Raw genomic sequence first — 56,281 nt, forward strand, 5'->3', positions numbered from 1 at the left:
GCCAAGAGGGGGTTGCCGGCGCTCGGCCGGGGTCTGACCAAGGCGCGTTCGGCGCTTCCGAGCATGCCCCGCCCCAGCATTCCGCTGGGGTTGCGCAAGTGCGCGGGCGACCCGATCGACGTGGCCAGCGGCGAGGTGGTGCTCACCCAGACCGACGCCGAGCTGCCCGGCCTGCTCCCGCTGGTCCTGAGCCGTAGTCACCTGTCGTCGTATCGGGTCGGTCGGTGGTTCGGGCCGTCCTGGGCATCGAGTCTTGATCAGCGGGTCGAGGTCGACGACCACGGCATCTGCTTCGTCGCCGAGGACGGGATGGTCCTCACCTATCCGACGCCCGCGAGTGGCGAGGCGCCGACCCTGCCGGAGACCGGGCCGCGCTGGCCGCTGTCCCCGACCGCTGACGGTTACCGGGTCGACCAGCCGGAGACCGGTCGCGCCCTGCATTTCCAGGCCGTGCCGGGCTTACAGGCGGTGCAGGGCTTCCAGGCGGTGTCGGACCAACCTGGGCCGGAGGGCGAAGGCGATCCCGTTCGGGTGTTGCCCCTGGTTGCCGTCGCTGACCGCAACGGTCATCGGATCGACGTGGACTGGCGCGACGGCGCGGTCACCGAGATCCGGCACAGTGGCGGGTACCGGATCGCGGTCGACACCCTGCACGGGCAGGTGGCGGCGCTGAGCCTGCTCGACGCGGAATCCTCCGGTGACGCCCGGACCCTGGTCCGGTTCGGCTACGACGAGGGTGGTCACCTCGCCGAGGTGATCAACGGATCAGGGCTGCCGCTGCGGTTCGCCTACGACGACGACGGGCGGTTGGTCCGCTGGCAGGACCGTAACGAGCAGGAGTACCGCTACACCTATGACGAGCAGGGGCGCTGCGTGGCTGCTACCGGCTCGGGCGGATACCTGTCCGCACGGCTGCACTACAACCCGGCCGACCGGGTGACCACCGTGACCGACTCTCTCGGTCACGCCACCGCCTACGAGTTGACCGAACGCGGCCAGACCGAGCGGACCACTGATGCGCTGGGTAACGTCAAGACTTTCACATGGGACGGGTTTGATCGGAAGCTGTCCGAGGCCGATGCTCTCGGGCGGACGACTCGTTGGTCCTACGATGACGACGGCAACCTGGTCGAGGTCAACCGCCCGGACGGCAGCCGGGCGACGGCCGCGTACAACGACCTGGGTCAGCCGGTCGTGGTCACCGATGTCGATGGTGCGGTCTGGCGGCGTGAGTACGACGAGCGCGGCAACCTGACCATGGTCACCGACCCGATCGGCGCGGCCACCCACTACCGGTACGACGACAACGGTCACCTCAGCGAGGTGATCGACGCGCTCGGCAACACCCTGCTGGTGACCACCGACCCGGCCGGGTTGATCAGCCAGGTCACCGAACCCACCGGAGCGGTGACGAGCTACCGGCGGGACTCAGCGGGACGTGTTTCCGAGGTGACCGATCCGCTCGGTGGCACCACTCGTCTTGGCTGGACCCTGGAAGGGCGGCTGGCGTGGCGGCGTAGCCCGGACGGGGTGAGTGAGGAATGGACCTACGATCCGGAAGGAAACCTAATCACTCATACCGACCAGACCGGGGCGACGACCAAGTTCGATATCGGGCACTTTGACCTGCCGGTGGTGCGCACCGCGCCGGCCGGCACCCGGCTGGTGTTCACTTACGACACCGAACTGCGCCTTACCTCGGTCACCAACCCGCAGGGACTCGTCTGGCGCTACGACTACGACCCGGGTGGGCGGCTGGTCGCCGAAACGGATTTCAACGGTCGGACGCAGACCTATACGCACGACGCTGCCGGTCAGGTCGTGGCCCGGACCAATGGGGCCGGGCAGACCATCGAGTTGGTCCGTGACCTGCTGGGCAACGTCGTGGAGAAGCGCACCGCCGACGGAAGTACCACCTTCAGGTACGACTCGGTCGGCCGGTTGCTGCAGGCCAGCTCCCCTGAGGTCGATCTTCGGTTCGAGCGGGATCCGTTGGGTCGGGTGTGGGCCGAGATTCGGGACGGTCAGGTGGTCTCCTCGTCCTACGACGCGCTCGGTCGACGGACGCGCCGGCGTACTCCCTCGGGGGTGGAGAGTGCCTGGGAGTATGACGCCGGCCACCGGCCGGTGGCGCTACACACCGGTGGCGCGACGGTCAGCTTCACCCACGACGCGGCCGGCCGGGAAACCCGGCGGGCGGTCGGCAACCTTGCTCTGACCCAGAGTTGGGACGCCAACCACCGGCTGCTCTCCCAGATCGTCACCGCCAGTCCTACTGCACCAGCCGCCGTGCCGGACCTGGTCGCCCACCGGGCCTACCGGTACCGCGCCGACGGTTACCTGACCGACATCGCCGACCAGGTCACCGGCGAGCGTCGGCTGGAGTTGGACCGGGCCGGCCGGATCACCGTGGTTCAGGCCGGCGACTGGACCGAGCGATACGCGTACGACGATTCCGGCAACGTGGCCAGTGCCGCCTGGCCCGGTGCGGATGACGACGGCGCGGCTCGGGGTGAGCGGGAGTACACCGGCACGCTGATCCGGCGGGCCGGGAACGTGCGGTACGAGCACGACGCCGCTGGCCGGGTGACTCTGCGGCAGCGCAAGGAGCGATCGACCAAGCCGTCGACCTGGCGCTACACCTGGGACAGTGAGGACCGGCTGACCGGCGTGACCACGCCGGACGGCATCCGCTGGCGCTACCGGTACGACGCGCTCGGCCGCCGGGTCGCCAAGCAACGACTCGACGCCGACGGCGCCGTGGTCGAACAGGTCGACTTCGCCTGGGACGGCCCACACCTGATCGAACAGACCCACCGCGGCGATGACGGCGACAAGACCAGCACCTGGGAGTACGCCCCCGGCACGTTCACGCCGATAAGCCAGACCGACGGCCCGGCCGATCAGGATGAGATCGACCGCCGCTTCTACGCGATCGTGACCGACCTGGTCGGCACCCCCACCGAACTGGTCACCCCAACTGGCGACGTCGTCTGGCGGCAGCGGACCACCATCTGGGGCATCCCGATCCACACCAGCGCCACCGGCGCGGACTGCCCATTGCGTTTTGCTGGCCAGATCCACGATCCTGAAACCGGCTCCTCTTACAACTACCACCGCTACTACGATCCAGATACGGCCCGGTATTCCTCCGCCGATCCACTGGGCCTCGAAGCAGGGCCCGACTCACATTCCTACGTCGACAATCCCACCTATCGAATTGATCCATTCGGTCTCACCCCCTGCCGGGTTCCGCACCGTTCGACTCCACGAATGGAAGACGGAAATCTCAAGGAGGGATGGATTCATGTGGATGCTAGGCATGTCTCCGGCAATCATCCGAATGGGCCGGGGGACTTGTTTGCCAGTGGGACCACGCGTGATCAGCTTACGGCTGCAGCCGAGACGATTGTCCAGCGGGGGACGAGAATCTCCGATCCGGCTCGCCGGCTGCAGACCTTCGAGAAAAAGATGAAGATAAACGGCGTTCGGGACTGGGTTAGGGTAATTGTTGATTCCGACGATGCAAATCGCGTGATCACCATCTTTCCGGTTCGACAGGGAGTGTAGCGTGCGCTTCGAGTTCTCAAGGCACCAAGATGGAGCAGCCGCCTCGTCGTTTGACCTGGGTGATCTGCGACTGGTCTTGGATTCGGCGGACGTCTCGTCGGCCGGGCATCGGCCGAGTAGGTCAATGATGATCTACCTGGGCATCGTTCATCTGGTGGATGGTCTGTCGAAGGTGGCCGAGGGGAATGCCTCGCGCTTTTTGTTCGTAGGCCCCGACTCATCATTCTCGTTGAATTTCCAGCGAAAGAATGATGTGCTGACCGTGACGGCCGGAAACGCATTCATAGGTAGCGCTCCGCTGTCGGATGTCCTCGCTGCCTTGCTGGCCGGGATATCGGCCTTCCTTGAGGATCCCGGCAACGAACTTGCCGTCAATGAGCCTGTGGCCGAAGACCTGGAGGCGACGTTGCAGCGCCTGAGAGGTCTGGTCAGTTCATCCCGATGACCCGGCCGGTAGGCGGAGTGGGTGGGTGTTGACCGTAGCCGCTCTGAACCATGGCGCCCCGGCGGCCGGCGTCGGTGCCGGCCGTTCGATCCACGAACCGGTCGCCGGGCAACAGCGACGAGCGTCTGAGGAATCCCGACCCAACTCAGGGCCACTGACGTCGACTGTCCGTAGGGCTTCCCCGGCCAGATCCACGACCCGGAACCGGCGCCTCGTACAACGTCCCAGGAACCACGGACCACTATCCTTTTGTGAGGTAGCGCCAGTGCCCACTTGGTTGGATCTAGTCGAAGACCCGCGCGGCGTCCGCTCCATCTACGGAGCGAATAATCCGCCTTCGCTGGAGAAGATCCTGTTGCACGAGGTTGTGCTCCAGCGGGACGGTCCGTCGGCGGTCCTGAGATTCGATCTGCCGGAGTTCCCTACGAGTGCGCCGACGAAATGGCGTGATCAGGGCTTCAACGTGGTGCAGATCGGCCTGACGATGATCGGCGTCAAGGACCTCTCCCTGAGGGGCTGGAACCACCGCGGTTGGGCAAGCATGGAGTTGGCCTCCCGGGATGATTCGCTGATGTTGGAAGTCCTATGGGGATCGGCTCGTATCCAGGCGCAGGCGGACGCGGCGGCCGTGACGTCGATCTCGGCTTATGCCGGCGACCTGTCGCTTGAATAATCCCGCTCCTGTTGGTGCTTGCGGCCGACGAGGGTTAGGCAGCCTGCGACACGCACCGCTTCCTGTTCCGCAACTGGCAGAGGATCCTGGGGCGCGCCGTCGAACGCTCAGGTCGGGGCAAGCTCGGGGATGCCGTAGTGCTGGTCGAGGACCTGCATGGCGGCGCCCGCGGCGATGGCGTCCGCGCCGAGGCTGGACAGGGTCACCCGGGTACGGAGCCAGTCCGCGCGTCGCGCGTCCGCCTGGACGGCCTCGGTGACGGCCGCGAGATAGGTCTCCGGGTGCCGCAGGAGATCCGCGCCCGCCAGCACCACGTGGGCGAGGTCGAGGGTCTGGAGCAGGTTGACGACGCCCACCGCCACGACGCGGGCGGCACGTGGCAGGTCGCCGGCCTCGGTGGCGTGGCGGTGCACGATCTCCAGGCATCCGTGCCGGCCGCAGACGCAGCGGGGGCCGTCCAGGTCGACGACCGTGTGGCCGAACTCTCCGGCGTTCGTGTGCGCGCCTCGGTGGGCCGTGCCGCCCAGCCAGAGGCCCCCGCCGATTCCGGACTCGATCATGATGAGCGCCGCGTCGCCGAACGTCGCGCCGTGTCGCCACGCTTCGGCCGTGATGCCCGCGGTGACGTCCTTGTCGAGGTGGACGGGCAGCCCCAGGTGTTTCTCGGCGATCTCGCGCAGCGGTACGTCGTGCCAGTGCCGCAGGCCGTGGGCGCCGCGGACCAGGCCGTGGGCGTGGTCCAGTGGGCCGATCATGCCGATGCCCACGCCGGTGAGTCGGCCCCGGACGTCGGTGCTGCCGGTCATCGTGTCGATGCCCAGGCGCAGGGCATCGAGGAGTTGCCGCGGGGTGAAGTCGCCGGGTAGCGGGCTGACCGCCGAGTGGCGCACGGTGCCGGCGAGGTCGACCAGGACCAGCCGCAGCGTGCGGCGGGCGACGTGGGCGCCGATCGCGTACCGGCTGTCGGGGACGAGTTCGTAGACGACAGCCGGCTTGCCGACGCCCGGCCGGCGGACACCTGTGGAACGGATCAGGCCGTCGGCGCTGAGGCGGGCGATGACCTTGGAAACCGCCTGTGGGGTCAGGCCGGTGGCCTGGACCACTGTCGACCGCTCGAACCGTCGAGCGGTACGCCCCACGGCCATGACCAGCGCCTGGTTGTAGCCGCGCAGGAACCTGACGTCCGCAGTGATGCGAGTCATCCCGCCACCCTATTACGCAACGCTGTTGCTAAATTTTCTCGGTGATCGGAATGAGCAGAGGTCGACAAGTGGCGGCGCTGGCCGCCCTGGCACTGGGTGGCGTCGCGATCGGCCTGACCGAGTTCGTGGCGATGGGCCTGCTGCCCGACATCGCGCGCAACCTGCTCTCCCAGGAGTACGCCCACTCGTCGTCCGCAGCGGTCGCCCGAGCGGGTTGGATGATCACGGCGTACGCGCTCGGCGTGGTCGTGGGCGCGCCCCTGATCGCCGCGCTGAGCGCGCGCCTGCCCCGCAAGCGGCTCGTGCTCGGGCTGCTCGTCCTCTTCGCCGTCGGCACTGTCGGCTCCGCGCTCGCCCCCACCTTCGACCTGGTGCTGGTGGCGCGGTTCGCGGCGGCCCTCCCGCACGGCGCGTACTTCGGCGCGGCCGGCCTGCTCGCGGCGTCGCTGATGGGCCCCGGTAACGAGGCCCGGGGCTTCGCCACAGTGCTCAGCGGCCTGACCGTGAGCAACGTGGTAGGCGTACCCCTCATCACGCGGCTCGGGCAGGCGGCCAGTTGGCGCGTCGCGTACCTGGTCATCGCCGGTGTCTTCGTGCTCACCCTGCTGGCGGTGCTGGCGGTCGTCCCGGAGGTCGCCGCGGCGGTCGACGGGTCGCCGGCTGCCGAGTTGCGGTCGCTGCGAACCTCGCAGGTCTGGCTTGTCGCCGCGACGGGCGCGGTCGGGTTCGCCGGGTTCTTCGCGGTGGACAGCTACATCGCACCTGTCACCACGGACGTCGCCGGGCTCTCCGCCGCGACGGTGCCGTGGGCGTTGGTCGCGGTGGGCCTCGGCATGACCGTCGGCAATGCCCTGGGTGGCTGGTTCGCGGACCGCGACCTGCAACGGAGCATGGTCATCGGTTTCGTCGCGATGATCGTGAGCATCGCCGCGTTCAGCCTCGTCGCGTCGAGCCGGGTCGGCCTGTTCGTGGGCGCGTTCCTGGTCGGTGCGACAAGCCTCTACCTCGGCCCGGTCCTACAGGCGCGTCTGATCACCGTCGCCCCGGGAGCGCAGTTGATGGGTGCGGCGGTCAACCAGTCGGCCATGAACATCGCGAACAGCCTGGGCGCCGCCCTGGGCAGCGTCGCCATCGCCGCCGGGCTCGGTTACCTCGCACCCGCGCGGGTGGGCGCGGTCCTCGCGGTCCTCGGGTTGGCCCTGGGGCTGGTCAGCTTCGCCGTCGGCCGGCGCACGCGCGAGCGGGTCCCGGCCACCGTCGCGAGCTGAGGCGGCCGGGCGTCCGCGCGGGCGGTTCAGAAGTCGTCGACGTTGACCGTCACCCGGTGCGCGCTCGACCTCCAGTTGGGCACGTTCACCACCTCGTACCCGCCGCCGCGCTGACCCACGGCGATCCCGACGAGGCCGAGGTGCGCCGGGGCGGCCGGGATGAACAGGTCCACGCCGGTGATGAAGGTCTGGCTGAAGAACTCCGGCAACGGAGCGGTCAGGTCGGTCACGCCGTCGCTGTCGTCGTCGAAGGCGAAGATGGCAATCGTCCTCTTGACGCGTGGCGTGTTCGCCGCGTTCAGGACATCCCTGCCGTTGATCCAGAGATGGTCGCCGGCGTCGCCCTGGTCGCCCCACCACTCCTTCTGGCGCTGGATCGTCAGCGCCGTGTGCCGGTCGCTGGTGTCGACGAGCCCGCTGAGACCCTCGCCCGGCACGCTTGTGGTCAGGCGGAGGAACGAGTCCGAGCGGCGGAACGGCTGGAAGTAGAAGTGGTGCGTCGCCGCGCCCGCGCGCACGATCGCGAACTCGTAGCGGGCCGTGGCAAGGACCGGGAAGGGGCCGAACGAGCCGTCGCCGCTCAGCGGCACCCGATGCGCGGGCCGCTGCGACAGCCGACCGCCGGTCAACGGATCGACCGGATAGACCTCAAGGGTCGCGTCGGTGACGCCCACGTTGCTCGGGAAGAGCACCGCCCGGCCGGACACCCGGGCGGTGCCGAAGAGCTGGGGCACGATCCGCGCCGTGTGCGGCGCGCGACCCCGCAGGAAGCGGAAGATCTCGTCGAACGACTCCGGCGACGACACGGTCTGGGTGTGCGACTGGTCGGGGAGGTGCACGTTCGTCGCGCCGACGATGGCGCGGGCCGGGTCGCCCTCACCCCAGATCGCGAGGGTGGGCACCCCGCCCGGCGGGGTCGTCGCGGTGCGACCGTCCAGGTTGACGTAGTGCGCCACCCGGGCCGCGCGCGCCGGTGAGCTGTTGAGATAGCCCTGCATGACGAAGGTGCCCAGGGAGTGCGCGAGCAGGTCGACCCGGTCCGCGCCGGTCGCCGCCAGCAGGCGGGAGATCCGTGCGTCGAGCCCCGCGTACACCTGGGGCAGGATCGTGGCGATGTTCGGTGAGTCGTACTCGTGGGCCTCGATGATGTCGATCGGGTAGCCGTTGCTGGCGAGACGTTTGGCCTGGGACTGGAACTGCGCGGCCGATCCCGCGCTGCCGTGCACGAAGACCACCGGACGGTACGCCGGCGGGGCCCCGGCCTCGGCGGCACGCGCAACGGGGGCGACGGACAGGCTGGCGGCGAGCGTGACCCCGGCCAGCGTGGAGAGCAATCTCCGGCGAGACGTGTGCATCGATCCTCCACCGTGCGAGACGAAGTATTTGCACTACTAGCGCAAGTATCGTGTCAGGGTGGGGTGCGGCGGTCCACACCTTCCGCCCGTCGTCAGGCGACCCCTCGCGCGAGCAGGTCGCCGACCGCGGCCCGGACCGGATCGGGATTCGCCCAGCTCCAGTTGGGGTGCGCGCGGTTGGTGAGCAGGGCGAGGACGAGTTTGCGGTTGGGGTCGACCAGGAGTGAAGGGCCGGCGAAACCGGTGTGGCCGAAGGTCCGGGCCGACGCGAGCCGGCCCATGAACCAGCTCTGGTCGAGGACGACTCCGAGACCGTGGGCGGCCGTCCGGTTGGGTCGCTCCGGGTCGACTGCGGGTTTCCCGGCGTTGTGGTTGGTGAGCATCCGGCGCACGGTCGCCGCGGCGAGGATTCGCCGCCCCTGGTGGGTGCCCCCGTTCAGGAGTAGCTGACCGATGGCCGCGAGGTCGGTGGCGGTCGCGAAGATGCCGGCGTGGCCGGCGATGCCGCCGAGGTGGTTGGCGACGTCGTCGTGGACGGTGCCACGCAGCAGGCCCCGGGACGACCGGGCGTCGGTGGCGACGAGCCGGCTGGCCTTCGCGGCGCCCGACAACCAGGTGTTGGGGTTGAAGCCGGTGTCGCGCAGGCCCAGTGAGCCCGTGAGGTTGCTCGTGAGCGCCTGGTCGAGCCGCTGGCCGGTGACCTCTTCGACAATCCTGCCGGCGACCATCAGCCCGACGCTGGAATAGCGGAACGTGTCGCCGGGCACGGCACCGGAGACCAGCCCGGTGCTGAGCACGGCGTTCCAGCGGGCCGCACTGCCGCTGAGGCCGGTGACCTTGGCGCCGACGGGCAGACCGCTGGTGTGGGTGAGCAGCATCTCGACGGTGACGCGCTCCTTGCCGGCTCCGGTGAAGGCCGGCAGGTAGTCGCGGACCGGGGCGCCCAGCTCGACGCGGCCCTTGTCGACCTGCTGGAGCAGCAGGATGGCCGTGTAGACCTTCGTCACCGAGGCGAGGTCGAAGATGGAGTCGGGGCGCATCGCGACGCGTTGGCTCGCGGGGAGGAGCTTCGGGCCCGCCCCGTAGCGCAGCGCCTCCCCGACCGCGGTGTGCACGGTCGTCCTGCCGTCGACCAGGACGACGGCGACAGCACCGGGGAAGCCCTTGTGCGCAAAGGTCTGCCCGGTGGCGGGCAGGTGCTTGCGGAGCAGTGCCGTGACGTCCCGCGCGTAGCGCGCCTGACCGGCCGGCACGCCATCGCCGCTCGGCGCCGCGGTGGCGCCCGGCGAGCCGGACGCCGCCGTGCTGTCACCGGCCGAGCCGAAGCCCACCCGGTTCCCGGCGGCGTCGGTCGCGGTCACCGCGTCGCCGGGGTCGCCCAGGCCGGGCTTCGGCGCGCCGTCGTCACCGCAGCCGGCGAGGGCGGAGGTCGCGGCGGCCAGACCGGCCCCGAGCAGAGTACGACGCGCAACGGGCATGCCGGGAATCGTGGCAGTTGACATCGACGCGCGCCAACCCATCCGCCCGAGCGTCGACCGCGCCCACCCACTGGACAACACATGGTCACCTTACGGACACGTAAAGTCACTGCGCGGGCGGTTGTGCGACGATCTGCGGGCGTCCCTCCGACCGACCGTCCATACCCCTTGGAGAGCACGATGTCCCTCTCCCGCGCCCGGATCTTCGCCGAGCTGAACGCGGTGCGGCCCCCCGAGCAGCCGTCCCCGGTGCTGGGCACGGCAGTCGTGGTCGGCGGCAGCGTCGCCGGCCTGCTGGCCGCTCGCGTGCTGTCCGACTACGCCCACAGCGTCGTCATCATCGACCGCGACGACCCGCAGATCACCGGCGCGCGTCCCGGCGTACCCCAGGGAACGCAGCTTCACGCGCTGCTGCCCGGCGGCTTCCTGCAGTTCGAGCGGCTGTTTCCGGGCTTCCGCGAGGAGGCGCTGGCGCGCGGGGCGGTCGAGGCGCCGCCCGCGGCCCGGCGCAACTACCTCGACGGTCGCCTGCGGGTCGTCGTTCCCGACGACGCCGACAGCCTGGCGGGCAGCCGGCCGCTCCTGGAGGGACTGATCCGCCAACAGGTGCTGCGACTGCCAAACGTCAAGACGGTCACCGCCCGTGCCACGGGTCTCGTCTTCGACGGCACTGTGGTCACCGGCGTGCGCTGCGACGTCGCAGGGGTGCCCGGCGTGGAGAGCGGTGACCTCGTGGTCGACGCCATGGGACGGTCGAGCAAACTGTCGGCCTGGCTGGAGCAGGCCGGCTGGGATCGGCCGGTCACCCGGCGGATGACAGTGCACCTGAACTACGCGACAGCCCTGTTCCGCCGCCCGGACACGGCCGCGGCCTCGACTGTCGCCCTGGCGCTGAACACCCCGAAGGTGGCCTCCGACGTGGCCGGCGCCGCGTTCTTCGCCATCGAGGACGGTCGGTGGATGGCCATGATGGCCGGCTACGGGGACAACCGTCCCGGCGCCACGGCGCAGGATTTCGTCAGCCGCCTACGGGAGCAGTTTCCCCCCGAGTTCGGAGACGTCGCCAACCAGGAGATGCTCGGCGACGTCCAGACCTACCACCACGCCGACAGTCGACGGCGCGACTTCCACGCGCTGCGGCGGTTCCCGGGCGGGCTGGTCAGCGTGGGCGACGCCGTCGCGTCGTTCAACCCGGTGTACGGGCAGGGAATGACGGCGGCGGCCCTGCACGCGGCCTGCCTGTCGACGTACCTGCGCGGCGGACCGGATCTGACCGCCCCGGCACGGGAATACCTCGCGTTGCAGAAGATCGTGGTCGACGCCGCGTGGTCGACGTCGACCTCGGCCGACCTGGCGCTGCCCCACGTCGACGGGCCCTACCCGCGCGGACACCGGATCACCGGCTGGGCCAGCGGGCAGATCATCGCCGCGACCGTCACCGACGTGGCGATCGCGCGACGGTTCAACGAGGTCGTCTCCATGCGGCAACACCCACTCACGCTGGCCAGGCCCGGCGTGCTCCTCCGCGCCCTGCGGGTCAACCAGCGCGCACGCTGACTAGCGGGGCAGCTTGCGCAGGATGTCGACGACGAACCGGTGGTCGTCCAGTTGTGGAAGCCCGGACACGCCGACCCAGCCCACCACGCCGGTGCCGCGTACGCGCAGCGGCACCGCACCCCCGGCCGCCGCGTAGCGGGAGGCCGGCAGACCGAACTTCTCGGTGAGCGTCACCTGCTTGTCCCGGCACAACCGGGCCATGTAGAGCGACGAGTGCTCGAACCGCATCACCACCCGTCCCTTGCGGCGCAACCACCCGTCGTTGTCCGCCGTCGACCCGGGCAGGCCACAGTGGAACAACTGACGTCCGGCCCGCCACACCCCCACCGAGACCGGCAACCCCCGTTCCCGGGCGGCGGCGACGGCGAGCTGCCCGAGCTCGTACGCGTCGATCTCGGACAGGCCCGCGAGCTCCAGCTCGGCCTCCTCGCGCAGCAGCTCGTCGAGCGTCGGCCACGGTTCACGATCCGCTGACATGTTTCTTCTCCTCGTCGTACCGGGTGATCACCAGGCGCAGGGCGCGTAGTCCTTCAGGAAACAGCCGTACAGGTCCTCGCCCAGCTCGCCGCGGACGATCGGGTCGTACACCCGGGCCGCGCCGTCCACCAGGTCCAACGGGGCGTGGAAGCCCTCGTCCGCCAGCCGCATCTTCGTCGGGTGGGGGCGTTCGTCGGTGATCCAGCCGGTGTCGACGCTGGTCATCAGGATGCCATCGGTGAGCATCTCCTGTGCGCTGGTGCGGGTGAGCATGTTCAGCGCGGCCTTCGCCATGTTGGTGTGCGGGTGCCCCGGCCCCTTGTAGCCGCGACCGAACTGGCCCTCCATCGCCGACACGTTCACCACGTACTTGCGCCGGGCCGGCGCGGCCGCCATCGCCGGCCGGAGCCGGCTGACCAGCACGAACGGCGCGGTGACGTTGCACAGTTGCACTTCGAGCAGCTCGACCGGGTCCACCTCCTGCACCCGCTGGACCCAGCTGTTCACCGAGTCGAGGTCGGGCACGAGGCCCCCGGCGTCGATGGCCGTGGACGCGGCGATCCGCTCCGGCGACGCGGAGCCGCTGGTGAGCGCCAGCGCGGTCAGCGCGTGCGGGGTGAGCGCCGTCGACTGCGGCCCGGCGGTCAGGCTGCCCACCGGGCCGCCCTGGCCGTCCGGCTTGGCGAACGTGATCAGCTCCGGCAGCGGGCCGTCCGGCAGGGCCGCGGCCTCGGCGGCGATGAGCTGCGCGTACGCCCCGGGGGAGCGGCGGACGGTCTGCGCCGCGTTGTTGATCAGGATGTCCAGGGGGCCCTGGCTGGCGACCGAGTCGGCGAGGGCGATCACCTGGGCGGGGTCGCGCAGGTCGATGCCGACGATGCGCAGGCGGTGCAGCCAGTCCCCGCTGTCGGGCATGGCCGCGAACCGGCGGACCGCGTCGTGCGGGAACCGGGTGGTCACCGTCGTGTGCGCGCCGTCGCGCAGCAGCCGCAGCGCGATGTACATGCCGATCTTCGCCCGGCCGCCGGTGAGCAGCGCGCGCCGCCCGGTCAGGTCGGTACGGGCGTCGCGACGCTCCCGGTTGAGCGCGGCGCAGGACGGGCAGAGCTGGTGGTAGAAGGCGTCCACCTCGCGGTAGCGCTGCTTGCACACGTAGCAGCCGCGGGGGTTGTGCAGGAAGCCCGCCGTCTCGCCCGCGGCGGAGGACGCGAGCGGGATGCCCTGGGTCTCGTCGTCGATCCGGCCCGGGGCGCCGGTGGCGGTGGCCTCCGTCACCGCGCGGTCGGCGGCGAGGATGGCGTCCCGCCGTTCCTCGCGTCGCCGCTGCTTGATCACCTTGTAGAGCCGGGCGGTGGCGCGCTGCACCAGCACCACGTCCGGGTGGTCGGAGGGCAGTTCCTCCAGCGCCTCGAAGACGCTGAGGCAGGCCTCCAGCCGGTCGCGGTCGATGCCGTCTTGACCGTTTTCGGTAACGTTGTCCACCGTCATGCGTCTGTGTCTCGTCCCGTATCCCGTGCCGGATCCAGCCGGCCCGCCCCAAGTCCGACCCGAAACTGTACGCACCCCGTGGTCAGCGCCGCACCCCGCGTGCGACGAGTGAGGTGCGACGCCTCCACGGCGGCGGGCCTCAGGCGGTGTCGGCGCGGCCGAGACGCCAGTACCCCATGAACGCCACCGCCCGCCGGTCCAGGCCCCGCTCGGTCACCAGGTGCCGGCGCAGGTTCCGGATCACGCCGGCCTCCCCGGCCAGCCACGCGTACAGCGGCGCGGCGGCCACCTCCTCGGGAACCTCCCACAGGATCTCGGTGTCCACGTCCACGTTCGCGACCGGCGGGGTCGCCCCGGCCGCGCCCGGGACCAGCAGTTCGTCCGCCGCCACGGCGACGGCGGGCACCAGCCGACTGCCGCAGGCCTCGACGCCCCGGGGCAGCCAGCGCACCTCGACGCCAGGGGGCGCCACCAACGGCAGTACGTCGTCGGCGTCGGGCACCTCCAGCAGGACCACGCCCCGGGCATCGTGGGGGAGTCGCTCGCAGATGCTGGCGATCGCCGGCACGGCTGTTTCGTCCCCGGCCAACAGCAGGGTGCTCCCGGCCGACGACCGGAACTCGACCCCGCCGTGGTCCCCGTCGTAGCCGGCGTCCGGCCCGACCAGGGCGATCTCGTCACCGGCGCGCACCCGGCGAGCCCAGCGCGTCGCCGGCCCGCCGTCACCGTGCAGCACCAGGTCGACGTCGACCTCCGCCAGGTGCGGTCGGACCGCCCGCACCGTGTAGGTACGGATCGGGGGTCGCCGGTGCTCGGGCAGGGCCCGCCACGTCGCGTACCAGTCCGCCCCCTGGGGAAGATCCACCCCACGCTCGCCGGGCAGCGGCAACGCCAGCTTGATGCGCTGGTCGTAACCGTTGTCGGCGAACCGGTCGAGGTCCGCCCCGGTGAAGGTCACCCGGACGAAGGACGGGCTGAGTCGGCGTACCGCGCGGACGGTGACGGCGAACACGCGCCACGGTGCGATGGGCAGGGTCTGGGTCATGGTGCCTCTCCAGGTCGGGCCGGCATCTACCGGGTGTTGTTCGCCACGGCGCGGGAGCGCCACAGCAGCCAGACGAAGTACGGGGCGCCGATCATGGCGGTGACCAGGCCGGCGGGGATCTGGGCCGGAGCGATGACCGTCCGTCCGAGGGTGTCGGCGATGCTGACCAGCGCAGCGCCGAGCAGGGCGGCCACCGGCAGCACCCGGGAGTGCCGCCCGCCGACGAGCGCCCGTGCGGCGTGCGGGGCGACCAGACCGACGAAGCCGATGACCCCGACGGCCGAGACCGCTGTGGAGGTGAGCAGCGCCGCCGCGCCGAGCGCGACGAGTCGGGTGCGTTCCAGCCGGACGCCCAGCACCCGGGGGGTGTCGTCGTCAAGCGCCAGCAGGTCGAGTTCGCGACGGGCGGCGACCACGGCCGGGGTGAGCACCAGCAGGGCGATCAGCACCGGCAGCACCTGGGCGGGCGTGCGGCCGTAGGTGGAGCCGGACAGCCAGGTCAACGCCTTCCCGGTGTTCCACGGGTCGAAGGCGACGACCAGGTACGTGATGACCGCCATCCCGCCCTGCCAGGCGCCGAAGCCGATCAGCACCAGTCGGTCGGAACTCAGCCCGCCGCGCCAGGCCAGGCCGTAGACCAGGGCGAAGGCCAGCATCGCGCCGAGCCCGGCGACGCCGGAGACGGCCCACACCCCGGCCAGCGGCACGAAGGTCAGCAGGGAGAGGGCCCCCAGCCCGGCGCCGGCGGTGATGCCGAGGATGCCGGGTTCGGCAAGTGGATTGCGGCAGACCGCCTGCACGGTCGTGCCGGCGACCGCGAGCGCCGCGCCGGCCAGGACCGCCGCGGCGACGCGCGGCCACCGCTGGTCGAGCACGAAGGTGTACGCGGGCCCGGTGCTGCCGTCGACCCAGTTGACGACGTCGCCGAGCAGCACCCAGGTGTCGCCGGCGAGCATGCCGACCGCCACGGCGCAGACGGTCACCACGGCGGTGACGGCGACGACGCCGCGGTGGAACGCGGCGGAGCGGACGGCCGCGTGCCCGCCGGGCGGGCGACGGCTGGGGCCCGCGTCGCGGTGCCGGCGGGCCAGCCAGATGAGGATCGCCGCGCCGAACAGGGTGGTGACCACGCCGGTGGGGATGTCGACGCCGGCCTGACCGCCCAGCACCGCGCGCAGCAGCACGTCGGAGCCGAGCACGATGATGACGCCGGCGATGCCGGACAACGGCAGCAGGATGCGGTGCCGGTGCACCTCCGGCGCCACGGGGGCGAGCAGCCGGACGATCACCGGGGCGCACAGGCCGACGAAGCCGACCGGGCCGGTGAGGGTGACGGCCGCGGCGGACAGCAGTACGGCCAGCACCATGACGGTGAGCCGGGTACGGCGCACGTCGAGCCCGAGCACGGTGGCGGTGTCGTCGCCGAGGGCGAGGATGTCGAGCCGGTGCCCCAGCAGGATCAGCACGACGACGGCGCCGACGATCACCGGGGCGAGTTGGGTGAGCGCGGTCAGGTCGCTCTGCACCAGCGAGCCGTTGCCCCAGGCGAACAGGCCGATGGTGGCCTGCTCGAACAGGAGCAGCAGCACTGTGGTCACCGACCCGAGCGCCAGGGCGGTCGCCGAGCCGGCGAGGATGAGCCGGGTGGTGCCGGCCTGCCCTCCGGAGGACATCGCCATCACCAGGCCGGCGGCGGCCAGCCCTCCGCAGAAGGCGAGGCCACCGGCGGGCAGCGCGGGCAGCGAGACGCCGAACGCGGCCACCGCGACGATCGCCAGGTGGGCGCCCGCGTTGACGGCGAGGGTGTCGGGCGAGGCGAGGGGATTGCGGGCGATCGACTGCAACGCGGCTCCGGCGAACCCGAGCGCGACGCCGATGGCCAGCCCCGCGAGCAGTCGGGGCAGCCGGGCGGCGATCAGGACGCGGGCCGCCTCGTCGTCGGCCCCGGTCGCGAGCCGCAGCAGGTCCAGGGCGCCGACGTTCGAGGTGCCCTGGGTGAGGTGGACCGCGCCGACCACGAGCAGCAGCACTGTCGCGGCGACGAAGACGACGGCGACGCGGGGCGCGGCCGGGCGTCCGCCCGGAGCCGGCCGGGTGGCCGGCTCCGGGCGTGGGGGTGCGCTCAGCACGCTCACACCGCGTACGTCTTGACGAGTTCGTCGATGTACTGCTTACCGGACAGCGGTCCGCCGAAGGTCCAGACGCCGTTCGGCATCCTGTGCAGGTTGCCCTGTCGGACGAAGGGCAGTGCCTTCCAGATGGCGTTGCCGGCGAGACCGTCGGCGAACACGTCGTCGCCGTCGGAGGCGCTGTAGAAGAGGCGCAGGTGGGGATCCTTGAGTACCGTCATGCCCTCGACGTCGGTCTGGCCGAGGCCCCACACCTCGTCGGTCTTGCCGGTCCAGGCGTTGGTGAGACCGAGCTGGATGCCGATCTGGGAGACGAGCGCGCCAGTGCCGAACATCCGGATGCTGACGGTGCTGCCCTCCTTCCAGCCGTCGGCGATGGCGAACGGCCGGCCGGCGGCTCCCGCGTCGGCGATCTTCTTCCGGCCGTCGGCGATGGCCGCGTCGAAGTCGGCGAGCAGCTTCTCCGCCGCGGTGGTCCTGCCGACGGCCTTCGCGATCATGGTGAGGTCCGTGCGCATCCGGCCGAGGTTGTCGCTGGCGTCACTGCCCTTGGCGACCACGACGGGGACGTACTTCTCGAGCTGACTGACCAGGTTGGCGCCCCGGTCGTCCTCCATCACGACGAGGTCGGGTTGGAGGGCGACGATCGAGTCGACGCTCGGCTCGCCGCGGGTGCCGACGTCCTTGACGCTCGGGTCGAGCTTCGCCGCGGTGACCCAGGTGCCGTACCCCTTCGGGTCGGCGACGCCGACGGGCATGACGCCGAGGCTGACAAGCATCTCGACCTCGCCCCACTCCAGCCCGACGACCTTTGTCGCCGGGGCCTTGAGGGTGACCTCCTTGCCCCGGCTGTCGGTGAGGGTGACCGGGCCGCCGGCCGCCGAGGCGGAGGTCGCCGGGGCCGCGGCGTTCTCGGTGGTGCCGCAGGCGCCGAGCGTCAGCGCGGCCACGACGGCGATGAGGGCGGTGAAACGGGTACGGGTCATGACGGTCTTTCTGTGCTGAGGATGAGGTGGTGCTCAGACCAGGGCGCGGATCGGGTGCCGCCCGACCGGGCGGGTGGTGACCAGTCCGCTTACCGGATCGGTGGTCACCTCGATGCGAATCCCGTAGGTCTCGGTGAGGGCGTCCTCGGTGAAGACCGCGGCCGGGGTGCCGGTGGCGCGGACCCGGCCCTGGTGCAACAGGACGACCTCGTCCGCCACGGCGGCTGCCTGGTTGAGGTCGTGCAGCACGACGCCGACGGCGACGTCGTGATCGTTCGCGAGGTCCCGGACCAGGTCGAGAATCTCCACCTGGTACCGCAGATCGAGGAACGTGGTGGGCTCGTCGAGCAGCAGCACCGGCGTGTCCTGGGCCAGGCAGGTGGCCAGCCACACGCGCTGCAACTCGCCTCCGGAGAGTTCGTCGACGGGCCGATCGGCCATCGTCGCGACGCCCGTGACGTCCATGGCGCGGGCGATCGCGGCGGGACCGTGCGGGTCCTCCGCGCGCCAGCGCCCCCGGTAGGGGTGGCGGCCGTACCCCACGACGTCACGGACGGTGACCCCGCTGGGCACCGGCCTGCTCTGGGCGAGCAGGGTGACCCGACGGGCGAAATCCCGGGACGGGAGGCTTGCGGCTTCGACGCCGTCGGCGAGGTGAACCAGCCCGGCCTCGATGGGGTGCAGTCGGGCCAGCGCCCGCAGCAGCGTGGACTTGCCGCTGCCGTTGGGTCCGACGAGCGCGGTCACGGCACCCGCGCGAAGGGCGAGCACGGCACCGTGCACCACCGGCACACCGTGATAGCCCAGACGGAGATCGACGCCGGACAGGCTGCGCTCCCCGTTGGCCGACGCCAACTCGTTCTGCATGAGGTTAGGCTAACCTAACTAAATGGCGGCCTGTCAAGCCGGCCCAGCGCCGTCACCAGCGTGGCGGACCGGCGGTCGTCGGGTCCTCGTACGCGTGGGGGATGCTGGGTCCGTGCAGATCGCGACCCTCGGCCCACTCGCCGTCGACGGCCGCCCCGTTCGGGGTGAACGGCTCGCGGCGGTGCTCCGCGCGCTCATCGACGCGCGGGGGCGGGCGGTCTCCACGAGCCTGCTCGTGGACGCCGTGTGGGACGGCACGCCCCCCGACGACGCGACAGGCGCCGTCCAGGCACTCGTCTCCCGGGTGCGTCGCCTCGGGCTGCCCGTGGTCGCGGTGCCGAGCGGATACCGGCTGCCCGCCGAGGAGATCACCGTCGACGCGGTCGAGGCGCGGGCACTCGTCGATCAGGCCCGGACCTCGTTCCACAGTGGCGACGTCCGCGCCGCCCGCAGCCTGGCCGACCAGGCGCGCGCCCTGTTCCCCGCGGTTCCGGAGCTGCTGACCAGCGAGGACACTCGCCTGTTCGCGGATGTCACGGCACTGCGCGCCCAGGCGGCACTCGCCGGCGTGGGCCCGTTCGACGAGGTCGACCTGAGCCGGCTCGTCGCGCGTACGCCCCCGGACGAGCCGTCGGCCGCCCTGCTCGTCCGGGTGCTCGCCGCGCAGGGGCGCGAGGCGGAGGCGCTGGAGCTGGTCGAGAGACTCCGCACCGACCTGGCCGACCGGTACGGCACCGACCCGTCTCCCGTCATCACCCAGGTCCACCTGGCGTTGCTGCGCGGCGAGCTGACCGCCCCGGCCGCCGTGGCACCGCCCCGGCCGCCGCAGCGGATCGCCCTGCCCGCCGCGTGGCGCCGCCCCATGGCCGCCCTCGTCGGGCGGGAGCGGGATGTGCAGGCCGTCACCGGCGCGCTTGCCGAGACACCTGTCGTGACGATCGTGGCGACCGGCGGGGCGGGCAAGACCCGGCTGGCCGCCGAGGTGGCGAGGCGCACGGCAGCGGCCGGGCGGGCGGTACGCGTGATCGAACTCGCCGGCCTGCGCTCGCCCGACGAGGTGCTGCCCACGGTGCTCGCCGCGCTCGGCGGTGCGGACACCGCGGCGACCGGCGGCAACCTGGGCCTGGAGCGACGGGTCCTCAGCCCCGAGGAGCGCCTGCGCGCCGTGGCGCCGGACCTGGACGGGCTGGTGGTGCTGGACAACTGCGAGCACGTGCTCGACGCGGTAGCCGTCGTCGTCGCGGACCTCGTCGCGGCGGCCTCGCCGGAGGTCGCGGTGCTCGCGACGAGCCGCGCCCCACTGGGCCTGGTCGGCGAACTGGTGCACCGGCTGACCGCGTTGCCGGACGCCGACGCCCTGGCGCTTGTCGAGTCCCGGGCGCGGGCCGGCGGCGCGGTGCCGACCTGGGACACCGCGCGGGCGCTCGCGCTGTGCCACCGGCTCGACAACCTGCCGTTGGCCCTCGAACTGGCCGCCGCGCGACTGCGGCACATGCCGATCGACGACGTGCTCGCCGGGCTGAGCGACCGGTTCGCGCTGCTCGACGACGCCCTGCGCGGCCTGCCCGAGCGACACGCGAGCCTGTGGGCGCTTGTCGACTGGAGCAGGGAGCTGCTCGCCGAGGACGACCGGGACCTGCTGGAGCGGGTCGCTGTCATTCCCGCGCCGTTCACCGCGGACCTCGCCGCCGCCGTCGCACGGGTGCCGGACGTCCGCCGCGGCCTGGCGACACTCGTCGAACAGTCCCTGTTGACGCTTGTCGAGGGGGACGGTCCGCCGCGCTACCGAATGCTCGAAACGGTCCGTGAGTACGGCGAGGCCCGGCTGGACGCCGCCCGCGGCCGGGACCAGGCGATGGCCGGCCTGGTCAGGTGGGCGCGGGAGCAGGCCGTCGCGCTGGCCGGCCGCTTCATCGGCCCCGGCCAGGTCGAGGCGCTGCACCGTTGCGCCGCCGAGCAGGACAACCTGGTCGCCGGCCTGCGGTACGCGATGGGGACGGACGACGAGCCCGCCGCCGTCGACGTCGCCACCGCGCTGTTCCACCTCTGGTCGGTACGCGGCCTGCACCTTGAGGTCCTGGCCTGGGCGCGCGGGCTGCTGCACATCGACGACCCACAGCGGCGGCTGCGGTCGGCGATCCTGCGCGGCACGGCCAGCGGCCGGCCACTGCCCAACGCCGACCGGCTGGCCTGGACGTGCGTGGTGATCAGCGTCAACGCCGGCGTCAGCGCCGACCTGCGGCCCGCCGTGCTCGCCCGGCGGGCACTGCGGATGCTCCTGGCCGAACGTCCCGCCGAGGTGTCGTCCCGGCTGACCGCTCTCGCGTCGGCGCTGCCCGGCTTCGACGCGTCCGATGTGGAGCAGAGCCTGAAGAGCGCGACCGAGATGGTCGCGCACCCGGACCCGTACGTGCAGGGGATGGGGCTGTTCGCGCGCGCGGCGGTACGGGAGAACGGCGGCCTGCCGGAAGCGTCGATAAGCGACGCCGAGCAGGCGTACCACCGCTTCGAGGCCGCCGGCGACCACTGGGGCATGGCGATGGCGGCGGGTGCCGTCGGGCAGTTCCTGGTCCCGGGCGGGGACGCCCGGTCGGCCGAGTGGCTGACGCGCAGCGTTCAGCACATGGAGTTGGTCGGCGCCACGCAGGACGCGCGCTCGATCCGGGTCCGGTTGGACGTTCAACTCGCCCTCAACGGCGACGCGGAGGCGGAGCGGCGACTGGGCGAGACGGCCGCACTGGGCCAGGCCGAGCAGATCGACGCCGCGCAGGCGCAGCTCGGCCTGGCGCACCTCGCCTGGCAGCGCGACAGGTACGAGGAGGCGCTCGCCCACGCCGACGAGGTGACGCGCATCCTCGCCGGCTGGGTCGGGCCGCAGCCCCAGCCGCGCGTGATGCTCCGGGCCACGGCGGCGATCATCTACCTGCGGGTGGCCCAGACGCGACGGGTGCCCGGCAACGCCGCCGTCGTCCAGGCGGCCGCGATGCTGTCGCTCGCCCGCGACGATGCCCTCACCTCACGGGACCTGCCGGTGATCGGGGCGTGGGCGTCGGGCGGCGCGGAGCTCGCGGCGTACCGGGGCGACGTCGACGCCGCCCGCGAACTGGCCATACTCGCGAAGCGGATCGGCACCCAGATCGAGATGTTCTTCCCCTTCGAAAACGGCGAACGGCTCAACGCCATCCTCGGGGACGAGGAGCAGCGTGAGCCGTTGCTTGCCGTGTGGCGCGAGCGGCCGCCCGCCGCGGCCGTCAGTCGGGTCCGCGAGCTGATGGACGACCTGCTCGCGTAGGTCAGATCTTCTTGCGGTACGCGCGCAGCGCCAGCGGCATGAACAGCACCACGAAGCCGGCACACCAGGCCAGCGTCCACCACACGTGGTTCCCGAGGGGAGTGCCGAGGAACAGGCCGCGTACCGACGCCACCAGGTGGGTCATCGGGTTGACGTCCACGAAAGCCTGCATCCAGCCGGGCAGGGTGTCGGCGCCGACGAACACGTTCGACGCGAAGCTCAGCGGCATGATCAGCGCGAACATCACACCCTGCACCGCACCCGCGGTCCGCACCTTCATCGACACGAGCACCGGAAGCCAGCTCAGGCAGAGCGCGAACAACACCGCGAGCAGACACCCGGCGATCGCCCGGAACGGGTCGGTTTCGATCCGGAAGCCCATCACGTAGCCGATCGCGAGGGTCGACACCGTGACGATCACGTACCGGACGACATCGCCGAGGACCGCGCCGACAAGTGGTGCGGAGCGGGGGATCGGCAACGACCGGAACCGGTCGAAGATGCCCTTGGCGATGTCGGTGTTCAGGTTGACGCCGATCGCGATGGCGCCGGTGGCGATGGTCTGCGCCAGGATGCCGGGCAGCAGGAACTGCAGGTAGTCGTGGGTCGATCCGGCGACCGCGCCGCCGAAGACGTACACGAAGATGATGAGGAACAGCACCGGTTGCAGTGTGACGTCGATGAGCGCCTCGGGCGTACGCCAGGTCTTGATGAGGCTGCGCCTGGCGAGCGCCAACGAGTGCCGGACCAGCCGAAACGGGCGTGGGTTCGGGCTGGTTGTGGAGAGTGCGCGGCTTCTCGTGGGCGCCGCGTCGGTCAGAGTGCTCATGCCGCGACCTCCGTGGTGCGGGTGGTGTCGTCTTCGGACGCCGTACGCCCGGTGAGGGTGAAGAACACCTCGTCGAGGCTCGGCAGGTGCAGGGAGAGTTCGGTGACCGCGATGCCGGCGGAGGCGAGCCGCGCCACGCTCTCGGTCAGGGCGGCGTCGTCGGTGACCGGCACCGCGAGCACTCCCTTGCGGATCTCGTCGGCGGGCGCGCCGGAGCCGACCTGGGTGAGGATCGCGGCGGTGCGGGGCAGTTGCGCCACGTCGGCCGGACGGACCTCCAGGGTCTGCCCGCCGACCACCCGCTTGAGCCCTTCGGGCGTGTCGTGCGCGATGACCCGGCCGTGGTCGATCACCGTGATCGCGTCCGCGAGCGCGTCGGCCTCCTCCAGATACTGCGTGGTGAGCAGCACCGTCGAGCCGTTGCCGACAAGCGAGCGGACCACGTCCCACATGTCCTCGCGCTTGGCCGGGTCGAGGCCGGTCGTCGGCTCGTCCAGGAAGATCACGTCGGGGGAGCCGACGAGGCTGGCGGCCAGGTCCAGCCGTCGCCGCATGCCACCGGAGTAGGTCTTGACCGGACGGTTCGCGGCGTCGGTCAGGTCGAACCACTCGAGCAGTTCGGCGGCCCGCTTCCGCGAGCCGGTGCGTCCCAACTCCAGCAGGGTGCCGAACAGCTCAAGGTTCTGTCGCCCGGTCAGATCCTCGTCGACCGAGGCGTACTGGCCGGTGAGGCCGATGCTCTGCCGAACGCGCTCGGCGTCCCGGACCACGTCGAAACCGCCGATGCGGGCGGTTCCGCCGTCCGGGGCCAGCAGGGTGGAGAGGATGCGCACGGCGGTGGTCTTGCCGGCGCCGTTGGGGCCGAGCACCCCGAGCACCGTCCCCCGGGGCACGGCGAGGTCCACGCCCTGCAGCGCCCTCGTCTTCCCGAAGTTCTTGATCAGGCCCTCGGCCTCGATCACCAGGTCAGCTGTCATGCCGACAGCCTGCACGGGTCGGCTGACACCGCCCCGACACGGCACCGACACCGGCTGACACCCGACGCGCGGGCGCGCTCCTGGTCGGCCTGCACGCTATGCTGACCACGGCAGAGCGCCTGCCCGTGCCCGATGTGGTGGCCCACGCCCGACCGCATGCTGGGGCCAAGAGTCTCCGACTCCGCGCCGCTGTGTCGACTCCCGGCGTGCCAGCCACGCCGCCTGCTCGGTGGAGTGCGTGGGGCTGCACCGGAGGCGTCATGTCTGATCACCACCCGCGACGGACCCCCACCCCGGGACGTGCCCGCAAGCGTGCCATCCGGGAGCACGCGGCCCAGACCGGTGTCGCCTACTCGGTGGCCGCCCGCCACCTCGAGTCGGTTGGCCTGCGACCCGGCGAAACCCTCGCCACGTACGGGCGGACGATCTATCCGATCGGCTTCGACCCACATCGCCAACTGCTCGTCGAACGCCGTGAGCGGCGGTCGTTCGAGGAGCGGGTGTCGGACACCCGGCGGGCCGCGATCCTGCCGCACGGTCGCGCGCAGCACCTCGCCGAGCGCTTCCCGCCCAGCCGTGGGCGTACGGGCAGTGGGGTGGGCGTGCTCTACCACGGCGAGGGCCGCGAGGCACTGCTCGCGATGCTGTACATCGTGATCGTGGCCGAGTCGCCCGGGTTGCTGCCCGAGGTGGGGGACCTCGCCTGGATTGCGGAACTCGGCGAGGACACCGCGCTCGACACCGCCTGCGCCGAGATCGACCGCGAGGCCCGCCGGCTGCTCGACCAGGAGCCACTGGCCCTCTGGTCGGGCATCGAGGCGGCGCTCACCAGGTCCGAGCGCAGCCAGGACGGGCAGGTCCGCCAGGAGGCGATCCGGCAGTGCGCGCTCTTGGGCACGATGATGACGCCGCGGGTCGGGTACGCGGGCGAGCCGTACGTGCCGGGGCTGCCCGTCGCCGGTGCCCGGCAGATCCTCGACGCGCTGCTCATCGTCGCCGACGACGGCCATGCGCCGGGCACCCGGGTACGCCTGCGCAGGCTGCCGGACGACGCGGGGTCGGCCACGATCATCGGGGCGACGTGGGGGTCGTCGGGTCCGCCGGTGGGGTATCTCGTGTGGCCCGACGGGGCGACGGCGCCGCTGTCGGCCCGCGCCGACGACCTGATTGTCCTGGCCGGCCAGGAGTCGCTTCCCCGGTGAGTTGGTGATCGACTCGACTTCCGCGAGACACGCGGTGTCCAGATGCCCGCGACACCCCGACATCAGGGAAACCGAGTCGATCAAGCGCACACGACTGGCCTCGGAGGCGGCCCGCTGCTCCGTTCTGCGACGCGGTCCCGGCGCAGGCCGGCCGGGCCCCTGGGGAGGGAGCCCGGCCGGTGCGGTCGACGCCGTCGTAGAGCTGTCCGGAGCGCAGCGGGGGGCGTGCTGCGGCGGGAGAGGTACGGACGGCGTGACCGTGCCCCGCGCGGTGAACCGGCTGCGGTCAGCTCGGCAGACGGCCCCGCGTGGAGACGAAGTGGTACGACATGACGGCGAACCCGGGATCGCGGACCAGCCGCCGGAAGGCGTTCAGTTGCTGGGGTGACAGCCCCGCGGCGAGCAGGTCCGGCTCCAACTGGCGGGAGTTCGTCTCGTAGAGCGACGTCCCGGTCGAACCGCCCGCCCAGCTCTGCGAGTGGGTGATGGTGTCCAACTCGGTGAGACCGGCGAGGGCCATCTCGGTGTGCACGTCCTGCGCCCACCCCAGGTCGGCGCCGTGGTCCTCCAGGACACCCATCATGGCGTCCATGACCTGCGCGAAGAGCTTCGCGGCGTCGTCGGATGGTGCGGTCAGCACCCGCAGCGGCGCGGTGCAGTCGAACTCCTCGACCACCAGCCACCCGCCGGGAGCCAGCGCGCCGGCGAGCGTCCGGAGGACCCGCCGTCGATCGGGAAGGTGCAACAGCACCAGCCGGGCGTGGATCAGGTCGAACGCGTCTCCGGGCGGCGGTTCGGTACGCACGTCGTGTCGGCGTACGCGCAGGTTGCCCTGAGCGCTCAGGTGCGTGGGATCGATGTCGGTGGCCAGCACGTGGCCGTCGTCGCCGGTCGCGCGGGCGATCCGCCGGGCCATCGAGCCTCCACCCGCCCCGACCTCCCAGCAGGTCGCGCCCGGTCGCAGCACCGGGCGGGCCAGGCGACGCGTGGTGATCGGATCCAGGAAGGACTCCAGCGCGTGCATCTGGGCGACGGCGTCGGGTGCGCCGTTGTCGAACGTGTACGTGTCGTCGCTCGTATCGGTTGTCATCGGTGTCTACCTTTCCGTGGGGTCGGGTGACTACGGGGTGTCGGCCCAGAGCCGAGGGGCCGCTCGGTTGGGTGGGGGTGGCGGGGCGGCGGCGACGCTCAACATCGCCGCGAGCGGCGCCGGATCGACGCGCGCCTCGGCCGTCGGTCGGTCGTAGACCACCCGGCCGTACTCCAGCACCGCCACCCGGTCCGCGATCTCGATCGCGTGCTGGAGTTGCTGCTCCACGAGCAGCACGGTCAAGCCGTCGGCGGCGAGACCGTTGACGAGTTCACGGACCCGCGCCGCCAGATCGGGCGAGAGGCCCTCACACGGTTCGTCGAGCAGCAGCACCCGTGGCTGGCCGAGGAGGGCACGGGCGATCGCCAGCATCTGCTGCTCGCCGCCGGAGAGTTCGCAGCCCCGGTGTCGCAGCCGCGCCGCCAACCTCGGCAGCAGTTCGAGGGTGCGGGCCACCGTCCAGCCCTCGCCGCCGGGGGCGGCGGCCCGCCACGGCGCGGCCGCCAGGTGCAGGTGCTCGGCCACTGTCAGCCGGGAGAACACCCGTCGGCCCTGCGGAACGAGGCCGACGCCGGACTGGGCGATGCGGTGTGGTTGCCGGCCGGCCACGTGCACACCGCCGATCTCGATGCGACCGCTGGAGGCTCGCACCAGCCCGGCGATCGTGTGCACGAGCGTGCTCTTGCCCGCCCCGTTGCGGCCCACCACGGCCTGGATGCTGCCCGGACGCACCCGCAGGCTGACCTCGTGCAGCACGATCCCTCCGCCGTAGCCGGCGCACAGCCGATCCACCGACAACATCAGGCCACCCCGTCGGCGTAGGCCTGCCGCACCAGCGGCGAGGAACGGATCTCGTCCGGCGTCCCGGCGGCCAACGTCCGACCGTCGCGCAGCACCGTCACCGTGTCGGACAGGGCGTACACCAGGTCCAGTCGATGTTCGACAAGTAACACGGCGACCGCCCGGGGCAGCGCCTGGAGCAACTCGACGAGCCGACCGACCTCGACGGCGGACAGTCCGGCCGCCGGTTCGTCGAGGAGCAGCAGGCGGGGGCGACCGGCAAGGGCCATGGCGATCTCCAACTGGCGTCGTTGCCCGTGTGCGAGGTGCCCGGCGGGCACCGCCGCGACATCGGCGAGACCCATCTGCTCCAGCAGCGGGCCCGCCCGGTGGTGCGCGTCGCGCCGGCGTGCGCCCGGCCACCACCGGCGCTGAGGAATGACCCGCGGCAGCGCGGCCACCACGACGTTCTCCGTCGCGGTGAGCGTCGCGAAGACCGCGGGTCGTTGGTGGATACGGTTGATTCCCCGCCGGGCCCGGGCCGCCGGCCCGAGCCGACCGACGTCCCGTCCCGCGAAGCGCACCGTGCCGCGTTGCGGTCTCGTGGACCCGCCGAGCACGTTGAGCAGTGTCGTCTTGCCCGCGCCGTTCGGGCCGATCAGCGCGTGCCGCTGCCCGTCGTGCACGCACAGGTCCACGCCGGCCAGCGCGGCGAGCGACCCGTACCGCACGCTGACGTCCTCGGCGCTGAGCAGGCAGGTCATCGGCGTAGCTCCGGGATCGTGGCCCGGTCACGGGCCGGTGGCGCGTCCGACCGGGCCGACGCGGCACGCGGCGGGCGTAACCTGCCCCGGGCCCGGCTGACGCCGCCGGGCAGCAGGTAGACAGTCGCCACGAACAGCACCCCGAGCACCAGCGGCGCGTGGCCGGGCAGCACCCCGAACAACCAGTCCCGCACGGCGATGACAAGCGCCGCGCCCACCAGGGCGCCACCGACCGAGGCGGTACCGCCGATGACGACACCGAGCAGCAGCAGCGCGGACGTGTCGAAGCCGAAGTCGGCGGGGGAGATGTACTGCTGGGCGACGACCAGGAGCGAGCCGGCCGCACCGGCGATCGCCCCGGCGGCGACATGGGCTCCGGCAACGTACAGCGGCACCCGGTGGCCGCTGGCCCGCAGTCGCGTCTCGTCGTCCCGGCCGGCGCGCAGCAGCAGCCCGGCCCGGGTACGCAGCAGCACCAGCACCGCGCCGACAAGCGTGGCCACGACGACCAGGGCGTACAGGTAACGCGCCTGGTCGCTGGCGAGCGGCGGGAGACCCCAGAACGGGCGGACGGCGGGGATGCCGGCCAACCCGTCCGTGCCACCGGTCACCGACCGCCACCGGCCGAGGACGGTGACGACGAGTTCACCGATCGCCAGCGTGATCATCAGGACGATCACCCCTCGGGCGTGCACGACGAGGGGCACGGTGAGCGCGGCGAGCACCGCCCCGGCGGCCGCCGCGACGGCGAGCTGCACGACGCCGACGTCGGAGATCCGGCTGCCGAGCACGGCGCAGGCGTAGGCGCCCGCCGCGTACGGCGCGGTCTGGCCCAGGGTGGGCATGCCGGCGACGCCGGTGAGCAGGGCCACGCTCACCCCGACCAGGGCCAGCGCCAACGTCCGGGCGAGGATCGCCGTGGTGTAGTCGTCGACCGCCCAGGGCGCCACGACCAGGCCGGCCAGGACGAGCGCCGCGACGGCGCCGCGCGCCCGCCGAACCACCTCGTCCCTCATGCCGCCCTCCAGGTGCCGGCCAGGCCCTGGGCCCGCACGGCCAGCACCGCCGCCATGGCGGCGAACAGCAGGAACGGCGCGGCGGACGGCAGGAGCGCCACTCCCAGCGTCTGGATCTCGCCGATCGCGAGCGCCGCCAGCAGGGTGCCCCCCATCGAGCCGAGACCGCCGAGGACGACGACCACCAGGGACAGCAGCAGGACGGTGTCGGCGGTGCCCGTGCCGGGGCCGATGATGGGCGCGCCCAGAACCCCGGCCGCACCGGCCAGCGCGCCGGCGGCGGCGAGCACACCGGCGCGGATCCGCGCGGGACTCACGCCCAGACAGGCGACCATCTCCGGGTCGTCGACGGCCGCGCGGACCAGCATCCCGGCCCTGGTGCGCCGCACCACGAGGTAGAGCGCGGTGGCGAGCACCGCCGCGACGACGATGAAGACCAACCGGTACGCGGCGTAGCGGTGCCCGGCGACCACCACCGACCCCTCCAGGGCGGCGGGCACCCGGACCTGCGGATCGTCGGGACCGAAGCCGGCGACGAGCAGGCTGCCGCCGGCCAGTGCCACCCCGAACGTCAACAGCGCCTGACCCAGGTGGTTACCGGTGGCGACGGGTGTCAGCAGGCCGGCCAGGAGCACACCCGCGGCGGCGGCGGCAAGCACACCGACGACAAGCGCCAACGCCAGACTGGCCCAGCCACCGTCGAGCACCGCCGCGGCGGTGTAGCCGCCGATCGCGTAGAGCAGCCCGTGCGCCAGGTTGAGGATGTTGGCGACGCCGAAGCAGAAGACCAGGCCCGACGCGGCGACGAACACGAGCAGCCCGTAGGCGACCCCGTCCAGTGCCGGGATCAGGTACGGGTCGATCCGGTTCAGGCCGGCCGCCACAACGGTCACCGGCCGACGGTCGCGAGGTCACCCACGACGGTGTTGGACAGCGCCCGGCCGTCCTGGCGGACCTGCCGCAGGTACCACTTCTGCACCGGGGAGTGCGTGGAGGTGGAGAACTGCCAGGTGCCGCGCGGGCTGGCGATCTGGCCGAGCTGGCCGATGGCCGTGTTGATGGCCTCCGGAGTCGGGTTGCTCCCGGCGGCGCCGATCGCCCGGTCCAGCACGGCCGCCGCGTCGTACGAGGCGAGCGCATAGGTCGTCGGTGAACCGTCGTGCTTGGCCTTCCACGCCGCCACGAAGGCGCGGTTCTCCGCGTTGTCCAGGTCGGGCGAGTAGTTGAGCACCGAGAAGATGTCCCGGGCAGCCTCGCCCTGCGCGTTGAGCACGCCGCCCTCGGTGAGGAACCCGGCCGCGTACAACGGGACGTCCTTGATCTCGGACTGCGCGTACTGCTTGACGAAGTCGACGGCGGCGCTGCCGGCGTAGAAGGTGTAGACGGCCGCCGCGCCCGAAGCCTTGATGCGGGCGAAGTACGGAGTGAAGTTGGTGGTGGTCGGGAACGGGGTGAAGGTGGTCTTGCCGTCGGTGTTCGCGAGTTTCCCGCCGATCTTGCCGAACGCGTCGGTGAACCCCCGCAGTTCGTCCCAGCCGCCCTGGTAGTCCGGGCCGATCGCGTACACCGAGCCCTGCACGTTGTCGCGGACGTGTTGGGCGATCGCCGCCCCGGGCTCGTCGGAGAGGTACGAGGTGTGCCAGACCCGGGAGACGTCCTTGAGTTCCGGTCGCCCGTTGGAACCGACGAGCGGCACCTTGGTCTCGTCGAGCAGCGGGGTGACCCCGGCGACCGATCCGCCACCGACGATGCCGGTGAGCGCGGCCACCCGGTCCTGTTTGAGCAGTTTGGTGGCCGCCGGCACCGCGGTCTGGGCGCCGTTGCCCTCGTCAGCGACGACGAGGTCGACCTTTCGACCGCCGAGCTTGCCGTCGTGGGTGTCCAGGTAGAGCTGGAAGCCGTCGCGGATCTCCGTACCGACCGCCTGGTACGTCCCGGACAGGGACGCGAGCAGGCCGATCTTTATCGAGCCGCTGGCGCTCGTGCCCGGCGCGTCGTCGCCGCACGCCGTGCTGGCGGTGAGGACCACCGCGAGCAGTGTGGCGGTGAGGGCATGGCTGCGCCGAGGGTTGGTGTGAGGCATGTCTTCTCCAGGGGAAGTGGGTCGCCGGCGTGGGGGCGCCGGGGTGGTCAGCGGCTGCGGGCGAGTGCCGCCCGGGCCGCGGGGGTGAGGGCGTCCCCGATCCGGTTGGCCAGCTCGGTCATCTCGTAGGAGACCTTGCCCACGTCGCACTCCGGTGCGGCGAGCACCAGCAGCGAGGCACCGTCGTTGAAGGCCATCGAGAACATGAACCCGCCCTCGAGCTGCGTGACGTTGGAGATCACCGCGCCGGCGTCGAAGAAGGCGGCCGCCCCGCGTAACAGGCTGACCAGCCCACTGCCGGTCGCGGCCAACTGGTCGGCCCGATCCGGGGGCAGGTCCCGGGTGGAGGCCACCATCAGGCCGTCGCTGGAGATGGCGATCGCATGGCTGACCTCGGTCGCGCGCGCGGCGAAGCTGTCCAGCAGCCAGCCGAGGTCCTGTTGGTCGCTCACGTGCTCTCCTGTCGCGTCATTTGTTGCCGAGGTTGATCGGGGTGCGCCTGCGGTTCGCCACACCTCGCGCGTACGCGGCCATCGCCGTCGCCACCTGGGCCGGGTCGCGGTACTCGGACCGCTGTTGCTGGTGGGGCACGCTCACGCCGCCGGGCACGAGATGCCGTTGCGGCTCCCGTTTCGGCAGGCCGGACGGGGTGGTCGTGGCGACTTCGGGGGTGTGCGCCTGGGCGGCGGTCTGCCAGGCGTCGTCGGCGGGGCTGGACCACTCTCGGCTGTCGTCGCCGTCGGTGGCGTCCGTCTGGAACCAGTGGTTGACCTGTTCGAAGATGAGCAACTCCTCGGTGGGCGCGTCACCCCGGTCCGGGGCCGCGGGAGTCGGTCGGAACACCGGCGCCGCCGGCAGGGTCCGTTCGGCCGGTGGGCGTCCGGCGGTGGGCTCGGGACGCGGCTGGTACGGCGGCGGTGGGCTGGCCGTGCGCGCCGCCCGCCGCGAGAGGCGCCCGGGTGCGAGCAGGTACTCCTCCGGTGGCAGCGACCGGATGATCGACGCGGGCAGCGTCGCCTCGGCGAGGGTGCCGCGCCGGGGGCCGCGTCGCAACTGGACGGTGGCGCCCAGCCGGGCCGCGAGCTGGCCCACGACGACCAGGCCCATCGCCCGTACGGCCGCCACGTCGATGGCCGGCGGGTGGGCCAGCAGTTCGTTGAGCTGCTGCATCCGCTGCGGGGACAACCCCATGCCCTCGTCGCTGATCTGGACGATGACGCGGTCACCCAGGCTCCGACCGCTCACCCATGTCTCGCTGCCGGGCGGCGAGTACGTGGTGGCGTTGTCCATGAGTTCGGCGAGCAGGTGCACGACCTCGTCGACGGTCTTCGCCGCCACCGCGACGTCCCCGTCGATCATGCCGAGCCGGATCCGCGCGTAGTGCTCGATCTGGGACAGCGCGGCCTGGAGCACCTGTTGCAGCGGGACGTCGCGCTGGCGGACGCGACCGACACCGACGCCACCGAGCACGAGCAGGCTGGCGTTGATCCGTCCCATCCGGGTCGCCAGGTTGTCCAACGTGTACAGCTGGTGGAGCCGGTCGGGATCGGTCTCGTCCCGTTCGACGAGGTCGACCTGGGCCAGCACGGCGTCGACGAGTCGCTGTTCGCGGCGGCTCAGGTGGATGAAGATGTCGGCGGTGTTGGCGCGCATGACGGCCTGCTCGGCGGCGGTGCGCACGGCGGCCTGGTGAACCGCGCTGAACGCCTGGCCCAGCTCGCCGATCTCGTCGTCGCTCGACGGTTCGAGGGCGGCGGAGGCCTGTTGGTGGGCCAGCTTGTGCGGGTCGACGGCGGCGCTGCCCGGCTGTTGGAGCTGGGCCACCACGGCGGGGAGCTGTTCGAATGCCACGGCGTTCGCCGCGTCCCGTAGGCGACGAAGCCGCCGGGTGATCTGCCGGGCGACGGCCCAGGTCACCAGCGCGGTGAGGAGCAGTGCCAGCAGGACGCCTACCGCCTCGGCCACGGCCCGGCGGCGTTGGTCGGCGTGCGCGGCCCGTACGTCGTCGCCGACCGCGGCGTCGACCCGTTCGCGCAGGTCGGCCAGGCGGGCGGCACGCGCCTGGGTGGTGGACACCCAGCCGGCGGTCTCCAGTTGCAGTCGTGACCCCGGCTGGGCTCGCGACACCTCGTCCTGCATCCGTTGCAGGGCGAGCGCCTCCTTGCCGGTGCCGGCCTGCTCCCACCAGACGCTCCACTCGGGCGGGGCCAGGGACAAAAACGACAGGCTCGACTCGGTGTAGCTGGTCCGGGCCGCGGTGATGTCCTGTTGCGTGGCGGGGGTGAGTTCGCCGCCCGCGACCGCGCGCAGCACGGCGACCTGCTGTTGACCGATCGCCTCGGCCGTCTTCGACAGGGCCGCCGAGGCGCGGATCCCGTCGGCGAGTCGGGCGTTGACCACGCCGTGCGAGATGTTCTCCCGGAAGCTGATCAGGTCGGCGATCGCGATCCGGTAGCTGAAGGTCATCGCCGACACCGAGGCGTGCGCCGCCGTGCGTACCTGGGTGCGCAGTGGGGCGAGGCTGTCCAGGGCCGCGTCGATGCGGCGCAGGAGGGCGCGGTTGGTGTCGGCGTCGGCGGACAGCCGGTCCCGCTGTGCCCGGTAGCGGGCGACGGCGTCGTCGGTGGCGGCCAGTTCCACGCCGAAGGTGTCCTGCTGCTCGGGCGTGGGGTAGGTGAGCAGGTCGGCGGCGGCGATGCGTTCGCGTTGCAGCCGGTAGGCCAGGTCACCGGCCTCCGCGCCGACCTGTGCCAGGATCCGCAGGTCGCTGGCGCGCGCGGTCTGGCGTGCGCTCTCGGTCAGCGCGAGACCGGCGAAGCCGATCACGGCGACGAGTGGTGCCGCGACGATGAGGCGCATCCGCCCGGCTATCTTCCAGCCGCGTCGGCGGGTCGGGTAGGGTCTGGCCGCGTGGGACCGGGTGCTCGACGCCAAGATTGACTCCCACGACTCGTCGATGACGGTCTATCCGCACGTTGCCGAATGCAAGTCCCATTCGGCCGGAAGCCGCGCTCGTAGACCAGACCTGGCCGTGGTACAAACTGCCCGTACCAGCATCTGTACCCAACGTCAGCGGTTGGTGACACCGCGAGACCGGTCCGGATCGGTGCGGTCAGCGCTGGTCGTCGAGGGGGTCGACGCGGGAGTGTCGCCGCTCCGCGTCGTCCGGGCCGGGTGGGCCGTTGAGCACCTGACCGATCAGTTCACGCAGCTCGTCGATCGCGTCCACCACGGCGCCCGGGTCGCGCGCGTCGCGGCGCGCGCGTTGGCGTGGCACCGGCTGATCCCGCCGCACCGGTTCCGGGGCGCGGGGGCCACGTCGGCCGTCGGCCGCCAACTGCTCGGCGGCCACCTGCGGCCACAGTGCCGCGAGCCGGCCGCCGGTGCCGAGCACGTCGTCGCAGCGCAGCGCGAACTCGTGACTGCCGAACCGGCGACCCGACTCGACCGCCGCCACCGTCTCCCGGCTGAACCGCACCAGATCCGCCAGGGCCCGTTGGGTGAGGCCCCGTCGAACGCGGCACTCCCGCAGTTCCCAGCGGAACCGTTCGCTTGCCGCGGCGGGAGCAGAACTCGACGGGGATGTGTGCTCCATGCGCTCACCTTCGTGGCTACGGGGAATCAGCAGTGGATGCCAGATCGAGATTCGCCGATGAGCTGAACATTCACAGAGGGCAATTCTTAACCCAGGACGCGATGGGTGTGAAGACGTTCACCGACATGAATCGTCGGGCCTGGTGGAAAGGTGGGTGGGGCAGGCGACGTCGCCCGGCAAGCACTCGGTCCGCCCGCGGGCGAGCCAGCTGGCGAGCGCTCATGGTCAGGCGGCTGCCGCTTCGGTGGCCGCCGCACCGTGCGTCGCCGGAACGTCGGCGGGTCCCATGATATCGATTACCGCGAGCAGCGTGTGGTGGGCGCGAAACGCGACATTGGGCTTGTACGAGCGCTGTTGCGCGGTCGCCAGGCGGAGGCCGGGAATTGCTTCGGTGAGTCTGGTGATGGTGATCTCGGCCTCCAGCCGTGCCAATCCCGCGCCGATGCAGAAATGCGGGCCGTGGCCGAACGAGAGATGATTGCCCACGTCCGTCCGGTCTGGATCGAACTGGTCCGGGTGGGAGAAGACCGCGGGGTCGCGGTTCGCCGCCCCGATCAGCAGCAGGCAGCGCGCCCCGGCGGGAATCGTCACCGCTCCCACTGTGACGTCTCGGCTGGTCACCCGTAGCCAGCCGTCGATGGCGGGCGCGAACCGCAGGGTCTCGGCAACGAACGCGGGGACAGCCCTCCGGTCGGCGGTGAGGTCCGACCAGCGCCGGGGAGTGGACAGCGCCTGGTCGAGGGCGTGGGCGAGCAGGCCGGCGGTGGTCTCGTGGCCGGCGACCAGGAGGTTGAACGCCAGGCTCGCCACCTCGGGCACGGTCAGCACGGCGTCGTCGTCGTCCCGGTAGGCAAGGGCGCGGCCGATGAAGTCGTCGCCCTGGTGTCCACCGTCCACGCGCTGGCGGACCAGATCCTCGCAGTAGTGCCAGAAGTCCAGCAGGCCCTGCGCCAGGCGTACCTGCTCGGCCGGGTCCGGTTGCCCCCAGACGAGAGCGATCTGACCGTCCGCCCACCTCCGGATCCGCGCGACGTCGACGTCAGGCACCCCGAGGATGTCCAGGACCACCAGCAGGGGGAGTTCGGTGGCGAGCTCCGGGATCAGGTCGACCTGGTCGCCCTGGCGGGCGGCGAGCCGGGAGACCAACTGGTCGACCCGCCGCCGGACGATCGCGCCGTATTCGGCCTCGACCCGCTCGGCGGTGTTCGCGAAGGTCGCCCGCAGGGCCCGGCGGGTACGGGGATGCACAGGTGGGTCCGCGGCGGCGGTGGTGGGTGGCGCGTCGAGTCGCATGAGCACGTTCATCGCCTCGGGGCACACCTGGTAGACCGGGGCGAGGGTGAGGGTGTTGGCGAACGTGGTGGCGTCGGCGAGGGCGCGCCGGACGTCGGCGTGCCTGCTGATCAGCCACAGGCCCAGATCCTCGGCGTAGTGCACCCCGCCGGGGTCGTCGAGAATTCGCCGCCACATGCTTGCCGGATCGGTGAGATAAACTCCGGCGAACGGATTCAACCGCATGGAACGCCTCCTGGTGAACGCGGCGCGAAAACCGGCAGCGCCCCCATTCGGCGATCCACGCAGTCGGGCCGATAATGGCGCTCAGCTGCCTCTGGCTTTTTACGGTGCGCTGAGCGGCTGCGCAAGTCAAGATTGGTCGACATCTATTTATTGCCGGGCATGATTGCTTTTGCAATGGACGGCTGAGGTCGGCCGGATGCAAGTTGCGGCTCGGTCCTTGCCGCCGGTCACGCCCGGTCGGCAGGCCGTCGCGGGGTCGGTGACAGCGCGACGACCAGGGACGGCTGCCGCGGACAGCCGACCATGACCGACGGTGGCACCGATCCGCCGCTCTCCCTCATGACCGGAGAAACGACCTCCCGCACGGCAGGTGACGCGCGCGTCCGTACCCCGGCCGGCGGCCCGCGCGTCGCGGGAGGCTTCCAGCCAGGCCGGAGCCTCCCGCGACGTCCTACCGTGCCGAGGTCGCCGCCTGTGGGGTCAGGGCGCCCACGGGGTGGCGATGGCCCAGGTGCTGTCGGCGGTCCACAACGTCGGCGTGTTGTACGCGTCGCCGCCGGTGCCGTTGCTGAGCCAGATCTCCGAGTTGTAGTGCCGCAGATATCTGCCCCGGAAGTTGTACGACTCCAGCGACACACCCGTGCCGGTCAGTCCGACACGCGCGCACCAGGTGGCGTCGGCCCGCAGGAGCGCCGAACCGTCGTCCGGGGAGTTGCGGACCCGGGAGTTCTGGTGGCGCAGGTACTGCCCGGGGACGTTCACCGATTCGAACGAGTAGCAGCCGGCATCGGCCAGGCCGGCCCGGATCGTGTACGTGGCGTCGGCCTTGAGCAGGCTGGGGCTCCCGGCGTCGACCACGTCGGTGTACGCCAGGCTGTCCCGGTGGCGCAGGTAGCGGTTGGTGAAGCCGGGCGTGGTCACCTGCAACGACCGTCGGGTGTTGACCGGCAGGGCGACCGGCGCCGAACTGCCGATGGTCTTCGAGGCGTTGATCAGGGCGGTGTTGGCGGCGCGGACCCGCGCCTGGTCCATCTTGACGACCTGCCGGTCGTAGGTGAGGAACCCGTTCAGCTCGCCCTCCAGATCGGTGATCTCGGTGTAGACCGAGGCGCTGAGCCCCGTGCCGAGCATCAGGTTCTGGGTGCCCTGCACCAGACCCACGTACCGATCGGTGAGGGCGCTCGAACTGGTCTGCCACTCGTAGGCGAAGAAGTTGCCGCTCGGGCTGTACTCGTGGCCCGGGGTGTGCAGGCCGAGACCGCCGAACTCGCCGAGCACGGAGATCCGGTTGCTCGACGGCACGGGGGAGTCCGGCCCGAGGTAGACGTGCCAGTCGTCGATGTCACCGTTGCCGGGGTTGCCGAGGGACTGGCAGCAGTTGTGGCCGCTGTGTGGGTTGACCAGGCGGGTCGGGTCCTGGTTCTTGATGTTCTGCGCGACCCGCCGGGTGTCGGCGAGGGACCGCTCGCCCCAGCCCTCGTTGTACGGCGTGTACGCGATCACGGCTGGCGAGCTGCGGTGCTCGTCGACGATCTCGCGTGCCTCGGCCTCGAACTGCGCCTGCTGGGCGTCGGTGGGGTCGATGTCCTGCGCGGTCAGCGACGGGATGTCCTGCCAGACGAGCAGGCCGAGGCGGTCGGCGTGGTAGAACCAGCGCTGCGGTTCGACCTTGATGTGCTTGCGCACCATGTTGAAGCCCAGGTCCTTGTGCTTCTGCAGGTCGAAGGCGAGGGCGGCGTCGGTCGGGGCCGTGTAGAGCCCGTCCGGCCAGAAGCCCTGGTCGAGGGTGCCGACCTGGAACACGAACTGCCCGTTGAGCTTGGGGCGCAGCACCCCGTTGACCAGGCCGGTGGTGATCTCCCGCATGCCGAAGTAGTGCGCCGTCCGGTCCACTGTGGTGCCGCCGGCGCTGCGCAGGGTCACCCGGAGGTTGTAGAGGAAGGGGTCGTCGGGTGACCAGCGGCGCGCGTTGGGCACCGGGACGCTGAACTCGGTGAAGCCGCCGGTGGCCGATCCGACCACGGTGCTCCCGTTCAACGCCTCGGCGAGCACGCTGTGCCCACTCACGTCGCCCCGGGTGAAGACCCGGACCCTCAGGGTGTTGGTGCTCAGGTTGGGGTGGAGGTCCACGCTGGCGATGGAGGCGGTGGGCACCGGCTCCAGCCACACCGTCTGCCAGATGCCGGAGCTGGGGGTGTAGAAGATCCCGCCGGGTGTCTTGGTCTGCTTGCCGATGGCCGGCAGGCTGCCGTTCTGCCGGGTGTCGGTGGGGTCCCAGACCTTGACGACGATCTCGTTCGTCCCGGCGGTGAGCTGGGGAGTCACGTCGAAGGTGAAGGCGTCGTAGCCGCCGGTGTGCGCGCCGACCCGGACACCGTTGACCCAGACGGTGCTCTGCCAGTCGACGGCGCCGAAGTGCAGCAGGGTCCGCCGCCCCGACCAGTTCGCCGGGATGGTGACGGTGCGTCGGTAGAACAGGTAGTTGCGGTTGTCGTTGGCGGCCCGCTGGATGCCGGACAGGGCGCTCTCCACCGGAAAGGGCACGTTGACCCGCTCAGGCAGATTGGCGCCGAACTGCGGGGCGTCGTCGGTGGCCGACTGGCGTAGCTGCCACTCGCCGTTGAGGTTGAGCCAGTCCGGCCGCGTCATCTGGGGTCGCGGGTACTCGGGCAGTGGTGTGCCGACCAGGGCCTGGTTGGTCCAGGGAGTGGTCAGTGGCGGCGTCTTGGCCGGTGCGGCGTGCGCCGGCCGGGTTGGCGCGGCGAGAACGCCGACGACCAGGGCGAGGATGAGCAGCAGCGGCAGGGCGGGGCGGATGGGGACCTGACGTGTCATGCCGTCTCCGAGGGGCGAGTCGCCGCGGGCGGTGCAGCCAGGCCCGAAGCGCGTGGGTGGTGGGCATCGGGTGGTCACTGACGAGGGACGGGCGTCATCGACGGATGTCGGTGGGACCTCCACGCGCCGCCGCCGACAGGCGCATCGACATCCATCATTGCTTGTACAACGTTATAGAGCCACTGTGGCGCTGCCGTCAACGCTTGTGCGCCAATGCGAGATCCATAACCTCGGTGGTACGACCCAGAGAGGATGGCCCCCTAGATCCATATCTCTCAATATGATGACCGCTATCTCGAATGGGGTGCGCTCACGAGGCGTGCCATCCTGATGCGGAGGAATGCATGGTTCGCTGGCGTACCCTCACTGGCCTGTTGGCTACCGCGTTGGCCGCGGTGACCGCGGCCAGCCTCACTCTCACCGCGCCGGCCGCGGCGGCCGACAACCCCATGACGCCGAACGTCGTCGGCGGCACCCGCGCCGCTCAGGGTGAGTTCCCGTTCATGGTGCGGCTCTCGATGGGGTGCGGCGGCGCGCTCTACAGCTCCCGGCTGGTGCTCACCGCGGCACACTGCGTGGGCGCGACCGGCACCAACACCAGCATCACCGCGACCCTCGGGACTGTCGACCTCCAGTCCTCCAGCCGGATCACCGTCCGGTCCAACTACGTCTACCGCGCTCCCGGCTACAACGGCGCCGGCAAGGACTGGGCGCTGATCCGCCTGGCCACCCCCGTGACCGGGTTGAGCACGTTGAAGATCGCCACCACCACCGCGTACGACAGCGGCACCTTCACCATCGCCGGCTGGGGTGCCGCGCGCGAGGGTGGCGGCCAGCAGCGGTACCTGCTCAAGGCCACCGTGCCGTTCGTCAGCGACTCCACCTGCAACGCCAACTACGGCGGCGACCTCATCCCCGCCGAGGAGATCTGCGCCGGCTACGCCAGCGGCGGCACGGACACCTGCCAGGGTGACTCGGGCGGCCCGATGTTCCGCCGCGACGCCGGCAACGCCTGGATCCAGGTCGGCATCGTCAGTTGGGGCAACGGCTGCGCCCGACCCAACTACCCGGGCGTCTACACCCAGGTGAGCTACTTCGCCTCGTCGATCGCCTCCGCCGCGGCGAGCCTCGGCGGCTGACCGTACGACCGCTCGGGCGGCCCGGACGACGACGTCCGGGCCGCCCGTCGTGCCGTCACCGGGAGGTCGGCGGCGAGTGGGCCACCCGACAGATTCGGCGGGCCGTGCGTGCGGCCCCGGCCGCGACGGCGATGATGGGCCGGTGAAGATCCTGTCCATCCAGTCGTCGGTCGCCTACGGTCACGTCGGCAACTCGGCGGCGGCGTTCCCCCTGCAACGGCTCGGGCACGAGGTCTGGCCGGTCCTGACGGTGCACTTCTCCAACCACACCGGGTACGGCGCGTGGCGTGGGCCCATGCTGCCGGCCGCGGACGTGGCCGAGGTGATCGCGGGCATCGCCGACCGTGGGGTCCTCGGCGACGCCGACGCGGTGCTGTCCGGTTACCAGGGCGACCCGGCCATGGGCGCGGTGATCCTGGACGCGGTCGAGAAGGTCAAAGCGGCCAACCCGGCCGCTGTGTACTGCTGCGACCCGGTCATGGGCGACGTCGGACGGGGGATGTTCGTCAAGCCGGGCATCCCCGAGTACCTGCGGGACACCGTCGTGCCGCGTGCGGACATCATCACCCCCAACCAGTTCGAGCTGGACTTCCTCGCCGGCCGTGCGACGAACTCGCTGGCGGAGGTGCTCGACGCGGTCGACGTGGTGCGCGCCACCGGGCCGCGTCACGTCCTGGTGACAAGCGTGCTGCACGGCGACCTGCCGCCGGGCTCGCTGGAGGTGGTGGCCGTCTCGGACGAGGGTGCCTGGGCGGTGACCACCCCGCTGCTGCCGATCAACCCGAACGGCGGCGGCGACGTCACCGCGGCGTTGTACCTGGCGCACCTGTGCACGACCGGTTCACCCGCGGTCGCGCTGGAACGCACCATCGGCTCCGTCTTCGCCGTCCTTGAGGCGACCCTCGCGGCGGGCACCCGGGAGATCCAGTTGATCGCCGCGCAGGACGTCATCGCCGATCCGCCGGCCCGGTTCACCGCCCGCCGGCTCCGCTGACGGCGGGCGGGTCGAGCGGACCGCCCGTCAGCGGCTCTCGGGGACGGCCATCTCGCCCAGGAGCGACCAGTCGTCCTGGGGCACCGTGGCGTTCACGATGCGCGGCGTCTCGGCCAGGTGCGGCGGCAGGGTCTCCTGCGCCGCGCGGAAGTGCGCGGACTGCACGTGGGCGGCACCGGCCTGGTCGTCCCGGAACGCCTCGACCAGCACGTACTCGGTCGGGTCGTCCACACTGCGGGACCAGTCGAACCACAGGCAGCCCGGCTCGGCCCGGGTCGCCTCGGTGAACTCGGCGGCGATCTGCGGCCACCGGTCGGCGTGCTCGGCCCGGACCCGGAACTTGGCGGTAATGAAGATCATGGCCCCAGGCTACCCAGCCGGGCGGGCGCGGGCGACGACCTCCTCGGGAGTCAGCGGCGCCTTCGGATGGTGGGTCAGGCACAGCGGGGTACGGACCTTGACGAACGAGAACCCCTCGCCGGCGGCGTAGAACTCGCCGCTGTTGAGCAGGCCGATGTCCGGAAGCCGCCCGCCCTTGGCCTCGGCGAGTTGCCGGGCCGCGTCGATCTGCGCGGGCGCGTTGAGCAGTCCGAAGAACTGTGTCGTCGCGTTGCCGGAGATCTGGTTGTGCAGACCCTTCGGCGCCTGGGTGGCGAAGACCAACCCGAGCCCGTACTTGCGGGCCTGCGAGGCGAGCGCGATCGAGCTGGAGGTGCAGGCCGTGGTGCCGGTCGACGGCACGAGCGTCTGCGCCTCGTCCATCACGAACAGCCCACCCAGCGGTCGGTCGCCGGCGGGGTGCCGTTTGATCCAGGCGAAGAGTGCCATCTGCAACTGGTTGACGAAGCTCTGCCGCTCCTGGTCGGAGGTGAGGCCGACGAAGCTGATCACCGACACCCGGGCCCGCCGCCCCGGCGACGGCGTCAGCAGCAGCCCCGGGTCGGCCGGTGCACCGACACCGCCGAAGAGCGGATCGGTGACCATCGCCGCCTTGAGCGCCTCGGCCAACTCCTCGGCGAGCTTCCCGGCGCGGGCCAGCCGGCTGACCCCCTCGGGCAGATCGGTGAGGAACTCGGTGAAGCCGGGCAGGCCCACCATCCCGCTTCGCGCGTACGCCTGGAGTGCCTCGGTGAGGACGGCCTTGCCCTGCTGGGCGAGCCGGCTCGTCCGGTCGACGCCGGCCCGTGGGGCGAGCGCCTCCACGGCGGAGCGGACCGCCTGGTCGAACTCGTCGGGCCAGTCCCGCAGTGAGGTGAAGTCCGGCAACGGTTGAAAGCTCAGCGGTCGACCCGCGGTGACCCGCGGCGTCCACACCACCACCTCCGTGTGGGTGAGGTAGTCGGTGGCTCGTTCGGCGTCGCCGGGACCCCAGCCGCCCGGCGGTGCGGGCCACGCGTCACCGAGCCGGGCGAGGTCGTTGTTGGGGTCGAGCACGATCGCGGAGACACCCTCGCGGGCGCACTCCTCGACCAGTCGACGGATCAGCACCGTCTTGCCCGAGCCGGACCCGGCGAACACGACGGCGTGCCGCCGCAACGACTCCAGGGGCACCGTGAACGGGTGATCACCGTCGGCGGTCCGCCCCAGCCCGATGGTCCGGGCGCCGGCACCGGCCACGAGGCCGACCGGGTCAGCGGGCACGGCCACGGCGACCGGGCCGGTCGACGGTCCGCCGGTCACGGCGGCGACCGGCGCGCTCGTCGGGTCGGGCTCGACACCACCCGACGGAGCCCCGGCGTCGTCGGACGCTGTCCCGGCGTCGGCCGACGGTGTCCCGACGTCGCCCGGCGGCGGCACCCCGTCGTCGGGCGACACCGGCGGTACGCCGTCGCGGGGCCGTTCCGGCCCGGGCAGGACCGCCCGGAACAGCTCGGTGCCGCTGGCCGGACGACGGGCCACCAGCCACTCCTGCAAGGCCGTGGACGGCTCGGCCGCCAGCACCCGCAGGGCCGCGAAGACCCGCAGGTCCGCCTCCGGCACCGCGCGCCGGAGGCCGCCGGCCGCGTCGAAACCGGTCAACACCTCGGTCGTACGCTTCCCGGTCGGCCACGGGCCGTTGCGCAACAGGATCAACCGCCGTTGTGGGAGGTCCCGATCCAGTCCGGCCAGCGTGCACGCGGCCTTGACCCGGGCGGTCACGGCAAGGGCGTTGGGGTGCGCGACGGCCCGGAAGCACCAGTGCGCCTCGTTCTCGGTGGCCTCGTCGAGCACCTCGATCAGCCGCCCGTGCAGGGCGGGCTTGCGCCCGGGCGGCGGATCGAACTTGTAGGTGGCGCCGGTCGGCGCCTGCTCGGCGATCCAGGCGGCCAGGCCGGCGGCGAGCAGCGGTGGCATGTGCTCGTCCTCGCCCGCCGGGTCGACGGCGGCCGACACGTCCGCGGCCTCGATCAGTTCGGCGAACCGTTCGTCGAGCTCGCGCAGGCGGTGTTCGCCGATCGTCGGGACCGCCGCCGCACCGCGCACGGTGGCGGTCGTCGGCGTCGAGTCGGTGCCGTCGATGAGTCGGTCGAGTTGGACCACCTCGTCGCGGTCGCGGCACCAGGCCACATGGCGGTCTACCCGGCGCAGCAGGGCGCGTGGCGTCAGGGTGGGCGCGTCGGCGAAGGCGGCCGGGGCGATCGGCCAGGTGGGGTGGGGTGGTGCGAAGTGCGGACCCGCGAACGCGGCGGCGAGGCGCTTCGCCACGATGGCGTGCCCGATCTCCGGGGTGGGGATCCGGTCCGGCAGGGTCGCCGCCCGGAACCGGTCACCGACCGGAGTGGGCACGGTACGTGTCATCAGCACCCAGGTGTCCGGCAGACACGAGACGACGACAAGCGTGCGGCGGGTGATGTCGCGGAGCTTCAGCAGGCCGTCGGCGATCGGACCGAGCACCTTGGCCTGGCCGTCCTCCAGTCCCTGGTGCTGGTTGAGCAGTGAGGTGCTGGTCTGGGCGAACAGCGTGTCGAGCTGGTCCACGGCGATCACCGTGGGGTCCAGGGTCAGGGCCATCAGCCGGGAGATGTCCTGCACGATCTGCTGCGGGGTGCGGATGGCGCCGCTCAACCCCCACGCCGCCCGCGCGGCCGGGTCACCCGGTTCGGAGATCAGGTGGGCGTACCCGACGTCCTGTGCCTCGAAGTCGATGGCACCGTGCAGGACGAGCGCCCGAGCGGTGTCCTGGGCGTCCCGTCCGACTTCCCGGTCACGGGCGCGCAGTGCCCAGATGAAGGCGTCGAGCTGCGCACGGCTCACCGGTCGGGCACCGGCGACGGCGTCGCGGACCTCGACCGGCAGGCCGAGCTGGGGGGTGAGTCGGCGCAGGAAGGTCTTCAGCTGGGTGCCCCAGCCGACGTGGGCGCGGCCCATGCCCTCCACCAGGGCCAGGGCGACGCTCTCCCAGAACGTCTTGCCGCTGACCATGTCGACAAGGAAGAAGTAGCCGCCCTCGCGCTGGATCCGTTCGCGTACCGCCCCGAGCAGGTGCGTCTTTCCGGCGCCCGCGCGGCCCTGCATGGCCACGCCGAGCGGCATGCTCGTGTCGTCGGTGCGGGCCCGCGCCACCCCGCGCAGGATCTCCGCGACCACCTGCTCGTGCAGCTCCGGCACATTGTGCGGGCTGGGTCGCCAGACGTCGTCCGGGGTGACCGCCGGGTTGAGACTCACCGCTTCCAGCGCGGCCCGCTGGCCGTCGGAGATCATGCCGCGCCGATCGCCAGGGCGTGGTTGTCCTCGTTCCCGATGCGGACGGCCGCGGCGCGGTCCCGTGTGGTCAGCGACTTGGTGTTCGCCACCGGGATGATGCGGACGTCCTCCTGGCCGACCATCGCCCGCAACGCCGCGTCCAGTGACGCCCGGTCGGTGTCGGCAAGCCGGTCCCGAACGTCGGCGAGGCCGACCCAGGCGCCCGGTGCGGCGGCCAGCTCCCGGTACGCCGCCCGAACCAGCGCCTCCACCTCCGTCGCGGACGCAGTGGCCGGTGCGTCGGTCTGCTTGAAGAAGTCACCGTGGCTGATCCGGAGCCGGTCCAGCGAACGGTGCAGGTTGGACAGGACGACGAACAGCGACCGGGTCGTGGAGCCACCCTGCTTGGGCGGGGTGGAGGTGTGCAGGTGACGGACCACCCGCCAGCCCTCGTCGGTCAGCTCGTGGGCGAACGGCCGGTGCGTCCGATCGGTCTCCACCAGACCCAGGTCGACGAGCTTCCTGTTGTCCTGGCCGGTGAGCGTGAAACCGGCCAGCTCCTTCAGCTCGACGTTGCTGACTCGGCGCGCCTCGACCATCAGCACCACGAGGGCGTTGATCTGGTTCGGCGTCAGGTGCGGGACGTCCGCCGGGCTGGTCATGATCTCTCATCTCCGTCGGTGTGCGTGCCGTCCGCGCGTCGCCGGATCAGCAGCCGACGGATCCCGTCGACCACCGCCGGCGCGTCGGTGAGCACCTGCTCGTTGGTGAAGCGGAGCACGTCCAGCCCGAGGAGTTGCAGCTGCACGTCCCTCCGCCGATCGTTGGCGAAAGCGATTCGCCCACGATGCTCCGGGCCGTCCACCTCGACCGCAAGACCCTCGGCGGGCCAAAAGAGATCCAGTCGGTAGGACGCACCCAGCACGTGCCACTCGTAGGTGTGGTTCCACCGCCGGCCCCGCGCCCAGTCGTGCGGGGCGAGCGCGCGTTCGAGTGCCTGCTCGGCCGCGCTGTCACCACGCGGCACCCCCGCGATCGGCGGCCAGGCCAGCACCGTCGGGCCCGGCTGTGCGGACGTGGCCGCAGACCGGTCGGTCGAGCTGACCAGCTCGGCGAACCGCACCGGCACCAGCATCGGCACCGACCGCACCCGGTCGGCATGACGCAGCGGCCCGCCGGCCAACCACACCGTGAAGCCGCCGTGCCGCACGAGCCACTCGGCGGCGGCCACGAGTGTCCGCTCGGCATCCGCGCCCAGGTCGGGCAGGGCGATGACGAGGAGACTGCCCTCCCGGTCGTACGCCTCGGCGAGCACCCGGGCGAGCCCGGCGGCGCGTACCCCCGGGGCGAAGCGGGACCGGCCGGCGGGCCGGCGCGGACCGCGCAGCCCACGCTCGGCGAGGTCGGCGAGGAACGGGCCGAAGTGCCGGGATCGGGCTGCGGCGCGGGCCGCGAGGGCGCGTACCGCCGCCACGCCGAGCGTGCCCTCGCTCTCGAAACGGTCCGCGCCGGCCAGCCAACGGGGGAACATCGCGAGCGCCGCGGTGTCCAACTGATCGAGGAGGTCGTCCACGAGGTCGCCGAGCGGACCCACCACCGTGGGCCGGTAGTGCACGACCGCCGGCGCCGCCGGCGGCAACGGGTCGAGTGCCACCCGCAGCACCTCGGGGTCGACGGCCGGCAGGTGACTCACCCGCCGCGTGGGCGGGGCGGCCCACCAGGCCCCGTTGGCCTCGCCGTCGGCCCGGACGGGGTGCGCCATGCCGGCACCCTACGACAGGGGGAGGCCGATCGGTGTCCCGTCGGTGTGCCGGCCCGGCTGCCGCGACCGCCGCTCAGCGCAGGCGGCGGATGTCGCCGAACGCCCGGTAGAAGCCGCCCCGGCTGGACTCGCGGACCTCGGTCACCAGATAGCGGGCGCCCGGCTCGCGGATCCCCTTGGGAAACTGCACGGACCAGTCGTGTCGGTAGCCGTCGGACAGCACCTGGACCCGCAGCCGGCCCCGGTCGTCCAGGCACTGCACGACCACGCCCGCACCGGAGTCGCTTGTCACCTCCACGATCGTCGGCTCCACCGGCCGTGGCGCCTGGCGGGGGGCCTTGACGTCGCGTACCTGGGGCACGTCCCCGGCCTGGGCCGCCCGGATCGCCGGCTCGCTCGCGTCGATGCAGGCCAGGTGGCCGCCGGTGGTGACGACGTAGAGCCGGTCGTCGTGGTACTGCATGGAGTACGCCGAGCCGCAGCCGGTGCCGAGCTTCCACAGCCGGGTGCCGGCCGCGTCGAAGCAGTAGATCGAGGACTGGCTGTCACCGGCGAAGACGTACCGGCCGCCCTCGGCGGTGGCGCAGGAGAAGACCGGGGCGTCGCACCGGTAACTGCCGTCGAGCCGGCCGGCCTTGGACAGCCGCACCACCTCGCGGGTGCTGGTCCCGGCGAACACGCTGCCCTGCTCCTGCCAGCCGAACAGCACCGAACCGGTGCTGGTGTGCCACAGTTCCTGGCCGGTACGCCACTCGTAGCCGGTCACGCCGCGCGAATGGCCGTGGTAGATGGCGTCGTCGTCGCACCGCACCATCCAGGCCGAACGCCCCCGCCCGGGCCGGCGCCACAGGAACTCGTCCTCGTGGTCGACGGCGGTGATCCCGCCGTCGGCGTCCGAGACGCCGAGGACGCCGTCGTGGATGTCGAGCCAGTAGATGTCGATCTCCGGGGCGATCGCGTACGCCACCCGGGGCACCTTGCCGGAGAGGTCGTAGACGTTGCCGTCGTCGCAGCCGGCGTAGATCCAGGCGTCGTCGGCGACGATGCACTTCACCCCGTCGGGAAGGCGGACCTGGCCGCGCACCCGGGCGTCGTGGTCGAGCGTGGTGATCACGCCGTGCTCGTTGCCGACCATGCAGTGCCGCCCGTCGACGAAGATGCCGAAGGCGGGTGCCCCGGAGTCGTAGCGCCAGAGAACCGGGGCGGTGTGGGCGGTGGAGCGGGTGCTGACGATCTGTCGCCGGGAGACGGTGCGCTTCTGTCGGACGCCCGGGACCGCCGGCGCGTAGCCCTTGCGGACCTTCTCCCCGATCTTCTTGGCCGCGGCGGCTCGGGCCCGGGTGTTGTCCGGGTAGGCGGTGGCCTTGACCTGCCCCTGGTCGCCGATCCGGCCGTAGCGCACGGTCAGCGTGGCGTTGTCGACGATGACCTCGTAGAACTTGTGCGCACCGTCCACTTCGGACAGTTCGAGGTAGGTCGTCTCCTGGGACATGAGGGCCTCCGGGGGTCAGCGACCGGCCTGGACGGGCCGGCGCGGCGACAGTGCCCACACGCTAACGGCCGCCACCGACACGATCGGGCGGGTGCCCGGAGAACCCCGGGCACCCGCCGACATCGGCCCGGTGCGCTCAGCCCGCGGTGCAGGAGCGGATCTGTGGGCGGGCGCTGCTGTTGCCGTTCGTCATCGTGGTGAAGCCGAAGGTGTTGCCGCTGCCGTTGGACCGCACGGTCATGACGGTGCCGCTGCTGTCCCAGGTGGCGGTGCCGTTCCAGATCGTGGAGACGCGTTGCGGCGAGGTGATCGCCACCACCACCGTCCACGTGCTGGCGCCGCTGACCGTCACCGACGTGTTGTACCTGTCACCCCAGACGTTGGGGGTCGTCGCCGTCGCGGTGCAACTGCCGTTGCCCGGGGGCGGGGTTCCCGTGCTGGGCGGCGGGGTGCCGGTGTTGGGCGGCGGGGTCGTGCCGTCGGGTGCGACCGCACGGCCGGTGGACGGCGAGATCATGCCGGGGCACAGGTTGCGGCTGGTCAGGTTGGCCATGATCTGCGGGATCGCGTCGCGGGTGTTCTGGATTCCGTCGTGCATGAGGATGACCTGACCGGCCTGGAGGCGGCTCGCGTTGGACACGATCTGGCTGACGCTGGCGCCGTTCCAGTCCTGTGAGTCCACGTCCCAGATCACCTGACGCATGCCGAGCGACGACGCGACGGACTGGAGGGTGGAGTTGGTCTCCCCGTACGGCGGCCGGAACAACTGCGGTCGGACGCCGGTCGCCGACTGGATCGCCGAGCTGGTCTGGGACAGGTCGGACTGCATCTGGGACTGGCTCATCGAGGTCATGTGGGCGTGGCTCCAGCTGTGGTTCCCGACCCACATCCCGGCGGACACCTGCGCCTGCGCCGCGGACCGGTTGTTCTGAGCGTTCTGCCCGATGTTGAACATCGTGGCCCGTACGCCGTTGCTGCGCAGCACGTTGAGCAGCGTGCCGGTGCTGCTGGTCGGGCCGTCGTCGAAGGTGAGGCCGACGTAGCCGTTGCAGGTGGCCGCGCTCGACGGGGTCGAGGTGGCGGCGAGAACGACGCCGCACATCGCGGCGGCGGTGGTGAGGGCGGCAAGCGCCGCGCGCAACCGCCTGGACCGTGGGGCCGTGCTGAGGGAGTTCCTGGTCATCTGGTGCCCCTTTCCGGGGGCCCGGACGTGCGCCAGGGTGCGGGCAGCACAGGCCGGGCAGGGGTGGACAAGTAGGGCGGCCGAACGGACCATCGCGACGTCGACCGCATTGACCTCGATGGATCGGAGTATTGCAGCGGGATTTCCGGAGCGTCAACAACTTCCGGAACTATCCGGAAGCATCCGGGATGATGTCTGACGTCTTATGCCGAGCCCATCGGGGAAGGGTGGTCGGCGGGGCAGTCGGTCGGCCGTCGTCGCGTCCGGCATTCGGGGCAGCGTCATCCGGAAAGGCGTCGGAACTATCGGCGGTGAGGTCAGGCCGTCCCGACCATCAATAGTAAAGCTTGTGAACAGAAGGTGTTACAGTCACCTCCATCAATGACCGTCTCGGGTCGCCGGCCCGGGATGTCCCAGGAATGGAGTGATCACATGGCACGACTGCGCGCGCTTGTCGCGCTGGCGGCACTGATCGTCGCCGGTGGACTGGTCGCGGTCATCCCGTCGACAGCCGCGTCGGCGGCGGCCTGCTCCGCGTCGTGGCAGGCCTCGGCCGTCTACTGGGGAGATGCCCAGGTGTCGCACAACGGCCGTAACTACCGGGCGAAGTGGTGGACCCAGAACGAGGCGCCGCCGGGCACGACCGGGGTCTGGGAGGACCTCGGGGCGTGCGGGGGAGGCAGCACGCCGCCGACCACGGGAAGCTGCGACCACCCGAACTGGGCGGCCGGGACCTGGTACACCGCCGGGGCGATCGTGCGGTACACGAACGGGCTGTACTACGTCGCCGAGCACGACAATCCCGGCTACGACCCGGTCGTCAGCACCTGGTACTGGGAGCCGTACACCTGTGGTGGTGGTCAACCACCCACCAGTCAGCCGCCCACCAACCCCGGCGGCTTCGTGGTGACCGAAGCCCAGTTCAACCAGATGTTCCCCGGCCGCAACTCCTTCTACACGTACTCCGGGCTCGTCGCCGCCCTCAGCGCCTACCCGGCGTTCGCGAGGACCGGCAACGCCACCGTCCAGCGCCAGGAAGCCGCGGCCTTCCTGGCGAACGTGTACCACGAGACCGGCGGCCTGGTGCACGTCGTCGAGCAGAACACGGCGAACTACCCGCACTACTGCGACCCCGGCCAGCCCTACGGCTGTCCCGCCGGGCAGGCCGCCTACTACGGGCGGGGGCCGATCCAGCTCAGTTGGAACTTCAACTACAACGCCGCCGGGATCGCCCTCCAGTTGCCACTGCTGACCAACCCGTGGCTGGTGCAGAACGATGCGGCGGTGGCCTGGAAGACCGGTATCTGGTACTGGATGACCCAGAATGGACCGGGCACCATGACCGCGCACAACGCGATGGTCACCGGGGCCGGGTTCGGCCAGACGATCCGCAGCATCAACGGCTCGATCGAGTGCAACGGGGGAAACCCCGCCCAGGTGCAGAGCCGGGTCACCAGATACCAGCAGTTCGTCGGCATTCTCGGCGTGCCCGCCGGGGCCAATCTCTCCTGCTGACCCGCGATCCGGGCCTCGACGCACGTGACCGCGTGACGTCGAGGCCCGGCGGGCGGTCGACAGTGGTGCGGCGGCGAAGTGTCCGACGCCCGTCGGCGCGTGGAGGGGCAGTGCCAGCCTGGGCGCCGGTTTCGCGGTGATCAACCCGTTGACAGGGCCGTGGTCTGCCCGGAACTATCAGCGGCAGTCCACCGCCCCGCCCGTCGTTGTTCACCACCTCGTATGACAACGATGTCACAGGGCCTGACCCGGTCCACTCTGCCCAGACCTTCGACGTACTCGGCTGGTTCGAGTCGAAAGGCACCGTCCCTCATGTCGCAAACCCCCCATGCGCGTCATCCGTCCCCCCGCCTGCTCGCCGCGACCACAGCCGCCCTGCTCCCGCTGGGACTGCTCGTCGCCGCGCCCCTGGCCAACGCCGCAGCCGCACCGGCGACCCCGGGCAACTTCGGCTCCTCGTTCGAAGCAGCCGACCCGCAACCCGCCGCCAGCACCGTCGAGGTCGGTACGAACGGAAAGCCGATCCAGGCGAACCTGAGCGGTAAGGTCACCACGCTGCCCGGCAGCCTGCTCGGCCAGGTCAGCGCCGTGACCGCGAGCGCGGAACACCTGCCGAACGAGATCGCCGCGAGCCTCACGGACGACGACCCGTCGACCAAGTGGCTCATGTTCGAGTCGAGCGGCTGGGTGACCTACCAGCTCGCCAAGCCGGCGACGGTGGTGCGTTACTCGCTGACCGCCGCCAACGACGCGCCCAGCCGGGACCCCAGGGACTTCGTGGTGCAGGGGTCGAACGACGGCAACAGCTGGACCGACCTGGACAAGCGCGTCGGCGAGAAGTTCAGCGGGCGCTTCGCCACCAACACGTACAGCTTCACCAACACGAACGCCTACGGCTTCTACCGGCTCAACGTCACAGCGAACTCCGGTGACTCGCTCGTGCAGCTCGCCGACTGGAACATCAGCGACGGCTCGGACGCCCGCCCGCCGGCCACGCCCATGGTCAGCGAGGCCACCGCCGGCCCGAACGGCGGCTACACCACCAAGCCGGACGCCGGGTTCACCGGACTGGCCGCGCTGCGCTACGCGGGCGGGGCCGAGGGTGACGGCCGCTCGTACGCGAGCAACAAACTGTTCGACGTCACCATCCCGGTCGGACCGAAGACCCGGCTGTCGTACAAGCTCTTCCCGGAGTTCACCGGCGGGGACGCCAGGTACCCGTCCACCTACGCCGCCGTCGACCTGCACTTCACCGACGGCAGCTACCTCAGCGGGCGCTCACCCGTCGACCAGCACGGCTACCCGCTCACCGCCGCCGGCCAGGGCGCGTCCAAGGTGCTCTACGCCGACCAGTGGAACCTGGTGCAGGCCGACCTCGGCACCGTCGCCCGGGGCAAGACGATCGACCGCATCCTGCTCGCGTACGACAACCCGCAGGCCACCGGGTCGACCCGGTTCCAGGGTTGGCTCGACGACATCGAGCTGACCGCCGTACCGGCGTCGATCGACGGCTCGACGCTCACCAACTACGTCGACACCCGGCGTGGCACCAACTCGACGGGCGGTTTCTCGCGCGGCAACAACCTGCCGATCACCGCCGTGCCCAACGGTTTCAACTTCTTCACCCCGGTGACCGACGCGACCTCCGACTCCTGGGAGTACGAGTACCACCGGATCAACAACGAGGCCAACCTGCCGATGCTCCAGGGCCTCGCGATCTCCCACGAGCCCAGCCCGTGGATGGGTGACCGCAACCAGATGTCGGTCATGCCGGTCGTCGGCGGCGGGCCGCTCACCGGTGAGCCCGCCAGCCGTGCGCTCGCCTTCAGCCACGACGACGAGACGGCGCAACCGGACCTCTACCGGGTCACGTTGCAGAACGGCCTGGTCGCGGAGATGTCGCCCACCGACCACGCCGGCATCATGCGGTTCACCTTCCCCGCCGGGCAGCCGACCGGAAGCCTCGTCTTCCACAACGGCACGTTCACCATCGGTGCCGACGGCGCGTTCACCGGTTGGGTCGACAACGGAGGCGGCCTGTCCGCCGGGCGGAGCCGGATGTTCGTCTCCGGAGCCGTCGACCGGGCGCCGACGGCATCCACCGCCACCTCCGCCACCGTCGACATCTCCGCGTCGCGGGAGGTGACGATGCGCCTCGCCACGTCGTTCCTCTCCGTCGACCAGGCGCGCCGCAACCTCGACCTGGAGGTCACCGGCAGGAGCTTCGACCAGGTCCACGCCGCCGCGACGGCCGCGTGGAAGGACCGGCTCGGCCGGGTCGAGGTACGCGGTGCCACCGAGGCGCAGTTGGTCACCATGTACTCGAACCTGTACCGGCTGAACCTCTACCCGAACTCGCAGTCGGAGAACACCGGCACCGCCGCCGCGCCGCGCTGGCAGTACGCGAGCCCGGTGTCGGCGCCCACCGGCGCGTCGACCCCCACCCGGACCGGCGCGAAGATCGTCGACGGGCAGATCTACGTCAACAACGGCTTCTGGGACACCTACCGCACCGTGTGGCCCGCCTACGCGCTGCTCTACCCGGACGTCGCGGCCAGGATCTCCGACGGGTTCGTCCAGCACTACCGCGACGGCGGCTGGATCGCCCGCTGGTCGTCCCCCGGTTACGCCGACCTGATGACCGGCACCAGCGCGAACGTCGCCCTGGCCCAGGCGTACCTCACCGGGGTGAAGCTGCCCGACCCGCTCGCGGCCTACGACGCGGCGGTCAAGGACGCGACCGTCGCGTCCGGTCGCAGCGCGGTCGGACGCAAGGGCATCGAAAGTTCCCTGTTCCTCGGCTACACGCCGACGTCCACCGGGGAGTCGGTGTCCTGGGCGCTGGAGGGATACATCAACGACTTCGGCATCGGCAACATGGGTGCGGCTCTCGCCAAGGACCCGGCGACGCCGAAGTCCGAGCGTGCCCGGCTCACCGAGGAGTCGCGCTACTTCCTGGAGCGCGCCCGCAACTACGTCCACCTGTTCGACCCGAAGACGAAGCTCTTCCAGGGCCGCGACGCCGCGGGCACCTTCCTCGCCGGTGACCCGCTGGACTGGGGTGGCGTCTACACCGAGACCAACGGGTGGAACTTCGCGTTCACCGCACAGCAGGACGGCCAGGGCCTCGCCAACCTGTACGGCGGGCAGAAGGCGCTGCGGGACAAGCTCGACGCGTTCTTCACCACCCCGGAGAACGCCGACCGCCCCGGTGGATACGGCAGCGTCATCCACGAGATGTTGGAGGCCCGCGCGGTGCGGATGGGTCAGCTCGGCATGAGCAACCAGCCGTCGCACCACATCCCGTACATGTACAACGTGGCCGGCGCGCCGGCGAAGACCCAGGCGACGGTCCGGGAGATCCTGCGTCGCCTCTACGTGGGCAGCGAGATCGGCCAGGGCTACCTGGGCGACGAGGACAACGGCGAGATGTCGTCGTGGTACATCCTCAGCTCGTTGGGCATCTACCCGTTGCAGGCCGGGTCGTCGCAGTGGGCCATCGGTTCACCGCAGTTCACCAGGATGACAGTGCGACGCAGCACGGGCGACATCGTCGTCAACGCGCCGAGCAACAGCAACCGCAACGTCTACGTGCAGGACGTGAAGGTCAACGGCAAGAAGCAGCGCGGCCTGTCCCTGGACGTGGCCGCGCTCGCCAAGGGCGGCACCATCGACTTCCAGATGGGCCCCAACCCGTCGTCGTGGGGCAGCGGGCGCAACGACGCGCCACCGTCGCTGACCAAGGGCAACGAGGCGCCGAAGCCGTTGCAGGACACCACCGGCCCCGGTCTCGGCACCGCGAGCGCGACAGGCGGTCAGGACGCGGCGGTGCTGTTCGACGACTCGTCCACCACCCAGCTCACCTTCACCTCGGCGACCCCGCAGATCACCTGGGAATTCCGTGGTGCCAAGCAGAAGCCGACGTACTACACGGTCACGTCCGGGGCCGGTGCGGGCGATCCGGCCGACTGGCGACTACAGGGCTCCAACGACGGCATCACCTGGACCACTGTGGACTCCCGCCGGGACCAGGCGTTCCGCTGGCGCAACCAGACCCGCCCGTACGAGATCGACAGGCCGGGACGCTTCGCGCAGTTCCGGCTCGCCGTGTCGAGGACGGTCGGCGCCCCGCAGACCAACCTCGCCGAGATCGAGTTGCTCGCCGGGGGTGATCTGGAAATCGGTGGCGGTGACATCACGGTGACCGCCGCCGACAGCGTGCACGCGACGTCCGGCGTACCGGTCTCGGTGCCGCTGGCCACCGTCACCGGCGGCGACGCCGCCGGCTACCAGGCCACGATCGACTGGGGTGACGGCACGCCCGTCACCGAGGGCACCGTGACGCTGAACTCGCGGGCCGTCTACCGCATCGGTGGGTCGCACACCTACGCCACACCGGGCTACCACCAGGCCACCGTCACGGTCAGCGACGGCGTGAGTCAGAGCTCCGCGACGGTCGGCGTCGACGTGGGGTACGTCCCGACTTCCGGCCTGGCCGCCGCGTTCGACAGCGTCTGTGTCGGCGACGAGGGGGTCCTCGCGGCGGACTGCGACGCGAAGTCGTGGGCGTACTCGCGGGCCGCCCTGGCGGCGGGCGGCGCGACCCAGGGCCAGCGGCAGCAGGTCCCCGGGACCGCGTTGCGGTTCACCCTGCCGACGATTCCGGCCGGTCAGCCGGACAACGCCACGGGTAACGGTGCGACGGTCGTGCTCGACCTGCCCGACGACGCGAAGAGCATCTCGTTCATCGGCGCCGGAACGCAGGGCAACCAGAGCACCACCGGCACGGCGACGTTCAGCGACGGCAGCACGGCCAGCATCCCGATCCAGTTCAGCGACTGGACGCTGGGCGGCAACGCCAGCGGCACCCCGTCCTACGGCAACATCATCGTCGCGAAGACGGCGTACCGGTTGCAGGGCACGAGCCGCGACGCCGCCCAGCCGTTCCTGTTCGCCACCACGCCCTACCAGATCCCGGCGGGCAAGAGGTTGGTGTCGGTGACCCTGCCGACGCAGACCGGCGACCCCCGCTCGGCCGGCCGGATCCACGTGTTCGCCGTTGCCGACGACGGCACGCCGGCCCCCGCGCTGGCAACCGTCGCCCCGAAGGACCAGACGGCCACCGCCGGCCAGGCCCTCGCGGCGACGCTCGGTACGGTGACCGGCGGCGTTCCGGGCACGACCGGTTACCGGGCCCGCGTCCAGTGGGGTGACGGCACGGCTCCGGACGACGTCACCATCGGTGCGTCAGGTGCGATGAGCGGCCAGCACACCTACGCGCGGGAGGGCACCTACCCGGTGCGCGTCACCGTGTGGGACAGCCTGTCGAGCAGGACCGAGTCGTTCACCGTGACGGTTGGTCGGAGCGGATCGCAGCCGGCGATCGCGCTGTCCGCGTCCGGCACCGTCACCACCGGTGGCGCGATCACCGTCGACGGCAGCGGCTTCGCCGCCGGCGAGCAGGTGACCGTCCGCGTCGGCACCGACCCGGGACGGACCATGAAGGTCGCGGCCTCCGCGACGGGCACGGTCCGCGCCTCGGTGCCGACCTCCGGCGACGCGCAACCCGGCCGGTACGCGGTCACCGCGACGGGCGCGTCCTCGCGTACGCCGGCCACGGCCACCGTCCAGGTGAGCGGGCCGGCCGAGGCGCCGACCTACCAGCCGCGGGTGGCGCTGACGACCAGGTCGGGGCCGCGCGGCACGTCGATCACCGTCGACGGTTCCGGGTTCGTGCCGAACGAGATGGTCACCGTCACCTTCGGGAACGACCTCGCGGTCAGCACCGTGCGCGCGAATGGTGACGGTGTCCTCTCCGGCGCGACGGTGAGCGTTCCGGGTGCGGCGAAGGCGGGCGCGACAAGCGTCACGCTGCGCGGTGCCCGGTCGGCGACGAAGGTCTCCCGACCGTTCACGGTCACCGGCTAGGGAACAGTGCAGCCGCGTGGGGCGGGCCGTGATCACGGCCCGCCCCACGCCGTCACCCAAAGAAAAACTAACGGGCGGTGGGAG

At 71.5% G+C, this 56,281-nt stretch carries 39 protein-coding genes; 11 read left to right on the plus strand and 28 right to left on the minus strand.

Going from position 1 to position 56,281, the window contains the following annotated elements; genetic code table 11:
• From AB0F61_RS30130 to AB0F61_RS30140, 3 genes are all read left to right on the plus strand, one after another.
• On the plus strand, window positions 1–3,570 hold a 3,570-nt coding region (locus AB0F61_RS30130; RefSeq protein WP_357816579.1), incomplete at its 5' end, for a DUF6531 domain-containing protein.
• Between the two features lies 1 nt (window position 3,571).
• Window positions 3,572–4,015 carry a hypothetical protein gene (locus tag AB0F61_RS30135; protein ID WP_357816582.1) on the plus strand — a complete coding sequence of 148 codons (444 nt, stop codon included), beginning with the start codon at window positions 3,572–3,574 and terminating at the stop codon, window positions 4,013–4,015.
• A gap of 265 nt (window positions 4,016–4,280) precedes the next feature.
• Window positions 4,281–4,688 (plus strand): Imm50 family immunity protein, encoded by a 408-nt coding sequence (locus AB0F61_RS30140; RefSeq protein WP_357816585.1) that lies wholly within the window; start codon window positions 4,281–4,283, stop codon window positions 4,686–4,688.
• 107 nt (window positions 4,689–4,795) lie between these two features.
• Here the strand turns inward: AB0F61_RS30140 and AB0F61_RS30145 are convergent, their stop codons facing one another.
• Window positions 4,796–5,890, minus strand: a complete 1,095-nt coding sequence (locus tag AB0F61_RS30145) for an ROK family protein (protein ID WP_357816587.1) — start codon at window positions 5,888–5,890, stop codon at window positions 4,796–4,798.
• A 50-nt stretch (window positions 5,891–5,940) separates the two neighbouring features.
• On the opposite strand from AB0F61_RS30145, the gene AB0F61_RS30150 reads away from it, so the two are divergent.
• Window positions 5,941–7,158, plus strand: coding sequence for an MFS transporter (locus tag AB0F61_RS30150; RefSeq protein WP_357816590.1), 1,218 nt, complete (start codon window positions 5,941–5,943; stop codon window positions 7,156–7,158).
• 26 nt (window positions 7,159–7,184) lie between these two features.
• Here AB0F61_RS30150 and AB0F61_RS30155 read toward each other — a convergent pair whose 3' ends face one another.
• Window positions 7,185–8,513, minus strand: coding sequence for an alpha/beta hydrolase (locus AB0F61_RS30155; protein WP_357816593.1), 1,329 nt, complete (start codon window positions 8,511–8,513; stop codon window positions 7,185–7,187).
• Window positions 8,514–8,605: 92 nt separating this feature from the next.
• Window positions 8,606–9,991 carry a serine hydrolase domain-containing protein gene (locus AB0F61_RS30160; protein WP_357816596.1) on the minus strand — a complete coding sequence of 462 codons (1,386 nt, stop codon included), beginning with the start codon at window positions 9,989–9,991 and terminating at the stop codon, window positions 8,606–8,608.
• 180 nt (window positions 9,992–10,171) lie between these two features.
• Between AB0F61_RS30160 and AB0F61_RS30165 the strand changes: the two genes are divergently transcribed.
• Window positions 10,172–11,548, plus strand: coding sequence for an FAD-dependent oxidoreductase (locus tag AB0F61_RS30165; protein WP_357816599.1), 1,377 nt, complete (start codon window positions 10,172–10,174; stop codon window positions 11,546–11,548).
• Here AB0F61_RS30165 and AB0F61_RS30170 read toward each other — a convergent pair whose 3' ends face one another.
• The 6 genes from AB0F61_RS30170 to AB0F61_RS30195 form a co-directional block, all read right to left on the minus strand.
• Complete coding sequence (locus tag AB0F61_RS30170) at window positions 11,549–12,025, minus strand: heme-degrading domain-containing protein (protein ID WP_357816601.1); 477 nt, start codon at window positions 12,023–12,025, stop codon at window positions 11,549–11,551. It abuts the gene before it with no gap.
• A 27-nt stretch (window positions 12,026–12,052) separates the two neighbouring features.
• A complete protein-coding gene (locus AB0F61_RS30175) occupies window positions 12,053–13,513 on the minus strand; it encodes an SDR family NAD(P)-dependent oxidoreductase (protein WP_357816604.1) in 1,461 nt (486 codons plus the stop codon).
• Between the two features lie 139 nt (window positions 13,514–13,652).
• Window positions 13,653–14,558 carry a siderophore-interacting protein gene (locus tag AB0F61_RS30180; protein ID WP_357816606.1) on the minus strand — a complete coding sequence of 302 codons (906 nt, stop codon included), beginning with the start codon at window positions 14,556–14,558 and terminating at the stop codon, window positions 13,653–13,655.
• A 26-nt stretch (window positions 14,559–14,584) separates the two neighbouring features.
• Window positions 14,585–16,687 (minus strand): iron ABC transporter permease, encoded by a 2,103-nt coding sequence (locus tag AB0F61_RS30185; RefSeq protein ID WP_357816608.1) that lies wholly within the window; start codon window positions 16,685–16,687, stop codon window positions 14,585–14,587.
• Window positions 16,688–16,689: 2 nt separating this feature from the next.
• A complete protein-coding gene (locus AB0F61_RS30190; protein ID WP_357816611.1) occupies window positions 16,690–17,673 on the minus strand; it encodes an iron-siderophore ABC transporter substrate-binding protein in 984 nt (327 codons plus the stop codon).
• Between the two features lie 33 nt (window positions 17,674–17,706).
• Window positions 17,707–18,540: an ABC transporter ATP-binding protein gene (locus AB0F61_RS30195; protein ID WP_357816613.1), complete on the minus strand. Its 834-nt coding sequence runs from the start codon at window positions 18,538–18,540 to the stop codon at window positions 17,707–17,709.
• Between the two features lie 112 nt (window positions 18,541–18,652).
• Here AB0F61_RS30195 and AB0F61_RS30200 point away from each other — a divergent pair, with 112 nt between their 5' ends.
• Window positions 18,653–21,832 carry a BTAD domain-containing putative transcriptional regulator gene (locus AB0F61_RS30200; protein ID WP_357816615.1) on the plus strand — a complete coding sequence of 1,060 codons (3,180 nt, stop codon included), beginning with the start codon at window positions 18,653–18,655 and terminating at the stop codon, window positions 21,830–21,832.
• A 1-nt stretch (window position 21,833) separates the two neighbouring features.
• Here AB0F61_RS30200 and AB0F61_RS30205 read toward each other — a convergent pair whose 3' ends face one another.
• Window positions 21,834–22,661 carry an ABC transporter permease gene (locus AB0F61_RS30205; protein ID WP_357816618.1) on the minus strand — a complete coding sequence of 276 codons (828 nt, stop codon included), beginning with the start codon at window positions 22,659–22,661 and terminating at the stop codon, window positions 21,834–21,836.
• Entirely contained in the window at window positions 22,658–23,638 is a 981-nt protein-coding gene (locus AB0F61_RS30210) for an ATP-binding cassette domain-containing protein (protein ID WP_357816620.1), read from the minus strand. The genes AB0F61_RS30205 and AB0F61_RS30210 overlap by 4 nt, the downstream gene beginning before the upstream one ends.
• A 260-nt stretch (window positions 23,639–23,898) precedes the next feature.
• Between AB0F61_RS30210 and AB0F61_RS30215 the strand changes: the two genes are divergently transcribed.
• Window positions 23,899–24,840 (plus strand): hypothetical protein, encoded by a 942-nt coding sequence (locus AB0F61_RS30215; protein WP_357816623.1) that lies wholly within the window; start codon window positions 23,899–23,901, stop codon window positions 24,838–24,840.
• A gap of 286 nt (window positions 24,841–25,126) precedes the next feature.
• On the opposite strand, the gene AB0F61_RS30220 is transcribed toward AB0F61_RS30215, so the two are convergent.
• The 11 genes from AB0F61_RS30220 to AB0F61_RS30270 form a co-directional block, all read right to left on the minus strand.
• Window positions 25,127–25,930, minus strand: coding sequence for a methyltransferase domain-containing protein (locus tag AB0F61_RS30220; RefSeq protein ID WP_357816626.1), 804 nt, complete (start codon window positions 25,928–25,930; stop codon window positions 25,127–25,129).
• Window positions 25,931–25,960: 30 nt separating this feature from the next.
• Entirely contained in the window at window positions 25,961–26,731 is a 771-nt protein-coding gene (locus AB0F61_RS30225) for an ABC transporter ATP-binding protein (protein WP_357816629.1), read from the minus strand.
• Window positions 26,731–27,474, minus strand: a complete 744-nt coding sequence (locus AB0F61_RS30230) for an ABC transporter ATP-binding protein (RefSeq protein WP_357816632.1) — start codon at window positions 27,472–27,474, stop codon at window positions 26,731–26,733. The genes AB0F61_RS30225 and AB0F61_RS30230 overlap by 1 nt, the downstream gene beginning before the upstream one ends.
• Window positions 27,471–28,490, minus strand: a complete 1,020-nt coding sequence (locus AB0F61_RS30235) for a branched-chain amino acid ABC transporter permease (protein WP_357816636.1) — start codon at window positions 28,488–28,490, stop codon at window positions 27,471–27,473. Before AB0F61_RS30235 ends, AB0F61_RS30230 begins: the two co-directional genes overlap by 4 nt.
• The gene (locus tag AB0F61_RS30240; protein WP_357816639.1) at window positions 28,487–29,383 is read right to left on the minus strand and encodes a branched-chain amino acid ABC transporter permease; all 897 of its coding nucleotides are present in this window, start codon (window positions 29,381–29,383) and stop codon (window positions 28,487–28,489) included. Before AB0F61_RS30240 ends, AB0F61_RS30235 begins: the two co-directional genes overlap by 4 nt.
• Window positions 29,380–30,573 (minus strand): ABC transporter substrate-binding protein, encoded by a 1,194-nt coding sequence (locus tag AB0F61_RS30245; protein WP_357816642.1) that lies wholly within the window; start codon window positions 30,571–30,573, stop codon window positions 29,380–29,382. The genes AB0F61_RS30240 and AB0F61_RS30245 overlap by 4 nt, the downstream gene beginning before the upstream one ends.
• Before the next feature lie 47 nt (window positions 30,574–30,620).
• Window positions 30,621–31,025: a roadblock/LC7 domain-containing protein gene (locus AB0F61_RS30250; RefSeq protein ID WP_357239714.1), complete on the minus strand. Its 405-nt coding sequence runs from the start codon at window positions 31,023–31,025 to the stop codon at window positions 30,621–30,623.
• A 16-nt stretch (window positions 31,026–31,041) separates the two neighbouring features.
• Complete coding sequence (locus AB0F61_RS30255) at window positions 31,042–33,432, minus strand: nitrate- and nitrite sensing domain-containing protein (RefSeq protein ID WP_357816646.1); 2,391 nt, start codon at window positions 33,430–33,432, stop codon at window positions 31,042–31,044.
• A gap of 253 nt (window positions 33,433–33,685) precedes the next feature.
• Window positions 33,686–34,168, minus strand: coding sequence for a helix-turn-helix transcriptional regulator (locus AB0F61_RS30260; RefSeq protein WP_357816649.1), 483 nt, complete (start codon window positions 34,166–34,168; stop codon window positions 33,686–33,688).
• 225 nt (window positions 34,169–34,393) lie between these two features.
• Window positions 34,394–35,686 (minus strand): cytochrome P450, encoded by a 1,293-nt coding sequence (locus AB0F61_RS30265; RefSeq protein ID WP_357816652.1) that lies wholly within the window; start codon window positions 35,684–35,686, stop codon window positions 34,394–34,396.
• Between the two features lie 480 nt (window positions 35,687–36,166).
• On the minus strand, window positions 36,167–38,521 hold the full coding sequence (locus tag AB0F61_RS30270; RefSeq protein ID WP_357816655.1) for an AbfB domain-containing protein: 2,355 nt from the start codon (window positions 38,519–38,521) through the stop codon (window positions 36,167–36,169).
• Between the two features lie 344 nt (window positions 38,522–38,865).
• On the opposite strand from AB0F61_RS30270, the gene AB0F61_RS30275 reads away from it, so the two are divergent.
• Entirely contained in the window at window positions 38,866–39,660 is a 795-nt protein-coding gene (locus AB0F61_RS30275; RefSeq protein ID WP_357816658.1) for a serine protease, read from the plus strand.
• 142 nt (window positions 39,661–39,802) lie between these two features.
• Window positions 39,803–40,654: a pyridoxal kinase PdxY gene (pdxY, locus tag AB0F61_RS30280; RefSeq protein WP_357816661.1), complete on the plus strand. Its 852-nt coding sequence runs from the start codon at window positions 39,803–39,805 to the stop codon at window positions 40,652–40,654.
• A 27-nt stretch (window positions 40,655–40,681) separates the two neighbouring features.
• Here pdxY and AB0F61_RS30285 read toward each other — a convergent pair whose 3' ends face one another.
• The 6 genes from AB0F61_RS30285 to AB0F61_RS30310 form a co-directional block, all read right to left on the minus strand.
• Window positions 40,682–41,014, minus strand: a complete 333-nt coding sequence (locus AB0F61_RS30285) for a putative quinol monooxygenase (RefSeq protein WP_357816663.1) — start codon at window positions 41,012–41,014, stop codon at window positions 40,682–40,684.
• 9 nt (window positions 41,015–41,023) lie between these two features.
• Window positions 41,024–44,335, minus strand: a complete 3,312-nt coding sequence (locus AB0F61_RS30290; protein ID WP_357816666.1) for a DUF87 domain-containing protein — start codon at window positions 44,333–44,335, stop codon at window positions 41,024–41,026.
• Window positions 44,332–44,979, minus strand: a complete 648-nt coding sequence (locus tag AB0F61_RS30295) for a hypothetical protein (protein ID WP_357816668.1) — start codon at window positions 44,977–44,979, stop codon at window positions 44,332–44,334. The genes AB0F61_RS30290 and AB0F61_RS30295 overlap by 4 nt, the downstream gene beginning before the upstream one ends.
• Window positions 44,976–46,079, minus strand: a complete 1,104-nt coding sequence (locus AB0F61_RS30300) for a DUF559 domain-containing protein (RefSeq protein WP_357816671.1) — start codon at window positions 46,077–46,079, stop codon at window positions 44,976–44,978. Before AB0F61_RS30300 ends, AB0F61_RS30295 begins: the two co-directional genes overlap by 4 nt.
• Before the next feature lie 73 nt (window positions 46,080–46,152).
• A complete protein-coding gene (locus AB0F61_RS30305) occupies window positions 46,153–47,571 on the minus strand; it encodes a PQQ-binding-like beta-propeller repeat protein (protein ID WP_357816673.1) in 1,419 nt (472 codons plus the stop codon).
• 136 nt (window positions 47,572–47,707) lie between these two features.
• Complete coding sequence (locus AB0F61_RS30310; protein ID WP_357816676.1) at window positions 47,708–48,754, minus strand: polysaccharide deacetylase family protein; 1,047 nt, start codon at window positions 48,752–48,754, stop codon at window positions 47,708–47,710.
• 432 nt (window positions 48,755–49,186) lie between these two features.
• Between AB0F61_RS30310 and AB0F61_RS30315 the strand changes: the two genes are divergently transcribed.
• Together AB0F61_RS30315 and AB0F61_RS30320 are read left to right on the plus strand one after the other, a co-directional pair.
• Window positions 49,187–50,269: a glycoside hydrolase family 19 protein gene (locus tag AB0F61_RS30315; RefSeq protein ID WP_357816678.1), complete on the plus strand. Its 1,083-nt coding sequence runs from the start codon at window positions 49,187–49,189 to the stop codon at window positions 50,267–50,269.
• A gap of 312 nt (window positions 50,270–50,581) precedes the next feature.
• Entirely contained in the window at window positions 50,582–56,197 is a 5,616-nt protein-coding gene (locus AB0F61_RS30320; protein WP_357816681.1) for a GH92 family glycosyl hydrolase, read from the plus strand.
• Window positions 56,198–56,281: the final 84 nt, after the last annotated feature.

This window comes from Micromonospora sp. NPDC023888, from assembly GCF_040639415.1.
Taxonomy (GTDB): Bacteria; Actinomycetota; Actinomycetes; order Mycobacteriales; family Micromonosporaceae; genus Micromonospora.

Bases quoted from the DNA above. Each gene is read 5' to 3' on its own strand.
- AB0F61_RS30235 (WP_357816636.1), bottom strand. From the start codon at position 28,490: ATGAGGGACGAGGTGGTTCGGCGGGCGCGCGGCGCCGTCGCGGCGCTC.
- AB0F61_RS30180 (WP_357816606.1), bottom strand. From the start codon at position 14,558: ATGACCCAGACCCTGCCCATCGCACCGTGGCGCGTGTTCGCCGTCACC.
- AB0F61_RS30165 (WP_357816599.1), top strand. From the start codon at position 10,172: ATGTCCCTCTCCCGCGCCCGGATCTTCGCCGAGCTGAACGCGGTGCGG.
- AB0F61_RS30230 (WP_357816632.1), bottom strand. From the start codon at position 27,474: ATGACCTGCCTGCTCAGCGCCGAGGACGTCAGCGTGCGGTACGGGTCG.
- AB0F61_RS30305 (WP_357816673.1), bottom strand. From the start codon at position 47,571: ATGTCCCAGGAGACGACCTACCTCGAACTGTCCGAAGTGGACGGTGCG.
- AB0F61_RS30220 (WP_357816626.1), bottom strand. From the start codon at position 25,930: ATGACAACCGATACGAGCGACGACACGTACACGTTCGACAACGGCGCA.
- AB0F61_RS30170 (WP_357816601.1), bottom strand. From the start codon at position 12,025: ATGTCAGCGGATCGTGAACCGTGGCCGACGCTCGACGAGCTGCTGCGC.
- AB0F61_RS30155 (WP_357816593.1), bottom strand. From the start codon at position 8,513: ATGCACACGTCTCGCCGGAGATTGCTCTCCACGCTGGCCGGGGTCACG.
- AB0F61_RS30310 (WP_357816676.1), bottom strand. From the start codon at position 48,754: ATGACCAGGAACTCCCTCAGCACGGCCCCACGGTCCAGGCGGTTGCGC.
- AB0F61_RS30205 (WP_357816618.1), bottom strand. From the start codon at position 22,661: ATGAGCACTCTGACCGACGCGGCGCCCACGAGAAGCCGCGCACTCTCC.
- AB0F61_RS30245 (WP_357816642.1), bottom strand. From the start codon at position 30,573: ATGCCTCACACCAACCCTCGGCGCAGCCATGCCCTCACCGCCACACTG.
- AB0F61_RS30255 (WP_357816646.1), bottom strand. From the start codon at position 33,432: ATGCGCCTCATCGTCGCGGCACCACTCGTCGCCGTGATCGGCTTCGCC.
- AB0F61_RS30265 (WP_357816652.1), bottom strand. From the start codon at position 35,686: ATGCGGTTGAATCCGTTCGCCGGAGTTTATCTCACCGATCCGGCAAGC.
- AB0F61_RS30270 (WP_357816655.1), bottom strand. From the start codon at position 38,521: ATGACACGTCAGGTCCCCATCCGCCCCGCCCTGCCGCTGCTGCTCATC.
- AB0F61_RS30285 (WP_357816663.1), bottom strand. From the start codon at position 41,014: ATGATCTTCATTACCGCCAAGTTCCGGGTCCGGGCCGAGCACGCCGAC.
- AB0F61_RS30225 (WP_357816629.1), bottom strand. From the start codon at position 26,731: ATGTTGTCGGTGGATCGGCTGTGCGCCGGCTACGGCGGAGGGATCGTG.
- AB0F61_RS30260 (WP_357816649.1), bottom strand. From the start codon at position 34,168: ATGGAGCACACATCCCCGTCGAGTTCTGCTCCCGCCGCGGCAAGCGAA.
- AB0F61_RS30300 (WP_357816671.1), bottom strand. From the start codon at position 46,079: ATGGCGCACCCCGTCCGGGCCGACGGCGAGGCCAACGGGGCCTGGTGG.
- AB0F61_RS30160 (WP_357816596.1), bottom strand. From the start codon at position 9,991: ATGCCCGTTGCGCGTCGTACTCTGCTCGGGGCCGGTCTGGCCGCCGCG.
- AB0F61_RS30320 (WP_357816681.1), top strand. From the start codon at position 50,582: ATGTCGCAAACCCCCCATGCGCGTCATCCGTCCCCCCGCCTGCTCGCC.
- AB0F61_RS30275 (WP_357816658.1), top strand. From the start codon at position 38,866: ATGGTTCGCTGGCGTACCCTCACTGGCCTGTTGGCTACCGCGTTGGCC.
- AB0F61_RS30290 (WP_357816666.1), bottom strand. From the start codon at position 44,335: ATGATCTCCGACGGCCAGCGGGCCGCGCTGGAAGCGGTGAGTCTCAAC.
- AB0F61_RS30150 (WP_357816590.1), top strand. From the start codon at position 5,941: ATGAGCAGAGGTCGACAAGTGGCGGCGCTGGCCGCCCTGGCACTGGGT.
- AB0F61_RS30315 (WP_357816678.1), top strand. From the start codon at position 49,187: ATGGCACGACTGCGCGCGCTTGTCGCGCTGGCGGCACTGATCGTCGCC.
- AB0F61_RS30145 (WP_357816587.1), bottom strand. From the start codon at position 5,890: ATGACTCGCATCACTGCGGACGTCAGGTTCCTGCGCGGCTACAACCAG.
- AB0F61_RS30210 (WP_357816620.1), bottom strand. From the start codon at position 23,638: ATGACAGCTGACCTGGTGATCGAGGCCGAGGGCCTGATCAAGAACTTC.
- AB0F61_RS30215 (WP_357816623.1), top strand. From the start codon at position 23,899: ATGTCTGATCACCACCCGCGACGGACCCCCACCCCGGGACGTGCCCGC.
- AB0F61_RS30295 (WP_357816668.1), bottom strand. From the start codon at position 44,979: ATGACCAGCCCGGCGGACGTCCCGCACCTGACGCCGAACCAGATCAAC.
- AB0F61_RS30190 (WP_357816611.1), bottom strand. From the start codon at position 17,673: ATGACCCGTACCCGTTTCACCGCCCTCATCGCCGTCGTGGCCGCGCTG.
- AB0F61_RS30175 (WP_357816604.1), bottom strand. From the start codon at position 13,513: ATGACGGTGGACAACGTTACCGAAAACGGTCAAGACGGCATCGACCGC.
- AB0F61_RS30195 (WP_357816613.1), bottom strand. From the start codon at position 18,540: ATGCAGAACGAGTTGGCGTCGGCCAACGGGGAGCGCAGCCTGTCCGGC.